Raw genomic sequence first — 55,993 nt, forward strand, 5'->3', positions numbered from 1 at the left:
CGGCAGCAGCGAGGCGAAGGCGCCGCCGACGTAGCGGTAGAGCGGCAGCCCGGCCTCGTCGGCCGAGGCCTTGGCCACCGCCAGCGACACGCCGAGGATGGCGTTGGCGCCCAGGCGGGCCTTGTTGGGGGTGCCGTCGAGCTCCATCATCGCCAGGTCCAGCGCGCGCTGGTTGGTCGACTCCAGCCCGGACAGGGCGTCGAAGATCTCGCCGTTGACGGCGTCGACCGCCTTGCGGACGCCCTTGCCGCCGAAGCGGCCGGTGTCGCCGTCGCGCAGTTCGACCGCCTCGTGCGCGCCCGTCGAAGCGCCGGAGGGAACGGCCGCCCGGCCGAGCGCGCCGGACTCCAGGGTGACGTCGACCTCGACCGTGGGGTTGCCGCGGCTGTCGAGGATCTCGCGGGCGTGGATGTCGGTGATGGCGCTCATGCTGGCTTTCCTCCGTGAACGGACGCGCGCGACTGATAGCCCCTGACGCAAGGCGTGGCAAGGCCGCGTGCATGAATTTCCCACGGCACACGCTGCCGCGCCGGCCCCGCGCCGCGCCCCCCCCGACTCGACCGCGGGGGCCCGCCGATGGCGTCGGACGGGTGCCGGTCGTCCGACCTCTGCGGCGCTCTAGGCGGCGATCCCGGTTTCGCCCACCACCCGCGGGAAGCGCAGGGTGAAGGCGGCGCCGAGCCCCGGCGCGCTGACCAGGGTGATGCGTCCCTTCAAGGTGCGGGTGACGATGTTGTAGACGATGTTCAACCCCAGCCCGCTGCCGCCGGCGCCCCGGCTGGTGGTGAAGAAGGGTTCGAACACCCGCCCGTGCAGGTGTTCGGGAATGCCGCGGCCATCGTCGGCGTAGGTCAGCTCCACCTCGTCGGGAGACGGGCAGACCACGCGGATGCGCAGGCGGCCGCTGGCACCCGGCGCGTAGCCGTGGGCGATGGAGTTCATCACGAAATTGGTGAGCACCTGGCTCAGCGCCCCGGGGTAGCTGTCGACGACCAGGTCCTCCGGACACTCCACGTCCACGCTGTGGGCGGCTCGTCGCAGGCGGACGCCGAGGCTGCGCAGCACCTCGTGGATGTAGTCGCGCAGGTCGAAGGCGCGTCGTTCCTCGCTGGCCTGGTCCACCGCCATCTGCTTGAAGCTCTGGATCAACTGGGCGGCCCGGTCGATGTTCAGCAGCATGAGCTGCGAGGCCTCGGTCGCGGTGTCGAGGTAGTCGGCGAAGTCGGCGCGGCGCAGCCGGGCGCCCTCGAAGCTCTGGCGGATGGACGCGGTCCGCTCGGCCAGCAGGGAGGCGCCGGTCAGCGCGATCCCCACCGGCGTGTTGATCTCGTGGGCGACGCCGGCGACCAGGGAGCCCAGCGCCGCCATCTTCTCGGACTGGATCAGGTGGGCCTGCGCGTCCTTGAGATCGCGCAGCGCCTGCTCGGCCTGCTCCTTCGCGCTGCGCACCGCCTCGTCGGCGTGGATCCGCTCGGTGATGTCGGTGTGGGAGCCGATCAGCCGCACCGCCCGCCCCGCCTCGTCCGTGACCTTGACCGCCCGGGTGTAGAGATAGACGGTGTGCCCGGCCTTGTGGCGGAACCGCTGGACGATCTGGCACTCCCCCGCCCGCCCGGCGGCGAAATCGGCGAAGGCCCGGAACGACGTCTCCCGGTCCTCCGCCACCATCAGCGCCGTCCACCGCTCCACGGTGTTGTCGGCCTCGTCCTCGCCGTAGCCAAGCAGCGCCCACCATTGGGGCGAGAACCAGATGGTCCCGGCGGACACGTCCCATTGGGAGATGCCCTCGCGCGCCGCCCGGATCGCCAGCTCGAACAGTTCGCGGCTGTCCGCCAGCTCGCGCTCCGTCTGCTTGCGCCCGGAGATGTCGCTGATGCAGGTGAGAATCGACTCCTCGCCGTGGAAGCGGAACAGGCGCACCGACAGGAGAACCCAGGCCTCCCGCCCGCCCGCCGCCCTCAGCCGCGTCTCGAAGGCATCCACGGTGCCGCCGCCGGCCGCCAGCCGCTCCAGCATGCGGGCCCGGTCGGCCGGGTCGACGTAGACCTCGGCCGCCCGCACGCTGCCGGTCGCCACCGCCAGGTCGACGCCGAAGAAATCGGCGGCGGGCTGGTTGCCCAGCACCAGCATGCCGTCCGACAGACGGGTCACCACCAGGGGAAAGGCGATCGCCTGGAGGATGGCGTGCTGGGCTTCCCGGGAGTGGGCGAACCCGGTGACGTCGGTGAAGCGGCGGAGGAAGCCGCCCCCCGGCAGCGGGCGATGGTGGCTCTCCACCACCCGGCCGTCGGCGCGGTGGAAGCTGGTGTCGAACCAGTCGGCCCGGCGCGCGCCGACCAGCCCGTGGGCCACCGCCGCCTCCTCGTCGAGGGTGCCGAAATCGCCGCGCCTGAGGATGAAGCGGAGCAGCGCCTCGACCGGCGTGCCCTGGCGCAGCAGGTCCGGCGGGATCGCGAAGAGGTCGGCGAAATGACGGTTCCAGACCAGCAGCCGCTCGTCACGGTCGAAGGCGCACACCGCGTCGGCCAGGGAATCGAACACCGCGCCCAGCAGCTCGGACGCCGGGGTCGGCGCCGGCGCATCGGGCGCGACCGGGGGGAGCGCAGCGGACGGCGGTGCCGCCGGCACCATCCGGGCCGCGCACAGCACGGTTCCCGCCGGGCCGTCGTCGAGCAGGGACAGGGCGACCCAGCCGTCGTCGCGCTCGCACAGGGGCACCGCGGCGCCCGCCGCCAACGCCGCGACCAGCTCCGCCCCCCCGCGCCCGGCGGGATCGACGAGCGCGCCGTCCGCCAACAGCGCGTCGAGCAGGGCCGCCGGCCCGCCCGCGCCCGCGGCAGGGCCTCCCGCGGTCCCGCCTGCGGCACCGAAGGGCGGCGTCGCCCGGACCAGGCGTCCCCCGGCGTCGAAGCGCGCCTGCCCCGCACCCGTCATCACCCGCCGCGTCCCTTGCGCATCGCGCCGCCCAACCCGTTGCAGGAACACCATACCCGCGCAACGCGCCGGGGCAAAGCGCGAGACGTCGCTAACCCTCGGTGCGGCTTCGCGACTAGCATCGTCCCTTCGCATGCATCGCAATGACCCGGACCCCCTATGAGCGACCGACCGGCCAATCTCATTCACGCGCTCGACGACCGTCCGCCGGCGCGCACCACCGCGGTGCTCTCGCTGCAGCACCTCGTGCTGGCGCTCCTGTTCATGATCTATCCGGTGATCCTGGCGACGGAGCTGGGCGTCGACCGCGACACCACGGCCAGCATGGTGGCGATGGTGACCCTGGTGGCCGGCGTAGGCACCATCCTTCAGGCCAGCCGGCTCGGGGCCGGGTTCCTCGGCGTCATCATCCCCAGCCCCATCGTGCTGCCCGCCCTGCTGGCCAGCGTGCGCGCCGCCGGCATCGGCGCCGCCTTCGGCACCCTGGTGGTGTGCGGCCTCCTGCAGATCGGGCTGGCCCGCCTGCTGCCGCGGTTGCGCAGCTACTTCCCGCCCGAGGTGTGCGGCGTGTCCGTGATGATGCTCGGCGTGTCGCTGATCGCCGGCGGCCTCGACCGCTTCACGGGCTTCGACCCGGCCGCGCGCAGCGTCGACGGTGCGGCGCTGGCCACCGGCCTGGCCACCCTGGTGGTGATCCTGGCCCTCACCGTGTGGGCCAAAGGACCGCTGCGCCTCTACGCCGTGCTGGTCGGCTGCGCGTCGGGCTGCCTGGCCGCGTGGGCGATGGGCCTGATCGACCCGGTGGCCCTGGCCGCGGTGTCCGACGCCCCGCCGCTGGCCCTGCCGCGGCCGGTGCTGCCCGACTTCTCCTTCAGCCTGGCGATCCTGCCGCCGCTGCTGATCGTCACCGTGATCAGCATGATGGACACCGTCGGCGCCATCATCACCCTGGACAAGATGAACACCGCGCACTGGGCGCGCACCGACATGCGCGTGTTGAGCCGCGGGCTGATGGCCGACGGCGCCATGAGCACGCTGGCCGCCGCCAGCGGAACCCTGACCGTCGGCTTCTCGTCCGCCAACATCGGCCTCGAGTTCGCCAGCGGCGTGACCGCGCGGATCGTCGGCGTGGCGACCGGGGCGCTGCTGGTGGTGGCCGCCTTCGTGCCCAAGCTGACGATGGCCCTGATCCTGATGCCGCCGCCGGTGATCGGCGCGGTGCTGCTGTTCACCGCCGCCTGCCTGATCACCGCGGGCATGGAGCTGATCATGTCGCGCCTGCTGAATGAGCGGCGGATGCTGATGATCGGCCTGTCGACGATCCTCGGCCTGTCGGTGGCGGCCCTGCCCGGCCTCTACCACGGCGTGCCGGCGTGGGCGGAGCCGCTGGTCGGCTCGGAACTGACGGTCGCCTCGATCGCCGCCCTGCTGCTCAACATCCTCTTCCGCATCGGCGTCGTGCAACGGGCGACCGTCACCCACCGCCCCGGGGAGACGCCGCTGCACGACGTCTACGAGTTCATGGACCGCCAGGGCGCCGCGTGGGGGGCCCGGCGCGACGTCGTGCAGCGGGCCACCCTGGGCCTGGTGGAGGCGCTGGAGACGCTCGGCCACGGCGGGCTGGCCCGCGGCCCGGTGGCGGTGACCGCCGCCTTCGACGAGCTGAACCTCGACCTGCGCCTGGCCTACGACGGTCCGCCCCTGCCGCTGGGAGCGGGCGCTGTCGACCTCCAGTCGCTGGTCGACTCCGACGACGACGGCGCCATCGACGCCGCCATGCGGTCGGTGTCGGTCGGGCTCATCACCCGCTCCGCCGACCGCGTCGCCTGTTCCGCCGGCGGCGGCCGGGCGACGATCCTCCTCCACTACGACCACTGATCCGATCCGCGAGTCCCCGGCCGGCGCGGGCGGCGGTCAGGCGGCGGTCAGGCGGCCTGCAGGCGGTCCTCGGCCATCCGGTCGGCGGCCACATGGGTGGCCACCCCGTCGTGCGCGGCGCGGGCGAACACCGCGCCCAGGGTGCGTTCGATCCGCTCCACATGGGCGTAGGCGCGCGCGCGGTCGTAGGCGCCCGCCCGTTCGTGGTGGACGTTGATGAGTCCCCCGGCGTTGACGATGTAGTCGGGGGCGTAGAGGATCCCGCGCGCGGCCAGCCGGGCGCCGTGGCGTGGCGCGGCCAGCTGGTTGTTGGCCGACCCCGCCACCACCGCCACCCGGAGCCGCTCCGCCGTGTCGTCGTCGACGACGGCGCCCAGCGCGCAGGGGGCGAAGACGTCGGCCTCCACGTCGTAGATCTCGTGCGCCACCACCGCGGTCGCGCCGAACTCCCGGACCGCCCGCGCGACGCTGCCCGGCCGGATGTCCGTGACGAACAGCCGCGCACCGTCCTCCCGCAGCCGCCGGCAGAGATGGTAGCCGACATGGCCCAGCCCCTGCACGGCGACGCTCAGCCCCTCCAGCGTGTTGCGGCGCAGCCGGTGGTTCACCGCCGCGTGGATGCCGCGCCACACGCCATGGGCGGTGGCCGGCGACGGATCCCCGCCGCCGCCGCTCAGCCCGGCGACGTGGGGCGTCTCGCGCCGCACCTCCTCCATGTCGTCGGGCGCGGTGCCGACGTCCTCGGCGACGACGTAGCGCCCGCCCAGGCGGTCGACGGCACGGCCCAGGGCGCGCATGAGCGCGGGTGACTTCGGGCGCGCCGGATCGGCGAGCACCACCGATTTGCCGCCGCCGTAGGGCAGATCCGCCATGGCGGCCTTGTAGGTCATGCCACGCGACAGCCGCAGGACGTCGGTCAGCGCCGCCCCCTCGTCGCCGTAGTGCCAGTAGCGGCAACCGCCCAGCGCCGGGCCGCGACGGGTGTCGTGGATCGCGATGATGGCCTTCAGGCCGGTGCCGGGGTCGCTGACGAAGACGACCTGTTCATGCCGGTCGAACCCCTCCGCCTCGAAAACGGGCATGCGCAACCTCCTTGTGCAGGCCGCCCGCGCCGTGCGCAGCGCTGCGGCGAATTGTCCCTGCACTAGGTATTTGGTGGGATTGACGGGATTCAATGAATCGGGCAGACAGTCGCCCAAAGAAGACCGGATGTGGCCAGAAAGATCAGGCGGCCGCACCAACCGTTCACCCTTGGCCCGCCAAAGCGCAACTTCGGTAGCCGGCCCCTCCGCGCGGGGCACTCCGGGGTGATGGCGCGGCGTCGCCCGGCCCGGCGGCACCCCCCGCGGGGTACCCCCGCCGGCCAGGGGTCCATGTTTTGCATGGACATGGCGGAATCGATCCCCATCTGGGGACACCGCATGTCGAGGAGGACCATCATGAGCGATGCTGTGCGGCACACACGCCATGCCGCGTGGCGGGACGCCATCGCCCTCCTGGGCGACCGGATGGAGAGCGCGCGCCAGGCGGTGGAGCGCCAGGACGCCTCCGGCCGGGCCGTTCTGGAACGCACGCTCGACACGCTGCGGGGCCAGCGGAACCGCGCCATGGCGCGGGTGGAGGCGGCCCGCCAGGCCAGCGAGGACGGCTGGCCGTTCGCCCGGGCCCACGCCGAGCAGGCGATCACCGATCTCGCCGCGGCGCTGGACGAGATCGAGGCCTCGGTGTCCCGCGCCGCCGCCTGACCATCCGGTTGCCGAGACGATTCGCGGTATTACCAATTCGCGAAAAGCTCTGTTCCATTTTTGAAATTGCTGTATACGGAAGGGGGAGCCGGCCAACATAACGTGGCCGGAAAACCAGTCTTCGCTAATGGAACGGGGTCCCCATGGCGGCATCGGCGGCGGATCATCGCCTGTTCGGCGTCGGTGTGCGCAGGCGTGTCCCCGACGGCCCGAGCGGCCGCCGTTCCAGGCGCCAGGCCCTGGTTCCCCCCAACAATCGATGATCACGGAGGAAAGTCATGCGGATCGTGCTCGCCGCCGTTGCGGCGCTCGGGTTGATGAGCGGCACCGCGCTGGCCCAGAAGCCCATCCTCATCAAGTTCAGCCACGTCGTGGCCGACAGCACGCCCAAGGGCCAGGGCGCGCTGATGTTCCAGAAGCTGGTGGATGAGCGCCTGGGCGGCAAGGTCAAGGTCGAGGTCTACCCGAACTCCCAGTTGTTCGGCGATTCCAAAGAGATGGAGGCGCTCGCGCTGGGCGACGTGCAGTTGATCGCGCCGTCGCTGTCGAAGTTCGACCGCTACACCAAGCAGCTCCAGGTCTTCGACCTGCCGTTCCTGTTCCAGGACATCCAGGCGGTCGACCGCTTCCAGGGCAGCGAGACCGGCAAGAAGCTGCTGAAGACGATGGAGAAGAAGGGGTTCATCGGCCTCGGCTACTGGCACAACGGCATGAAGCAGCTGTCCGCCAACACCAAGCTGCTGACGCCCGAGGACGCCTCCGGCCAGAAGTTCCGCGTGCAGAATTCCGACGTCCTGGTCGCCCAGTTCCAGGCGGTCGGCGGCGTGCCGCAGAAGATGGCGTTCGCCGAAGTCTACCAGGCACTGCAGACCGGCACCGTCGACGGCGCCGAGAATCCCTGGTCGAACATCTACTCGCAGAAGTTCTTCGAGGTTCAGAAGTACATCACGGAGTCGAACCACGGCGTGCTCGACTACATGGTGGTGACCAACACCGATTTCTGGACCGGCCTGCCGGACGACGTCCGCGGCCAGCTCGAGACGATCATGGCCGAGGTGACGACCGCCGTGAACAAGATGGCGGACGACATCAACATGCGCGACAAGCAGCGCATCGCCGAGAGCGGCAAGACCGAAATCCTCCAGCTCACCGCGGACCAGCGCCAGGCGTGGGTCAAGGCCATGCAGCCGGTGTGGAAGCAGTTCGAAGGTGACATCGGCGCCGAGGTCATCGAGGCGGCGCAGACCGCCAACGGCTCGTAACGCCGCCGCCGCTGCGACCAACAAACCGACGGGGAGCCTGGTGGGCACGATGTTCGGGCGACTGTTCGCTCGCCTGGAGGAGGCGATCATCGCCCTCCTCCTGGCCGGGATGACGCTGCTGACCTTCACCCAGGTCGTGCTGCGCTATGGCTTCAACTCCGGCGTGCTGTGGGCGCTGGAGGCGACGACGTACATGTTCGGTTGGCTGGTGCTGATCGGCATCTCCTACGGCGTCCGCGTCAGCGCCCACATCGGCATCGACATGGTCGTGAAGCTGGTGCCGCCCTACGCCCGGCGGATCGCCGGGCTGGCCGCGGTGGTCCTCAGCATGCTCTACGCCGTGCTGATGGCCTACGGCAGCTACGTCTACATCGAGAAGCTGCACACCATCGGCGTCGAGGCGCAGGACATCCCGGTCCAGCGCTGGCTGCTGGACATCATCCTGCCCATCGGCTTCGGCCTGCTGTTCATCCGTCTGGGGCAGGTCCTGGTCGGCATCCTCACCGGGCGGCGCGAGGGCTTCGAGCTGGCCGACGAGGCCGGCGACCTGCTGCGCGAGCAGGGGCTGGCCGCCAAGGACGTGGAGGCCGGGCGATGACCACCACGTTCCTGTTCGTGGCGCTGTTCGTCTTCCTCTTCATGGGAATGCCGATCGCCATCGCGCTCGGCCTCTCGTCGCTTCTGACCCTGGTGTTCTTCGCCCAGGATTCCCTGGCCTCGCTGGCCATCAAGTTCTGGCAGACGACCGAAGCCTACACCCTTCTGGCCATCCCCTTCTTCATCCTGGCCGGCTCGTTCATGACCACCGGTGGCGTGGCCCGCCGCATGATCAATTTCGCGGTGGCCTGCGTCGGCCATCTCCACGGCGGCCTCGCCATCGCGTCGGTGCTGGCCTGCATGCTGTTCGCCGCGGTGTCCGGCTCCTCGCCGGCGACGGTGGTGGCGGTCGGCTCCATCGTCATCGCCGGCATGGTGCGCACCGGCTACACCAAGGAATTCGCGGCCGGCGTGGTGTGCAACGCCGGCACGCTGGGCATCCTGATCCCGCCGTCCATCGTCATGGTGGTCTACGCCGCGGCGACCGAAAGCTCGATCGGCCGCCTGTTCATGGCCGGCATCATCCCCGGCGCCGTGCTCGGCCTGATGCTGATGGTGGCGATCTACATCGCCGCCCGGGTCAAGGGCCTGCCGCGCCAGCCGCGGGCCAGCCTGCGCGAGGTGGTGAGCAGCGGCGCCGACGCGGTCTGGGGGCTGCTGCTCATCGTCATCATCCTCGGCGGCATCTACGGCGGCATCTTCACCCCGACCGAGGCGGCCGCGGTGTCCGCGGTCTACGCCGGACTCGTGGCGCTGTTCATCTACCGCGACATGAAGTTCCGCGACCTGCCCAAGGTGCTGACCGACAGCGGCCGTGTCACCGTCATGCTGCTGTTCATCATCGCCAACGCCTTCCTCTTCGCCCATGTGCTGACGACCGAGCAGATCCCGCAGGCCATCGCGCGCGAGATCACCGACGCGGGGCTGAGCCAGTGGCAGTTCCTGCTGGCGGTCAACATCATCCTGCTGGTCGCCGGCAACTTCATGGAGCCCTCGGCCATCGTGCTGATCCTCGCGCCGATCCTCTTCCCCATCGCCATGGAGCTGGGCATCGACCCCATCCATTTCGGCGTCATGATGGTGGTGAACATGGAGATCGGCATGGTCACGCCGCCGGTCGGCCTCAACCTCTTCGTGACCGCCGGGGTGACCGGGATGAGCATATCCCACGTCGTCCGCGCGGCGTTTCCCTGGCTGATGATCCTGCTGGCCTTCCTGGTGCTGGTCACCTACGTTCCGTTCATCTCCACGTTCCTGCCGGACCTGATGTTCGGCAAGGACACCTTCGCCCACTGACGCCGTGCGGGCGGCGCCCCGACGGGCGCCCCCACCGGCGGCTTCCGGAACCGGCCATGGCCAGCATCGGCGAAGCCCTGACCGCGGCGCTCGACCATCATCTCGCCGGGCGCCTGGCCGAGGCGGAGATCCTCTACGGCCGCATCCGCGCCGCCGACCCCGCCCAGCCCGGCGCCCTCCACATGCTGGGGGTGCTGCACGCCCAGACCGGCCGGTTGGCCAGCGCCGACGCCCTGCTGTGCCGCGCCGTCGCCGTCGCCCCCGACCTCGCCGACCACCACGCCAACCTGGCGGCGGCGCAGCGCGCCCAAGGCCGCCTGCCGCTGCAGCCGCTGCGCCGCGCCGCCCGGCTCGCCGCCACCCCGGAACGCCTGTTCGAGCTGGCCAATGCGCTCGGCCCGGCGGGCCGCGGCGGCGAGGAGGCGGCGTGCCTGCGCGACGCCCTGGCGCTGGGTCCCGACCTCAGCGGCCCCTGGGTCAACCTGGGTGCCCAGGCCCTGGAGCGTGGCGCGCCGGCCGAGGCCGCGCCGTGCCTGGAGCACGCCGCCCGCCTGGCGCCCCCGTCACCCGCCCTGCACGCCAACCTCGGCCGGCTGCGCCACGCCCAGGACCGGCTGGAGGAGGCCGAGACGCATCTGCGCGCCAGCCTCGCCGCGGTGCCCGACCAGCCGCCGCTGCGGACCACGCTGTGGGCGGTGGAGAAGGCGCGCGGCCGGCGCCCCCACCACCACAGCCACGACGGGCAGGACGCCTTCGTGCACGAAGTGCTGCTGAACGGCCGCGCCTCCGGCGTGTTCGTCGACATCGGCGCCTTCGACGGGGCGACCTGGTCGAACACCCTGTTCTTCGAACGCCGCCTGGGGTGGACCGGGCTGTGCGTCGAGCCCTCGCCCACCTGGTTCCCCCTGCTGGCCGGCAACCGCGCCGTCCCCTGCCTGAACGTGGCCGTCGGCGACGCCGAGGGCGAGGCGGACTTCCTCGACGTCGTCGACGGCTTGGCGATGATGGGCGGCCTCGCCGCCGCCTTCACCCCGGAGCATCGCGCCTTCGTCGAGGCGGAATCGACGGTGCACCCGGTGCGCGTGCCGGTCCGCCGCCTGTCGACGATCCTGGCCGAGCAGGGGATCGCGCGCATCGACTACCTGTCGATCGACGCCGAGGGGGCCGAGGCGGCGATCCTCGATTCCCTCGACCCGCGCCGCGTCACCGTCGATGCCGTGACCCTGGAGAGCGCCCGCCCCGACCCCGCGCTGCGCGCCCGCATGGAGGCGCTGGGCTTCCGCTACGTCTGCCGCTTCGGCGGCGGGGACGAGGCCTATGTCCGGCGTTGACCACCCGGTCGCCCGATGACCGCCGCGTCGGTTCTCTTCGACCGCGCCATCGCCCTCCACCGCGACGGCCGGTGGGGCGAGGCGGCGACCCTGTACCGGCGGCTGGTGGCCGCGGCCCCCGCCCACCCGGGGTTGCTCGGCAACCTCGGCGCGGCCCTGGACTCCGGGGGCGATCCGGCGGCGGCGGTGCGCAGCCACGCCCGCGCCGCCCGGGCCGCCCCCGGCGAGCCCGCCCCATGGTTCAACCTGGGCAACGCCCGGCGCGCCGTGGGCGAGGACGCGGCGGCGCGCGCCGCCTTCCGCCGCGCCCTCGTCGCCCGCCCCGACCATCCCGGCGCCCTGCTCGCGCTGGGCGACCGCCTGCTCGCCGCCGACAGCCTGGCGGACGCCGCGGCGTGGCTGGGCCGCGCCGCCGCGTGCCAGCCGGGCAACGCCGCCACCCTGTACCGGCTGGGGCGCGCCCTCCAGCGGATGGGGCGGCCGGCCGCGGCGGCGGCGGCGCTGGGCGAGGCCCTGGCGGCCCGGCCCGACCTGCTGGCGGCGGCCGAGGCGTTGGCGGAGTGCCGCTTCCTGCTGGGCGACGTCGCGGCCGGCGCCGCCCAGTTCGCCCGCTACCAGGGTGCCGACTCCGCATGGCTGGCCAAGCTGAGGGTGCCCCGGGGAACGCCGGCGCTGCCGCCCGGGGGCGGGCTGCTGATGGTCGCCGATTCCGGCTTCGGCGACACCCTCCAGTTCGTGCGCTACGCCGCGTGGTTCGCGGCGCGCGGGCACCGCGTCACGGTCGAATGCCAGCCGGCGCTGACCCGGGTGGTGGGGCGCGCCGCCGGCGTCGCGGCGGTGGTGGCCATGGGCGGCGAGCGGCCGCCGTGTGATGCGGTGGTGCCGCTGCACAGCCTGATGCACCTGGCCGGCGCCACGCCCGCGGATCTCGCCCGCCACCTCCCCTGCCTGAGCGCCGAGCCGGCGCTGGCCGCGTCGTGGCGGCGGCGTCTCGACCGCGCCGCCGGCGGCGCCCTGGCGGTCGGGCTGGTGTGGGCCGGGGCCCCCGACGGCACCGCCAACCGCGGGCGCTCGCCCCGCCTGGCGCCGCTTCGTCCCCTGCTCGCCCTGCCCGGCGTGCGCGTCTTCGGGCTGCAGCTCGGCGACGGGCGGCGGGACCTCGACGGCATCGCACCGCCCACCGGGCTGGTCGATCTCGGCCCGGAGATCGGCGATTTCGCCGACACCGCGGCGATCCTCGATGGGCTCGACCTGCTGGTGACCTCGGACACCTCGGTCGCCCACCTCGCCGGCGGCATGAACCGGCCGATGTGGGTTGTGCTGCCGTTCGCGCCGGCCTGGCGGTGGGGCGCCGCGGGCGCCACCACGCCCTGGTATCCGGCCGCCCGGCTCTACCGCCAGCCGGCGCCGGGCGACTGGGGGTCCCCGGTCCGGCGGATCGCCGAGGACCTGGAACGCCTCGTTGCCGAGCGCGGCGGTGGGACTTAGACTGACGGGCCGCCCCGCCACCGGAGCCCCAAGCCGTGAGCGATTTCCTGCCCAGCGCCTGCCCCCACGACTGCCCCAGCACCTGCGCGCTGGAGGTGGAGCGCGTCGCTCCCGGCCGCATCGGCAAGGTGCGCGGCGCCGCCGCCAACACCTACACCGCCGGCGTGATCTGCGCCAAGGTGGCACGCTACGCCGAGCGGGTGCACAACCCCGACCGGGTGCTGACGCCGCGGCTGCGCACCGGGCCCAAGGGGTCGGGCCAGTGGGCGGAGATCGGCTGGGACGAGGCGCTGGACCGTGTCGCCGACGCCTTCCTGACGGCCGAGCGGCGGCACGGGGCGGAAGCGGTCTGGCCCTACTACTACGCCGGCACCATGGGCCTGGTGCAGCGCGGCTCGATCCAGCGGCTGCGCCACGCCAAGGGCTACTCGCGCCAGTACTCGACGGTCTGCGACACCCCGGCCAACATGGGCTGGCTGGCCGGCCATGGCGACATCCGCGGCGCCGACCCGCGGGAGATGGCCGAGAGCGACCTGATCGTGAACTGGGGCGGCAACCCGGTGGCCACCCAGGTCAACGTCATGACCCACGTCGCCCGCGCCCGCAAGGGCCGGGGCGCCAAGCTGGTCACCGTCGACCCCTACCGCACCGGCACGGCGGAGGTGTCGGACCTCCACCTGATGCCGCGGCCGGGCACCGACGGGGCGCTGGCCTGCGCGGTGATGCACGTGCTGTTCGCCGAGGGGCTGGCCGACCGCCCCTACCTGGAGCGCTACGCCGCGGGAACCGCGCGGCTGGAGACGCACCTGGCGTCCCGCACGCCGCAATGGGCCGCGGCCATCACCGGCGTGCCGGCCGCGGACATCGTCGCCTTCGCCCGGCTCTACGGCACCACCAAGCGCAGCTACCTGCGCATCGGTTACGGGCTGACCCGGGCCATCAACGGGGCGGCGCAGATGCACGCCGTGTCCTGCCTGCCGGTGGTCAGCGGGGCGTGGGCGCACCGCGGCGGCGGCGCGCTCTACTGTTCCAGCGGCATCTACCGCATCGACCGCACCCTGGCCGAGGGGCTCGACCGCCTCGACCCGACGGTGCGGGCGCTGGAGCAGACCCGCATCGGCGCCGTCCTGACGGGCGACCCGGACGCCCTGAAGGGCGGCCCGCCGGTGACCGCCATGCTGGTGCAGAACACCAACCCCGCGGCGATCTGTCCCGACCTCGGCCGGGTGGTCGAGGGGCTGAAGCGCGACGACCTGTTCGTCGCGGTGCACGAGCAGGTGATGACGGACACCGCGCGCCTCGCCGATCTGGTGCTGCCGGCCACCACCTTCCTGGAGCACGACGACCTCTACCGCGGCGGCGGCCAGATGCACATCCTGGTGGGGCGCAAGGTCATCGAGCCGCTGGGCGAGGCGCGGGAGAACCACTGGGTCAACGCCGAGATCGCGCGGCGCGTCGGCGCCGAGCATCCCGGCTTCGCGATGACCGCGTGGCAGGTGGTCGACGCCATGCTGACGGCCTCCGGCCTGCCCGACGCCGACACCCTGCACGCCGAGCGCTGGCTGGACGTCCAGCCCGATTTCGAGACGTCGCATTTCCTCAACGGGTTCGCCTTTCCCGACGGGCGCTTCCGCTTCGCCCCGGACTGGGCGTCCCTGGGCCCGCTGGCGGGCTGCCCGGACCTGCCCGACCACATGGAGCCGGGCAGCCCCGCCGACGCCGAGCACCCGTTCCGCCTGATCACCCCGCCGGCCCGCCAGTTCCTCAACACCAGCTTCAACGAGACCCCCACGGCGCGGGCGCGCGAGGGGCGGCCGACCGCCCTGCTCCACCCCGACGACTGCGCGGCGCTGGGCATCGGCACGGGCACGGCGGTGCGGCTGGGCAACGCGCTGGGCGCGCTGACGGTGCACGCCCGGCCCTTCGACGGGGTGCAGCGCGGCGTCGTGGTGGTCGAGGGGATCTGGGACAACGCCAGCTTCCCCGACGGCCTGGGCATCAACGCCCTGACCTCGCCAACGCCGGTGCCGCCGGCCGGCGGCGCAGCCTTCCACGACACCGCGGTGTGGGTGCGGGCGGCGTAGCCGCTACGCCGGGCTATCGCCGCAGACGCGGTTGCGGCCGGCGCCCTTGGCGGCGTAGAGCGCGGCGTCGGCACGGCGCACCAACTCCCCAAGGGCCTCGGCGGGGCGGTGCTGGGCGGCGCCGATCGACAGGGTCACCGTGCCGTAGGACACGTTGCGCGCCTTGTTGACGATCTGGCGCGAGCCGACGGTGGCGCGGATCTGCTCGGCCACCTTCAGGGCGTTCTCCAGCGCCGTGCGCGGCAGGATGATGGCGAACTCCTCGCCGCCGAAACGGGTGGCGGTGTCACGGCCCTTGATGCACTCCGTCAACAGCCGGGCGACCAGCCGCAGCACGTGGTCGCCGACCAGGTGCCCATGGGCGTCGTTGAAGGACTTGAAATGGTCGATGTCGACCATCAGCAACGACAGCGGCTGGCCGTCGGCCGCGGCTTCCTGGGCGGCGGTGGCCAGCGCCACGTCGAAGGCCTTGCGGTTGCCGATGCCGGTCAGCCCGTCGGTCATCGCCTCCCGCCGCGCCGTGTCGAGGCTGACCCGCATCTCCGCCAACTGCTGGCCGGAATCGAGGAGCTGCGACTGCAGGCGCGTCTGCCGGTCGACGATGGCGGAGGTCTCCGCGGCGATGGCCGCGACCATGGCGCGCAGGTCCTCCAGCGACATCGGCTGCTCCAGGTCGCCCCGAAAGCCCGCCAGGGCGGTGCCGTACCGCGTCGTCTCCGTGCCCACGGTGCCCAGCATCTCCAGGATCTTGCCCAGCGCGACGCGGGCGCGTTCGCTGGTTTCCCGGATCGCCTGGGCCTCGGCGTCGAGGGTGAAGAAGCGTTTGAACAGCTCGTCGCAATGGAGTTGGCTGAGCCCGCCCCCGTCCCTGCGCGCCAGGTCGATGGCCCGCGCCAGATCCGGGAACTGACCGCTGAAATAGGCGTACCACAGCGTGAAGTTCTCGGGGTTGGCCGGCAGGCCGTCGGCCTGCATGCGGTCCATGGCCTGCTGGGCCAGCGCGCCGGCCCGCTTCACATCCTCGCTGTAGGACATCTTGCCGCCCTCCCGCCGGGCGCCGGCCACGCGGCGCCGCCGTGACGCTACCCGGGCAACAGGAGGTTCTTCAAGCGCCCCGTCAGTAGCACTGGCCCACCGAGTCGTCGGCGCAGACCCGCTTGCCGTCGATCCAGGTCGCCCCCGACAGGTCGGCGCGGCGCAGGTCGGCGCCGCGCAGCTTGGCGCCGGTGAAGTCGGCGCCCTTCAACGTCGCGTCCACCAGCTTGGCGTTGCGCAGGTCGGCGGCGCGGAAGCTCGCGCCGGCCAGATTGGCGCGGGTGAAGTCGGCCTCGATCAGGCGGGCTCCGTCGAAGGTCACGCGGGGCAGGTCCGCGCTGACGAACTTGCCGCGGTACCCGTCGGCCCCGGTCAGGTCGGCCCCCTCCATGCGGGCACGCTGGAACGTCGCGTCGCGCAGCATGGCGGCGGTCAGGTCGACGCCGACGAGGTCGCGGCCGTCGAAGTAGCAGCGCCGCCAGTTCACTTCAGGTTGTGCCGGATCGGTGCATTCCGCCGCCGCCGGGACCGCCGCGAGCAGCGTCGCCGCCAGGACGGCGGCCATGACAGAAGTCCTTTTCATGGGACTAGACATAGGCGACGGCGCGGCGATTGCCAATCCGAAAAGGGTACTCATCCCAGCCGGGAGGCGGTCGGCCGCAGGGCGATGGCCCGGCCCGCCATCGCCGGCCGGGGGAGCCCGGCCTGGGCCGCCGCCACCGCGTCCAGGCGCCCGCGCACCGCCTCCGGCAGAGCGGCGGCGCGCCGGTCGGCAAGGTCCACGTGCAGCAGCATGAACTCCGCCGTGGCGGCGAGGAAGCCGTCGTCGGCATGGAGCATCTCGTGGAACAGGTGCACCCGCTTGCCGTCCACGCCGAGCAGGCGCGACGCGAACCGCAGGCGGTCGCCCTGGGTCACCTCGCGCAGGTATAAGAGGTGCGCCTCCACGACGAACATCGACCCCGCCCCGGATTCGGCGTAGGCGCGCCCGATCCCGAAATGGTCGAGCACCGCATCGGTGGCGTGGTCGAACGCCAGCAGGTAGTAGGCCACGTTCATGTGGCCGTTGTAGTCGATCCACTCGGGCAGGACGGTCGCCCGGTGGAGGTCGAGGGGGCTGGTGGCGGTCATGGCGGCACGATACGCGACCCCGCCCCGCCTGGGAACCGGTCTCCGCTCCGGCCCCGCGGCCGGCGTGCGGAATGGCGCGGGTGCGACACTTTGTTCACCCGTCGGGAATGGCGCGAACGGGCGTGGCCGTCCGGAACGGACGCACTATCTCTTTAGAGCGATTATAAACAGCGCCCTTTACCGCATGGCGCGGCGGAGGTACGCTCAATCGTAGGCCTGACGAACTGTCTCGGGAGGAACAAATGGATGGCATCACGGATGGCGGCGCCGGCAAGTGCCCATTCACCGGTGGCCGGAAAGCCCGGAAAAACACACAATGGTGGCCTGAACAGCTTGATATCTCCGTGCTCCATCGCAACGGTCCGAAGTCGGACCCGATGGGCAAGGACTTCGACTACACGAAGGAGTTCAAGAGCCTCGATCTGAACGCGGTGATCGAGGACCTCAACAGGGTGATGACCGATTCGAAGGATTGGTGGCCGGCCGATTTCGGCCACTACGGCGGCCTGATGATCCGCCTGGCCTGGCACAGCGCCGGCACCTACCGCATCACCGACGGGCGCGGTGGCGCCGGCGCCGGCCAGCAGCGCTTCGCGCCGCTGAACAGCTGGCCCGACAACGCCAACCTCGACAAGGCGCGCCGCCTCCTCTGGCCGATCAAGCAGAAGTACGGGCGCAAGATCTCCTGGGCCGACCTGATGGTGCTCGCCGGCAACGTCGCCCTGGAATCCATGGGCTTCAAGACCTTCGGCTTCGCCGGCGGCCGTGCCGACGTGTGGGAGCCCGAGGAGCTCTACTGGGGTCCCGAGGGCACCTGGCTCGGCGACGAGCGCTACAGCGGCGAGCGCCAGCTCGAGGAGCCGCTGGCGGCGGTGCAGATGGGCCTGATCTACGTGAACCCGGAAGGACCGAACGGCAACCCGGACCCCGTCGCGGCGGCCAAGGACATCCGCGAGACCTTCTACCGCATGGCGATGAACGACGAGGAGACGGTGGCGCTGATCGCCGGCGGCCACAGCTTCGGCAAGACCCACGGGGCCGGCGACCCGTCGCTGCTCGGTCCGGACCCCGAGGGCTCGGCCATCGAGGACCAGGGGCTGGGCTGGAAGAGCGGCCACGGCACCGGCTTTGGCGCCGACGCCATCACCGGCGGCCCGGAGGTCACCTGGACGCAGACTCCGACCCGGTGGAGCAACCTGTTCTTCAAGAACCTGTTCGAGAACGAGTGGGAGCTGACGAAGAGCCCGGCCGGCGCCTACCAGTGGCAGGCCAAGAACGCCGAGGCGACGATTCCCGACGCGCACGACCCGTCGAAGAAGCGTCTGCCGACGATGCTGACCACAGACCTGTCGCTGCGGCTCGATCCCGAATACGAGAAGATCTCGCGGCGCTTCTACGAGAACCCGGAGCAGTTCGCCGACGCGTTCGCCCGGGCCTGGTTCAAGCTCACCCACCGCGACATGGGGCCCATCCAGCGTTACCTCGGGCCGCAGGTCCCGCAGGAGACCCTGCTCTGGCAGGACCCGATCCCGGCGCTCGACCATGAGGTGGTCGGCGACCAGGACGTCGCCGCGCTGAAGGCGAAGATCCTGGGCTCCGGCCTGTCGGTGTCCGACCTGGTCTCCACCGCGTGGGCGTCGGCCTCGACCTTCCGCGGCTCCGACAAGCGCGGCGGCGCCAACGGGGCGCGGGTCCGGCTCGCCCCCCAGAAGGACTGGGAGGTCAACGATCCGCCCCGGCTCGCCAGGGTGCTGGCGACCCTGGAGGGCATCCAGGCCGCGTTCAACGGTGCCCAGAGCGGCGACACGAAGGTCTCGATCGCCGACCTGATCGTGCTCGGCGGCTGCGCGGCGGTCGAGAAGGCGGCGGCGGATGCCGGCGTCGCCGTGACCGTTCCCTTCACCCCCGGCCGGATGGACGCCACCCAGGACCAGACTGACGTGGACTCCTTCCAGGCCTTGAAGCCGCGGGCCGACGGTTTCCGCAACCACCTCAGCGGGCAGCAGTTCATGATGCCCGAGGAGGCCCTGGTGGACCGGGCGGAGCTGCTCAATCTGACCGCCCCGGAGATGACGGTGCTGGTCGGGGGCCTGCGCGTCCTCGGCGCGAACGCCGGCGGCGCGCCCCATGGCGTGCTGACCGACCGGCCGGGCGTCCTGACGAACGACTTCTTCGCCAACCTGCTCACCATGGAGACGGAGTGGCAACCCGCCTCCGATGGCACCTACGAGGGCCGGGACCGCACGACGAGGGAGCTGAAGTGGCGGGCGACTCGGGTCGACCTGATCTTCGGCTCGCATTCGCTGCTCCGCGCCCTGGCGGAAGTCTACGCCTGCTCCGATTCGCTGGAGAAGTTCGTCGGTGACTTCGTGGCGGCCTGGACCAAGGTGATGAACGCCGACCGCTTCGACCTGGAACGGCGGCTGCACTAGGCCCGGCCACGTCGGGCGCCGGACGCACGGCGGTGGAAACGGGGGGTGTGGCCGATGACGGTCACACCCCCTTTTCGCTCCGCCCCCCGCCGGCGGGCCGGCGTCACACGCTGAAGTACTTGGCCCTGGGGTGCAGGATGACGATGGCGGACGTGCTCTGCTCCGGGTGGAGCTGGGATTCGTCCGACAGCTCCACGCCGATGCGCCCGGCGTCGAGCAGCGCCAGCAGCTGGTCCTGATCCTCGACCCGCGGGCAGGCGGGGTAGCCGAAGGAATAGCGCGAGCCGCGGTAGGCCTGCTGCAACAGCTTCTCCTTGTCGCGCGAATCCTCCGCCGCGAAGCCCAGCTCGGCGCGGGCGCGGGCGTGGACGTACTCGGCCATCGCCTCGGTCATCTCGACCGACAGGCCGTGGAGGTAGAGGTAGTCCTGGTAGCGGTTCTCGGCGAACCAGTCGCGCGCGACCTCCGACACGTGCTGGCCCATGGTCACCACCTGCAGGCCGATGACGTCGCGCTCCCCGGAGTCGACGTCGCGCACGAAGTCGGCGATGCACTCGCCGTCCTCCCTGGCCTGGCGCGGCAGGGAGAACCGGGCCACCTCGCGCTCACCGTCCTCGGCGAAGAGGATGAGGTCGTTGCCCTCGCCGGCCGCCTTCCAGTAGCCGTAGACGGCCTGCGGGCGCAGGATCTGCTCCTGGGCGCACTGGCGCAGCAGGCGGTCGAGGATCGGCCGCAGCTCCTTGCGCGACCACTCCATGAACTGCTCCAGGGTGCGGCCGTCCTTCCGGAAGCCCCACTGGAGCTGGTAGAGCATGCGTTCGTTCAGGTAGGTCACCAGGGTCTTGAGCGGCACCTGCTCCAGCACCCGCGGCCCCCAGAACGGCGGCGCCGGCACCGCCACGCCCTCGCCCAGGCGGGCGCGCCGCGCCCGCGCCTGGCCGAGGTCGGGCGGCGCGGTGGCCGCCTCGGCGGCCTGCCCCAGCTTGCGCCGCTGGTTGGTCGGCTTGCCCTTGCGCTTGACCTGCTGGATGGCGAGGTGGTTGTCGAAGGCGCCGCTCACCACCCGGTCCATCAGCGAGAGCCCGTCGAAGGCGTCGCCGGCGTAGGCCACCCGGCCGCTGCCGTAGGCCGCGACGCAGTCGTCCTCGACGTAGCCCCGGGTCAGCGCGGCACCGCCCAGGAACACCGGCACGTCCAGCCCTTCGCGGGTCATCTCGGCCAGGTTCTCGCGCATCACCACGGTCGACTTCACCAGCAGGCCCGACATGCCGATGGCGTCCGCCTTGTGCTCCTTGGCGGCCTGGATGATGGCGGTCACCGGCTGCTTGATGCCGAGATTGACCACCTTGTAGCCGTTGTTGGTGAGGATGATGTCGACCAGGTTCTTGCCGATGTCGTGGACGTCGCCCTTCACCGTGGCCAGCACCATGATGCCCTTCTCCTGGCCCTCCACCTTCTCCATGTGGGGTTCCAGATAGGCCACCGCCGCCTTCATGGTCTCGGCCGACTGCAGTACGAAGGGAAGCTGCATCTTGCCCGCGCCGAACAGCTCGCCCACCACCTTCATGCCGTCGAGCAGCAGCGTGTTGATGATCTCCAGCGGCGCGTGGGTCTCCATCGCCTTCTTGAGGTCGTCGTCGAGGCCGGTGCGGTCGCCGTCGATGATGCGCTGCTTCAGGCACTCCTCGATGGTCTCGGGCCGCACCTTCTTCTTGGCGTCGGCGGCCTTGCGGCCCTCGAACAGGGCGATGAAGGCCTGAAGCGGGTCATAGCCCTCGGCCCGGCGGTCGAAGATCAGGTCCTCGGCCACTTTGACCTCGGCCTCGGGGATCTGGTGCAGCGGCCGGATCTTGGTGACGTGGACGATGGCGCCGGTCATGCCGCGCCGCACCGCGTGGTCGAGGAACACCGAGTTCAGGACGTGGCGCGCCGCCGCGTTGAGGCCGAAGGAGACGTTGGAGAGGCCGAGGATGATCTGGCAGTCCGGCATCGCCTGCGACAGCGCCTCGATGCCGTCCAGAGTCCAGACCGCCAGCTTGCGGTCGTCCTCGTTGCCGGTGGCGATGGTGAAGGTCAGCGGGTCGAACAGAAGGTCGGCGGGGTCCAGGCCGTACTCGTCCACCGCCATGGCGTAGAGCCGCCTGGCGATCGCCAGCTTGCGCTCCGGCGTCTTCGCCATGCCCTCCTCGTCGATGGTCAGGGCGATCACCGCGGCGCCGAACTTCTTGGCCAGCGCCAGGCGCTGGCGGGCCGGCTCCTCGCCGTCCTCGAAATTGATCGAGTTCAAGATCGCCTTGCCGCCGTAGAGCTGGAGCGCCTGCTCCAGCACCGGCAGCTCGGTCGAATCGACGACCAGCGGGGCGGTGACGGAGCCGCGGAAGCGCGCCATCACCTCGGTCATCTCCGCGACCTCGTCGCGCCCGACGAAGGCGGTGCAGACGTCCAGCGCGTGGCTGCCCTCCTTCACCTGCTCGCGCGCCATGTCGACGCAGCCGTCCCAGGCGTGCCGCTCCTGCAGCTCGCGCCACTTCTTCGAGCCGTTGGCGTTGCAGCGCTCGCCGATGGCGAAGAAGGCGTTCTCCTGGCGCAGCGTCACCTGGCTGTAGAGCGACGACACCGCCGGCACCCAGTGGACGGTGCGGCCCCGCGGCGCGGGGCGGTGCGCGCCGGCCGGCGCCAGCCGGCGCAGCGCCGCGTCGGCGGCGGCGATGTGCGGCACGTTGGTGCCGCAGCAGCCGCCCACCATGTTGACGCCGTCCTCGGCGACGAAGCGCTCCAGCCACACCGCGAAGTCCTCGGCGCGCAGCGGGTAATGGGTCTTGCCGTCCACCAGCTCGGGCAGGCCGGCGTTGGGCTGCACCGAGATCAGCCCGGGCCAGTTCTGGGCCAGCCAGCGCACGTGCTCGCCCATCTCCAGCGGCCCGGTGGCGCAGTTGAGGCCGAGCAGCGGCACGTCCAGCGCCCGGATGGCGGTGGCCGCGGCGGCGATGTCGGTGCCCACCAGCAGCGTCCCGGTGGTCTCCACCGTCACCTGCACGAAGACCGGCGTGTCCGTGCCGGCCTCGCTGCGCGCCCGCTTGACGCCGTTGACCGCGGCCTTGATCTGCAGCGGGTCCTGGCAGGTCTCGATCAGGATGGCGTCGCAGCCCCCGGCGATCTGCCCGGTGGCCTGGACGTAGAAGGACTCCTCGAGCGGCGGGTAGGCGATGTGGCCCAGGCTGGGCAGCTTGGTGCCCGGGCCGATGGAGCCCAGGACGAAGCGGTCGCGCCCGTCGCCGAAGCTCTCCGCCGCCTCGCGGGCCAGCTCCACGGCGCGCTTGTTGATCTCGAACGCCTTGTCCTGCAACCCGAACTCGCCCAGCGTGACCGGCGACGCCCCGAAGGTGTCGGTCTCGACCATGTCGGCGCCGGCCTCGAAATAGCCGCGGTGGATGTCGCGGACGATGTCGGGGCGCGACAGGGGCAGGATGTCGGTGCAGTTCTCGTGCCCCCAGAAATCCGCCTCGACGTCGAGGTCAATGGCCTGGATGCGGCTGCCGAAGCCACCGTCGCACAGGAGGACGCGGTCACGGAGGGAATCGAGGATGTGCGGCATGGGACTGTCGTTCGCTTTCCGTTTCGAGGCGGGTCGTTGGTGGCGTCTCAGCCGGGTCCGGCGCGGCGGTGCGGCGTCGCTCAGCCCGCCGCAGCGGCGCCCTGCCTGGCCTTGACGCCGAGCATGCGGCAGATGGCGATGGTCAGATCGGCGCGGTTCAGGGTGTAGAAGTGGAAGGCGTCGACGCCGTTCGCCTGCAACGCCTGGCACTGCTCGGCGGCGACGGTGGCGGCGACGAGCTGGCGGGTCTCCGGCTCGGCGTCCAGCCCCTCGAAGGTCGACGCCAGGCGCGCCGGCACCGCCGCCCCGCACAGCGCCGCGAACTCGCACGCCCGCGCGAAGTTGGTGATGGGCAGGATGCCCGGGACGATGGGCACCGCGATCCCCGCCGCCGCCGCGCTGTCGCGGAAGCGCAGGTAGGCGTCGTTGTCGAAGAAGAACTGGGTGATGGCGCGGGTCGCCCCGGCGTCCACCTTGCGCTTGAGATTGTCCAGGTCGAACGCCGGCGACGGGGCGGCGGGATGGGTCTCGGGGTAGGCGGCCACCGACACCTCGAAATCCCCGACGCGCCGCAGACCGGCGACCAAGTCGACGGCGTAGTCGTAGCCGCCGGGGTGCGGCGTGTAGGACGCCGCGGCCCCGCCCTCGCCTTCCGGGGGGTCGCCGCGCAGCGCCACGATGTGGCGGATGCCGGCGTCCCGGTAGGTGCGGGCGATGGCATCGATCTCGGCCCGGGTGGCACCGACGCAGGTGAGGTGGGCGGCGGCGGGAATGCCGGTCTCGCGCTGGATCCGGCACACGGTGTTGTGGGTGCGCTCGCGGGTCGAGCCGCCCGCCCCGTAGGTGACGGAGACGAAGGCGGGGGCCAGGGGGGCCAGGCGCTCGATGGCCAGCCACAGGCTCTGCTCCATCTTCTCCGTCTTGGGCGGGAAGAATTCGAAGCTGACGGACGGGGCGGCGGGCGTCATTCTGAGGCTCCGATGGTGGCGAGGACGGTCGGCGAGCGGCCGGCGGGGCGCGCCGCGGTGCGCACGGCCGGCCAGATCGAGACGGTGAGCGGGTCGCCGGCGAGATGGACCACCGCCGCGCTGTCGAGGCCGGCGCGCCGGCACCACTCCGCCACCTCCGCATCGGCGAAGCCGAGGCGGCGGTGGGCGTGGTCGGCGCGCAGAGCCTCCAGGGCGTGGGGCGCGAAGTCCACCACCAGAAGACGTCCGGCGGGGCGCAGCACCCGCGCCGCCTCCGCCACCACGTCGGCGGGGGATTCGGCGTAGTGCAGCACCTGGTGGATCACCGCCACGTCGTAGGACCCGGACGGAAAGGGCAACTGGTACATGTCGGCCTGGCGGACGTGGCAGTGGCGCAGCCCCGCCGCCTCGAGGTTGATGCGGGCGATCGACAGCATCTCCCGCGACTGGTCGACACCGACGGCGCGCTCGCAGCGCGGCCCCAGCAACTCCAGGATTCGGCCCGTGCCGGTGCCGATGTCGAGCAGCTCGCCGATCGGCCCGGCGGGCAGCAGCCCCTCGAGCGCCGCCTCCACCTCCTGCTCGGGCACGTGGAGGGCGCGAATCTCGTGCCAGCGCCCGGCGTTCTCGCGGAAATAGGCGGCGGCCGATTCCGTGCGCCCGCGCTTGATGGCGTCGAGGCGCTCCAGGTCGAGGGCCAGGGTCTCGTCGTCGGCGGGGATGGCGTCCACCAGCACCCGAGCCAGCTCCGCCGACCCGCCCCGTTCGGCGAGGCGGTAGAAGGCGAAGGTTCCCTCGCGGAAGCGGTCGAGCAGCCCGGCGTCGCACAGCAGCTTCAGATGGCGCGAGACGCGCGGCTGGCTTTGCCCCAGGATCTGGGTCAGCTCGCTGACCGTCAGCTCGCCGTGGCCGCACAGCGCCAGCAGGCGCAACCGCGTCGGTTCCGCCGCCGCCTTCAGGGTCTGAAGCAGGTCCTCCATGGCCCGCGGTCCGCCTCTCTCGTTTCGATTCTGGATAGAGATATAAAGATATCTTTATGCGAGGTAAACAGCTTTTCGGCCCGGCCCTATCACACCTGTGCAACACCCCGGCGTCCTCCGCACCGGCGGCGTCCGGGCGCGCTGGCCAAACCGTCGAGCCTGTGATACGCAGCAAAACGGCTGGTTCGGAGCCGGTCCCTCGCGGACCGTTTGCGGCCAGCGCCCGATCACCGACGACCCGATCGTCCGCAACGCCCACCGGGTGCCCGCAGGGGTCGACCGGAGACACGCGCCGATCCGATCTAGAGACGAGAGCCGAAGACCCCCAATGACGCTCCCCAGCCTTCGTACCCTCCTCCAGGCCGCCACGGCGGTGACCCTCTCGCTTGCCGCCGTCGGCTGCGCGTCGACGCAGCCCACCGCCACGGGCGAGGTCAACTACGAGGCCAATGATCCGCTGGAACCCGTCAACCGGGTGGTGTTCGGCGTCAACGAGGCCGCCGACATCCTGGTGGTCCGGCCGGCCGCCGAGATCTACCGCACCCTGACGCCGGATCCGCTGCAGAACGCCGTGCAGTCCTTCATCCTGAACCTGCTGAGCCCGCTGATCATCGCCAACGAGCTGCTCCAGGGCGACTTCGAGGGCGCGCAGGTGGCCACCGGCCGGTTCCTCACCAACACCATCCTGGGCGCCGGCGGCATCGCCGACGTGGCAACCACCGCGGGCATGCCGTTCCAGGCCGAGGATTTCGGCCAGACCCTGGCGGTGTGGGGGGTCGGCGACGGCCCCTACATCGTGCTGCCGCTGGTCGGCGCCTCCAACCTGCGCGACACCGCCGGCTACGCCGTGGACACGGTGGCCGACCCGGTCCGCATCTGGGCCTACGGCACCGACCAGAAGGGCTTGCTCTACGGCCGCGCCGGGGCCAGCGCGGTGGACCAGCGCTCCCGGGTGATCAGCGAGGTCGACGACCTGCGCCGCAACTCGCTCGACTACTATGCGACGGTGCGCAGCCTCTACGCGCAGCAGCGGGCGGCGCAGATCCGCGATTCGGCCGAGCCGGCGGCGAAGCCGGACTTCCCCGACTTCCCCCAGGCGCAGTGACGCGCCCCCTTTCCCGTCGGTGCGGGCCGGTGCGGACGGTGTAGGACCGTTGACATGCGCCGCCCGCCCGCCAACTTGATGTCGCCATGCTGACACGCCGCACCTTTGTCGCCACCCTCGCCCTGCTCGCGCTCTGCGGCCGGACGGCGGGCACCGCCTTCGCCCAATCGGCCGAATCGACGCCGGCCACCTTCATCGAGCGGCTGGGCAAGGAGGCGATCGCCACCTTCTCCCGGCCGGACCTGTCGCGCCAGCAGGCGCTGGACAGCTTCACGCGGCTGCTCAACGACGGGTTCGACGTGCCCTACATCGGCCGCTGGGTCCTCGGCCGATTCTGGAACGCCGCCACGCCGGAGCAGCAGCAGGAGTACCAGCGGCTGTTCGAGCGGCTGATCGTCGACACCTACGCCAACCGCTTCATCGAGTATTCCGGCGAGACCTTCGCCATCAGCGGCAGCCGGGCCGAGGGCAACGCCGACACCATGGTGGAGACGGAGATCGTCCGTCCGTCCGGGCCGCCGGTGCGGGTGTCGTGGCGCGTGCGCAAGCAGCCCGGCGGCGCGTTCAAGATCATCGACGTGGTGGTCGAGGGGGTCAGCATGGGCGTGACCCAGCGCTCCGAATTCGCCTCGGTCATCCAGGCGCGGGGCGGCATTCCCGGCCTCATCGACGCGCTGCGCAACCGGGTGTCGCGCAGCTGACGCGACGCACCGTCGCGACCGGCCCGACGGGCCGCGGCCAGCCATGGCCGCGGCCCTTTTTTTTCGCCTCCGCCGTTCAGTCCGCGGCGAAGAGCGGCTACACTCCGGCGCGTCAGCCGCCCATGGCCGGGCGGACCACAAACCGGGAAGAGACACCAATGGCAGAGGCAGACGCCGGCGCCGCGCCCTGGACCGCTCAGACGCTGATGGACGCCCTCGCGGCGACCGACCTCGTCGACGACGACGAGATGGCGATCGACTTGCTGGAGGAGGGCGCGCCGATCGTGCGCGTCGTCATGGTCGAGCACGGCCATCTGCCGATCTACGTCAGCGTCGAAGGCGAGCAGATCCTCGCCTCGACCCTGCTGTGGCCGGTGGCGGAGCAGCCCGACCCCGCCGCCTTCAACGCCTTCGTGCTGCGCACCCACAAGCTGCTGCCGCTCTCCACCTTCGGCATCGTCACGGTGGGCGGCACCGACTACTACGAGCTGTTCGGGTCCCTGAGCGCACGCTGCGCGCTGGGCGACGTGGTCACCGAACTGCGGATGCTGGCGACCAACGCCATCGACGCCGCCGAACTGCGCGCGGCCTGAACGACGCACCGGAGGCAAGGACATGAGCATTCTCAACAAGCTGTGGACCGCGGTGCGGGGTGGCGCCACGGAGACCGGCCAGGCGCTGGTGGACACCCAGGCCCTGCGCATCCTCGACCAGGAGATCCGCGACGCCGAATCGGCGCTCGGCACGGCACGCGACGAGCTGGCCAAGATCGTGGCGCGGCGCACCCTGACCGACAGCAGGGCCCGCGAGCTCGACGCCAAGATCGCGGAGTACGAGTCCCATGCCATCCGCGCCCTGGAGAAGGGCGACGAGGCGCTGGCCGGCGAGGTCGCCCAGCGCATCTCCCAATGGGAGACGGAGCGCACCGGGCTGGGCCGGCTGGTGGACGACGGCCGGGCGGCGGAGCAGCGCATGCGCGCCACCATCACCGCCACGGAAAGCCGCATCCAGGCCCTGAAGAGCGAGGTCGACAGCGTCAAGGCGACCGAGGCGGTGCAGCGCGCCCAGGCCGCGGTGGCGTCGCGCCATGCCGGGGTCAACACCGCCCTCGGCAACGCCAGCGCGTCGCTGGAGCGGATCAAGCAGCGCCAGGCGGAGAGCGCCGCGCGCATGGTCGCCGCCGAGGAGATGGACAAGCTGCAGAGCGGTGCCGACCTGGACGAGCGACTCGCCCGCCTCGGCACCGGCGCAGGCACGGCGTCCGGCGGCGACGTGCTGGCCCGTCTGCGCGCCCGCTCCCAGGCCCAACTCCCGGCTCCCGACACCACCCGCGGCGAGGGGTAGGCGCGGCAGGGGACGGACCGTGGAACGCATCGCCATGCCGGAGCGCCCGGGATGGAAGCGGCTGGCCGAGGACCTCGGTTTCCGCTTCCACACCATGTACGGGGCACCGTACTGGGACGAGACGGCGGCCTACCGCTTCACGCTGCGCCAGGTCGAGGACGACCTGGAGGACCCGACGGCCGAGCTGCACGCCATGTGCCTGGCGGTCGTGGAGCGCGCCGTGGCGGACGAGGCCACGCTGCGCGACCTCGCCATCCCCGAGGCCTGCTGGGACCTGGTCCGCCATTCCTGGCGGCGGGGCGACCCGTCGCTGTACGGCCGGTTCGATCTCGCCTATGACGGGCACGGTCCGGCGAAGCTCCTGGAATACAACGCCGACACCCCGACCGGGCTGTACGAGAGCGCGTTCTTCCAGTGGGTGTGGCTGGAGCAGAACCTGTGGCTGCGCCAGGTCCCGGCCGACAGCGACCAGTTCAACTCCATCCAGGAGCGCCTGATCGACCGGCTGGCCGCCCTGTTCGAGCCGGGCGACCACGTGCATTTCGCCTCGGCCGGGGACTCCCTGGAAGACCGCGGCACGGTCCAGTATCTGGAGGATTGCGCCGCCCAGGCCGGGGTGGTGCCGCACCACGTGGCGGTGGAGCGGATCGGCGTCGACGCCCAGGGGCGGTTCGCCGACGACGAGGCGCACGTGATCACCGCGCTTTTCAAGCTCTACCCCTGGGAGGACATGTTCCGGGAGCCCTACGCCCGCCACCTCGGCACCTCCGGCACCCGCTTCCTGGAACCGCCGTGGAAGGCGATCCTGTCCAACAAGGGGCTTCTGGCCCTGCTGTGGCGCCAGTTCCCCGGCCACCCCAACCTGCTTCCCGCCTATTTCGCCGGCACCGCCGGCGCCGGCGCGGTGGGCGCCGACCACGTGCGCAAGCCGCTGTTCTCGCGCGAGGGCGCCAACATCGACCTGGTGCGGGACGGCCGGGTCGTGCTCAGCACCGGCGGGGCGTACGGCGCCGAAGGGCATGTGGTGCAGGCCTACCATCCGCTTCCGGTGTTCGCCGGAAACCACACGGTGATCGGCTCCTGGGTGGTCGGCGACGCCCCGGCCGGCATCGGCATCCGCGAGGACCGCGGGCCGATCACCCGCGACCTCAGCCGCTTCCTGCCACACCTGATCCGATGAGCGGTCACCGCCCGCCCCCTCCCGGCCGGGACACCGGCCCCGCGTGAACGGAACGCCCATGGTCCTTTCCAGCACTTTGCGGGTCTTCCTGCGCCGGCTGTACCGCGACGTCGCGGAACTGGCGTGGAGCGCGCTCGCAGCCCTGCTCCTGGTCCATCTCGGCACCAGCTGGCTGGGCTTCGCCCTGGCCGGCGAGACCGGCATGACGGACACCGTCACCTTCCTCTACTTCTACGCGACCACGGCGACCACCGTCGGCTACGGCGACATCTCCCCGCAGACCGACGGCGGGCGCCTGCTGGCGATCGTCTGGCTCTTTCCGGGCGGGATCGCCCTGTTCACGACGGCGATCGCCAAGAGCATCTCTTCCATTTCCGAAGCCTGGAGACGGCGGATGAACGGATTGGGCGACTTCTCGACCCTGGTCGGCGCCTCGGTGCTGATCGGCTACCATCCCCTGCGCACCGCGCACATGATCGACGAGATCATCTCGGGCGACCTGCCCAGCGACATCGTCCTGGTCTCCCGGAAGATCGACACCGCCCCCGACGACCGCGCCCGGTTCGTGCGCGCGGAAAGCCTGACCGACGAGGCGGCGCTGATCCGCGCCGGCGTCGTCCATGCCGCCCATGTGGTGGTCTACGCCGACGACGACGAGCAGACCCTGGCGGCGGCGCTGGCGGTGAGCGCGCTGACGCCGACCGCGCACCTCGTCGCCTTCTTCGAGAACGTCCGGATGGCCCGGCTCCTGAAGAGCCATTGCGCGCGTGCGGAATGCGTCATCTCGACCTCGGTGGAGCAGGTGGTGCGGGCGATGCAGGACCCCGGGTCCAGCATCGTCATCGACACCCTGGTGTCCTCCACCGACGCGGCGACCATCTACAGCCTGGTGCTGCCCCAGGGCATGGCGCCGGTGCCGGTGGCCCGTCTGGCCGAACGCCTGCGCACCGCCCATCAGGCCAACCTCGTCGCCTTCGTTCCCGGCGCCGGCAGCGCCCCCGCCTTCCACTACGACGATGCGACCTGCATACTGCCCGGCAACCGCTTCTTCTTCGTGCGCGACCGCCGCCTCAGCGCGGCCGAGGTCGACTGGGCCCAACTCGCCGCCTGAGGACCCGCCATGTTCAGCCGCCTGTCCAAGCTGTTCTCCGGCCAACCGGATGCGCCGGCGGTGCCGGAGATCCTCCACCTCACCATCGGCCGCGTCGCCGAGCTGGACCCGCTTCTGCTGCGGATCGTCGGAGACGAGAGCAAGCTGCGCATCCCCTCGCCGACCCTGGAGATCGCCGCCCAGGGGCTGGTCGCCCTGGAGGACGGGTCGTTCGTCCACCGCTTCTACACCGAGCGGCACGTCATGATCCAGGTCGTCTCGGCCGCACGCGACGGCGCCGGCGAGGTTACCGACGTCACGCTGTTCGCTCCCCTGGAAAGCCATTATCCGTCGCGCGAGGAGGGGTTCCGCGAGTGGCACCGGCGCATCTCCGAACCGCGGTTCCTCCTGGAGGACGGCACCGCCTACGAGCGGTTCTGGTTCGACTCCTCCAGCCGCGCCGAGGACCCGGTCCAGCTGCTGGAGACCATCCACGACGACCGCACCGGCACCGCGACCCGGCAGATCCACCAGACCTCCATGCTCTACCACCGCCCGCTTGCCGCCGGCATGAACGAGATGCTGCTGTGCTCCATCGAGCGCACCGGGCATGACCGAACCGTGGAGCTGATGGTCGGCGTGCCCCTCAGCCCTGCGCAGATCACCGTCTAGGGTGCGCCGCCCCAATTCCCGTCTTCGCGGAGAGCCGTCATGGACTACGTGTTTCCCCTGCAAGGGTTGATCAATTTTCTCGTCTATTTCGTCGTCACCATTCTCCTCGCCTTCGCCTTCCAATGGATCTACGTGAAGATCACCCCCTACGACGAGGTGGGCCTGATCAAGTCGAACAACCTGGCCGCCGCCACCACCTACACCGGCGCCTTCATCGGCTTCATTCTGCCGGTGGCCAGCGTGGTGGCGCATTCGGTGAACCTGATCGACTGCGTGGTGTGGTCGGTGATCGCCGGTGCGGTGCAGCTGGCCACGTTCTTCATCTTCCGCCTGTTCTATCCCCGGCTCGCCGAGAGCGTGAGCGCCGGTGAGCTTGCCCCGGCGCTGAAGCTGGCCGGCGTGTCGGTGGGCATCGGCATGCTCAACGCCGCCAGCCTGACCTATTGATCCGACCGCCGCGGAGGAATCCACGATGAAGCGATCCCGCAGCGTCCAGCTCGCCCTGATGGCCTCCGGTGCCGTGGCCTTGTCGGCGTGCGACGACACCCCGGCCCAACCCCAGGTCCCGGTCAGCCTCTACCACTCCGTCCAGCAATGCGTCGCCGGCGGCACGCTGTCCCAGGAGGAGTGCCAGCAGGCTTTCGACGAGGCCCTCGAGGAGCACCAGGTGTCGGCCCCCCGGTTCGCCACCCAGCGCCTGTGCGAGGGCGAGTTCGACCAGACCGGCTGCCAGTACCGGTCCGGCCCCGACGGCGGGTTCTGGATGCCGTTCTTCATGGGCTACGTCGTGTCGGGTGTGATCAACGACATCGGCGACGCCGTGTCGCGCCGGCGCCGCTACGCGTCCCCGGCCTACTACACCTCCGACCGGACCTACCGGACGCCGGGTGGCGCCACCGTCAGCAGCACCGGCAGCGGGCTCGCCGTGTCCCGGCAGGCCCTGTCGGCCCCGCCGGCCCCGGCCAAGGTGCAGACCCGCACCACGGTGATCTCGCGCAGCGGATTCGGCGGGTCGCGCTCGACCTTCGGCGGGTAGGCGCCCCTCAGGCGGCGGCCCCCGGCACGGTCGCCGCCCCGGCCGCCGCCCCGGCCGCCGCCCCGGCCGGCATGGGCAGCTCGATCCGGAAGACGGTGCCCGGCCGACCGGGCCGCGACGCGACGGTGGCGCCGATCTGCCGGGTCAGGGTCGCGATGATGCGCATGCCGAGGTTGCCGGTGCGCGCGAGATCGAATCCCTCGGGAAGGCCCGGCCCGTCGTCGGCGACCTCGAACACCAGAACCCCGGAGTCGCGGCGCAGGCTGACGCGCACCGCCACCCGTCCGCCGGCGCCGTGCTTCACGGCGTTGGTGATCAGTTCGTTGGCGACCAGGCTGAGGGGGATGGCGGTGTCGAGCGGCAGTTCCACCGGCTCCGCCGCGACCCGGATGTCGCACGCCGCCACCCCCCCCGACGCGTGGACCAGGTCGCCGACCAACGCCTCCAGGTAGGTGGCCATCTCGACGCTCTCGAAGCGCTCCGTCTGGTAGAGTCGGGCGTGCACCTGGGCGATGGCGTGGATGCGGGTGATGGCGTCCCGGAAATGGTGGCGCAGCCCGTCGTCGCCGAGACCCCGCAGCTGGAGGGAGAGGAGGCTGGAGACCAGGTGCAGGCTGTTCTTGACCCGGTGGTTCACCTCGCGCAGCAGCAGGCTCTTCTGCTCCAGGGCGCGGTGGAGGGCGGCCTGGACGCGCTTGCGCTCGCTCACGTCGCGCAGGATGCCGGTGAGGAATCCCGTCCCCTCCGCCGACCAGCGGGCCACCGACAGCTCCAGATCGACCGGAGAGCCGTCCCGGCGGCGCCCCGTCACCTCGAACGGCGTCGCCCGGTCGCTGTCGGCCGCCGCCAGCCAGGCTTCCGCCCCCTCGCCCAGCAGCAGCGCCACGCCCTGCCCGGCCGCCTCGTCCATGCCGCGGCCGAACTGGCGCTCGGCGGCGCCGTTGATCCACTGGATCGTCCCGGACACGTCGGTGGTGACGATGGCGTCGGCGGCGGTGTCGACCACCGCACGGTAGCGCGCCTCCCGCCGCTCGCGCAGGAAGCGGTCGCGCTCGGCCTGCAGGGTGACGTCGACGATCTGCACCAGGCAGTGGCCGCCATCGCGGACCTCAAGCCGGCGGACGACGATGTTGTGCACCATCGGGGCCCCGTCGCCCCGGCGAAGGTCGAAGAGGAGCCGGTTGAGCGTGTGGGACAGCACCGCCGGCGCGCCGGTCGCCACGGCGTCGTCGATGGCCGCCTGGACGCGCGATCCCGGCAGACCGGGAACCAGCTCGGCAAGCGGCCGCCCCACCGCGGCGGCGGCCGGCACGGCGGCGGCGCGCTCCATCCAGGCGTTCCACACCCGGACGCGGCCGGCGCAGTCGAGCACGACCACCCCGGTGTCCAGGCCGTCCAGGACGCCGCCCAGCAGGACCGCCCGATCAGGTCCGTCCGTCACGCCCGGCCCCGGCGGCGATGTCGGCGATGTAGTCGTGAATCAGCGCCTGCAACGCGGCCAGCGACGGCAGATCCATGAACAGTGCGATGTAGCCACGGATGTTGCGGCTCTTCACGGAGAAGTCGATGTAGAGCAGGAGCACGGGCTCTTCGTCGGCGCCGGCCGACGCCTCGGCACCCTGCAACACGGCGCGGCCGTCGCCGCGAAGCAGGCTGGGCAGGGAGATCTCCAGATTCTCCCGCAGCACGTTGGCGATCACCGACAGGCAGCCGTTGAGGATGACGTTGCCCATCTCGGTCAAGGCCTCCTGCTCCAGATCGACGATCTCCTCCAGGCTGTGCTGCTCGCCCAGCGCCGCGCGGACCAGTTCCAGGCTGTTGACCTCGGGGAAGATGAGGAGGGCGCGGCCGCTGAACCGGCCGCGGAAATTCTGGCCGACGGCGACGAACGGCGCCGGCCCGCTGCGCGTGAGCGCGCCCACCGCGGTGTCGCGGGTGACGACGCTCACGGTCGGCACGGAAAGCGACACCTGCTCCGCCACCAGCCGGCTCAGGTGGGCCGCCGCACGCCCCACACCCATGTTGACCAGTTCGGTCAGGGCGTCGCTCTCCAGCTCGTCCAGTTCGATCATGCCCGCGCCTTTCACGTCGCCGGTCGGGTCGGCCCATCGGTCGGCGCGGCGATCGGCGCGGCGATCGGCGGGCATCCACCGGAATGGCGTCTCCCGAACATGGCGATCGGCGCGCGGCGCGGTCAAGTCCACCTTTCGGGTGCCCGCCGCTCCGGCCGACGGCGGGGTCCTTCAAGCCGTCCGTGACGGACGCCACCGCAGCCGGCATACTGCGCCCGGCCCTCCATCCCCCAGGTCCAGGAGAAAACGCGGCCATGACCAGCCGGAGCGCCGCCGACATGGACGAGATCAAGGCGATCCTGCGCGCGCACCAGAACTGGCTGCACCGGCGCGGCGGCCGGCGCGCCGATCTCGGGTTCCGCGACCTGTCGCAGCTCAACCTGGCCCGCATCGCGCTGACCGGCGCCAAGCTGACCGGAGCCAACCTGTCGGGTGCCAAACTGATGGCCGCGGACCTCAGCCAGGCCGACCTGTTCGGCGCGGACCTGGAGGGCGCCGACCTCACCGGCGCCACCCTGGCCAGTGCCGACCTGCGCGGCGCCAACCTGCACCGCGCCCTGCTGACCGACGCCGTGCTGCGCGGCGCCGATCTGCGCGCGGGGGAGTTGATGGCCGCGAACGGGACGCCGGGCGCCGCCGGTCCCGCGCGGCTCACCGAAGCGAAGATGGAACGCTCCATCCTGTCCGGTGCCAATCTCACGGGCTGCGACCTGTCCGGGGCCGACCTCAACGACGCCGACCTCAGCGGGGTCGAGTTGAGCAGCGCGGTGCTGCTGGGCACCGACCTCACAGGGGCGACGCTGGACGGCACCGTGTTCGGGCAGACGGTGATCGACCACGCCACCCTGCGCCGCACCTACATTCCCTTCGTCCTGCCGGCCGAGGCCCTCGTCGCGCCGCCCTACACCACCATGGCCGCGGCGGATTTCACGGCCGCCGTGGCGGCCCACGAAGCGTGGGTAGGCAGCGGCGGTGCCGGCGGCCGGCGCCTCGACCTCGACCTGGTGACGGTGACGGCGTCCGATGCCCTGGTCCTCGCCGAACGGTCCCTCGCCGGTGCCCGGCTGCGCCGGTGCCGCCTGCCCGGCGTGTCCTTCGGCGCGGCCGACCTGCAGATGGCCGACCTCTCCTACACCGACCTGAGCGGCGCCAACCTGTCCCGCGCCAACCTGCGCGGCGCCACGCTGCGCCGCGCCACCCTGGCCGGGGCATCGCTGGCCGGGGCGGATGCGACGACGCTGACGCTGGCCGGGGGACGGGACTGGCCGACCAACCTGGAAGGGGCCGACTGCAGCGGCGCCGACATCAGCCACGCCCGTCTGTCGGGCGCCATCCTGCGCGGTGCGGTGCTGGACGGCGCGCGCCTCGACGGGTCCGGCTTGAGCGCCGCGGAGGGCGTCCCGCCGCCGCCCGCGACGCCCCAGGAACGGCGGCGCCACAAGCGCTACGCCCGCCCGTCCCTCACCGTGCGCTGGGCCGGCGGCGACGTCACAACCCGCAATTGGTCCGTCGGCGGGCTGTGCCTGCGCGCCCGGCCGGACGCGTTCGCGTCCGGCGCCGTCATCGACGCGGTGATCGCGCTCGGCGACACGACCGCGCCCGCCCGGTTCGTCGTGCTGCACCAGAACGGCGGGCGCGGCCACGTCTCGGTGCGATTCGATCAGTATACCGACGACCTCAAGGCGTTGCTCAAGGCGGCGTTCCTCGAGCACCAGAAGGCGGCCGGCTGATCGCCCGCCCCGTCATCCCCGCGCCAACTCGTTGGGGGCGCCGGAGACCCGCCACACCTTGGACGCCGTCGGTCCGGTGTCCCCCATGGATTCCACGTACTTGACCGGTTCGCCGGCCTTGAGGTCGGCGAAGGCCACGTCGATGCAGCTGTTGCGGTGGAAGTACAGCTGGGCGCCGGCGGGGGTGACGATGAACCCGTGGTCGTCGGCGGGGTCGAGCTGCGCGATCCGCCCCGGCACCTCGGCGTCGTGCGCCTTCACGTCGCCGCGCTGCTTCTGCTTGTGGGTGGCGAGCTGCCGCTCGGCCGCCTCGAAGGCGTCGCGCACCGAGGTGCGCAGGTCGGGCTGGGCGTACTTCTCCTTCGCCTTCTTCGGCTGGCGGCTGACGACGATGTCCTGTCCGGGCACCATGAGTTCCAGATGGACGTCGTAGACATTGCCGGTCTTGTGCTGCCGGTGCTGCGCCTCCACGGCGATGCGCACGCCGACCAGCCGGTCGTACTGGCGGCCGAGCTTGTCGCAGCGCTCGCGGATGTAGGCGTCCACGTCCGGCGTGGGCTCGACGCCGCGGTAGGCGATCTCGAGATGGGTGTCCATTGCTGCACCTGTTGTTTCGGGCAGGAACCGGGGCGTGGCGTCAGCGGGAGCGCGCCTTGCGCCGCGGCATGGCCGCCGGCGGATCCTCGGTGCCGGGGAACCGGGTGTCGGAGTCGCCCTGGTCCGTGTGGCCGGGCGTCTCGCCCTGGTTGACGGCGCTCAGCACCGGCTCGACCGGCTCGGTCCGCCGGACGGTGTCGCGCGGCCCGCCGCTCGGATTGGGTTCCAACGTCTGATCGGTGTTGTCCTCGATGGCGATTTCCTCACGCGCAAGTGTCCAGTGATCCTCGGCGCGTCCGTCCGGGCGCCCTTCGCGATCCCAGATCGCGAAGGCGCGCTGCCGGATGCGCCGGTCCAGATCGTCAGACATCCGGGGTCCTCCTTCGTGCTGCCTCGGGTGGCGACCGGTCGGCGGTGCGGCGCCGCCCCGGGCCATCGGCGGGTCGGTCACACCGTCGCCCGTCCCACCCCATCCAACCGGCGACTCCTCCCCGGCGTTCCACCCCGCGCCGCACATCCGGCGGCGCGGCCACATCCTGCGCACCGGCGGCGCCGGCCGACCGTATCGTGTGGGCAACGCCGTGCGGAAAAGACGGCTTATGTCGAAAATGAAGGCCTTTTGCTGTTGGAAGTACCCAATGTGGGGTGGTACGCACAGGGACTGTCGACCCCTGCCGCGGGCACGTTTCGGGATCGCGGACGAAACCCATCGAGACCACCCATTGCCTGACGCGCCGCTCCCCACCCCGTTCCGCCTGCCCCTCCGATCGACGGCCTCCCCGACGGCGGGCATCCGCCGCCGGAGCGGGTTGGGCGCCGTCGCGGCGGCCTGGCTGGCGATCGCCGCCGCCGCCGCCGGGGCGCTGCCGGCGGTCGCCGCACAGCCGCCCGCCGCCGGCGCGACGGTGCTGCAACTCGGGCTGTTCGCCGACGAGGGCAGCGCCTGGTGGGCCTGGAAGAAGCTCAATCGCAACCGTCCCGCGCTGGCCGAGGGGCTCGACGCCCAGGTGGTGCCGCTTGCCCCCGATCCCTCGTCCGGATTCGCCCTCCGGGCGGCGCTGGCCGCGGGCGTCGACGCGACCGCCCTGTGCCGGCGCATGGTGGGAGCCGGTTTCGGCTGTCTGGTGCTGCGCGACGCGCCGTTCCCCGACGCCGGCGAGGCCACCCCGCCCACCACCGATGCCGTGCCGGACGCGCCGACGCCGGCCAGCAAGCCGGACCGCGGCAGGCCGGACGCCGGACAGGACATCGCCTTCGCGCCGCTGCCGATGGTGAAGCCGGACCCGCCGGCCCGAGACCCGTCCGGGGGAACCGCGGCCCGCGAAACCGCCGCGGCCGAACCGGCGGAGCCGGAGACGGCGTCGCCGGCCGAGCCGGCGATCGCCGTGCCGCCGCTCCTTCCGGCGGTGGCGCACGCCGGGCCGGATTCGTCAGCCGTCCCGGGCGACGGCACCTACTACTACACCCCCGACGAGGCGGGCGAACTGGTGGAGATCGCCAAGCGGTCGCGGCGCCTGGGCGGCCGCCTCGGCGCCGTGCTGCCCGACACCAAGTTCGAGGTGGCTCCGGCGGTGCTGCGGCGGTCGGAGTGGAATCTCTGCGCCCTGACCTTTGACGACGGCCCGCACCGGATCCACACCCCGAAGATCCTCGAGATCCTGGACCGCGAAAAGGTCCGCGCCACCTATTTCCCGATCGCCCGCGTCGCCGCCAAGCAGCCGGACATCGTCAAGGCGTTCCTTGCGTCCGGCCACGAGATCGGCAGCCACAGCCTCACCCACGCCAACCTGCGGCCGATGCCGGCCGCCGCGCAGCGGTTCGAGATCGTCGAGGCCAACCGCATCCTGCGCGGCATGGGCGCCAACCCGGTGCTGTTCCGCCCGCCCTACGGGCGCTACACGACGGAACTGCTTTCGACCATCCGCAACGAGGGCATGGTGCCGGTCTTGTGGAACGTCGACACGCGCGACTGGCAGGTGCGGGACCCGGACAAGATCGTGGAGCATGTGATGACCGCCGACGGCACCGCCAGCGTCCTGCTCATGCACTCGACCTACGCCAGTTCGGTCTCGGCCCTTCCCGGAGTCATCGCCGGCCTGCGCGCCAAGGGGTGCGAGTTCGTCACCCTGTCCGAATGGATCGAGCGGATGCGGATGGTGGCCACGCCGATGTCGGTCAACGAGCCGGTGGTCAGCGCCAACGTGCCGATCGGAAACACCGCCCGCCCGTAAGCGGATGAACCGTGAGCGGATCAGCCGTCAGCGCGCGGCCGTCTTCTGCTTGCGCAGCTGGCTGAACTTGCGCAGGGTCTGCTCCTGCTCGGGGGTCAGCAACTGGAACTCGCCGATCAGCTTGTCGTCCTGGACACCGACCACCGACACGGTGGTGGGAAAGCTGAAGCGTCCCATCGGACTCTCCACCTTGACCACCACCCGCGCGTTCTGCCCGGTGATCAGCGATCCGTCGAAGCGGTTCGCGACGAAGCCGTTGGCGGTCAACGCCACCAACGGAAACGACTTGCTGTCCACCTCGATGGCGCCAAGCGGCGACGGCTTCGCCGCTGCGCCCGCCGCGGCCTTCTTCGGGGCGCGAACCGTGACCTTCAGGAAGTCAAAGAATCCCATGCCCCACCCCTTCCCCGCCGCATGCCTCGTGACGGGATTGTACCGCCACCGCCCCACGCGGCGTCAGTGCTTTGTGGGCCATCGTTCAGGAAAGTGAGCGACCCGTGGCGGGGCCGCCCCGTCAGCCGCGGCGCGCCACGGCCCCCGGGGCCGGTGCCCCCGACCAGTCGCGATGGGCGCGCTCGGCGAACACCACGGCGAAGGGCAGCGTGGTGACCAGCACGGCGACCATGCCGCCAGCCACGGTCAGCAGTCCCAGGGGGTCGGCGGGGTCGACGAGCACCGCGAGTTCGAGCAGCAGGTGGCACGCCAGAGCCACCATGAAGATGGCCGCCAGACTGTGCGCCACATAGGCGGGCGGGCGCCCCCAGGCGCGGTCGCCGCCGCTGCGCCCGTTGCCGGACGGCGGCCGACAAGACGTCCTCAGGACATCCTGCATGGGCACCTCCTTCGTCGCGCCGCCGCCGGCCCCCGACGGGGCCGGCTTGGACAGGCTTTCGAATATAGCGACGCACGGGGAGATTTCACCGGGGCCGAACAACCTATTCCAAACGCCGGAACCGACCCGCCGAACCACGCCCTTCGGCAGGGCGTGGTCCAAGGGCACGCCGCCCTGCGCGTGTGGATAAGTCTGTTGACAAAGGAGCGGCACCACCGATGCGCGCGCCGCCGCCCCCCATCGCGGAGCCGCCGAAGCCTGGAGAGTCTCTCCCAACACGTTGTTTTCGTTGCTCTTGCCACGCCGCTTCCGGGTGGCTTCCGTGTCAATTCGTTGCAATTCGGGGTGGTATGGCAGCAAGTGGCGCCACCGCCCCGCCGCCCCGCCGCCTGTTGACAACCGGCGCCGGGCCGGTTGGGCAGGCGGGGAACGGGGGGCGGCGGCACGGCGTTCCCGACCGACCGCTCCCGACATGGTGTGCCTCGTGCCCAAAGGGCTTCCCCACCCGCCGATCCGCCCCTTCGCCCGCCTCGTCGGGCCGTTGGACCGTCGGCGCACCCTGGGCCGCTTCGTCGGCTTCCTCCTGCTGATGGCGGCGCTGCACACCGCCGCCATGGTGTCGCTGGAGGGCATGGACCCGGGCGACGCCGTCTGGCTGACCCTCACCACCATGACGACGGTCGGCTATGGCGACTACGCCGCGGCGACCCCGTGGGGGCGGGCAGCGACGGTGGTCCTCCTGTACGTCGGGGGCATCTTCGTGCTGTTCGAAGCGGCGGCGACCTATTTCGAGTACCGCGCCGAACGGCGGTTCCTCATGCGCAAGGGGCGGTGGAGGTGGAAGATGAAGGATCACATTCTGGTGCTGAACGCGCCCGCCGAGAATCCCGAGCCGTACCTGTGCCGCCTGCTGTCCGAGTTTCGGCGAAGCCGGCGGTTGCGGACGCTGCCCGTGCTGATCGTGACCAAGGCGTTCGCCGACGGCCTCCCGCAGGCGCTGCTGGACCTCGGCGCCGTGCACGTCGACGGGTCGGCCAGCGAGCCCGGGGTGCTGCGCGCGGCCGGGGCGGCCGATGCGCGGTTCGTCGTGGTCCTGGCCCGCGACGAGATGGACCGGTCCTCGGATGTCCATGCCTTCGACGTGCTGCACCGCCTGGGCGAGATCGGGGCCAGAGGCCTGCGGCTGGCGGAATGCGTCAACGACACCGACCGCCCGCGCCTGCGCGCGGCGGGCGCCGACATCCTTGTCCGCCCCATGCGCGGTTATCCCGAAATGATCGTGCGCGCCCTGGTCGCGCCCGGCACCGAGGACATCCTGGAGGATCTCTTCACCAGCCGGGGCGACGAATGCTGGCGCTACGACGTGCGCGTCCAGGGGGTGCGCTGGGCCGAGGTGGTGAGCCAACTGGTGCGCCACGACATCGGCGTGGCGATCGCCTACCGCGCCCGCGCCGACGGGACCACCCGCTGCAACCCACCGCCCGACACCGCCGTCGACGCCGACAAGCTCTTCGTCCTGGTGCGCGAGGGCAACAGCCGCCCCGATGCCGAGGTCGCCCGACTGATCGCCCGCCTGATCGCCCGGCTGCCGCGCGCGTGAGCCCGGCCCCCCCGGTCACGGCGTCAGCAGATGCTCGTACCGCTTGTCGGTCAGGGTCTTCAGGAAGGCGACCAGCGCCGCGACCCGCTTGTCGTCGAGCGCGGGGCCGGTCTCCAGTTCCTCCGTCGACACGGTCCCCGGCACCTCGGGGTCGCCCCAGGGCTGCCCGGTCTCCGGGTTGAGCCGGCTGGAGTCGGCGATGCTGTTGTACTTGTTGTAGAACCGCACCACCGTCTCGAGGTCCTTGAAGAGGCCGTTGTGCATGTAGGGGCCGGTGACCGCGACGTTGCGCAGGGTCGGCGTCTTGATCTTGCCGGCCTGGGCCGGATCGTTCACCGCCGGGTTCTCCAGAAGCCCGCGGTCGACATGCCCGGCGCCCTTGCCGTTCTGCGCCCGCAGGGCCGTGTTCGCCGGCACGCCGATGTTGTGGTATTCGTAATTGGTGAAGGTCTCCCGCGCCGCCGCGGGCATCTTGGCGAGCTGGTGGCAGGTGTTGCAGTTGGTGAACTGCTGGGAGAAGAACAGGGTCATGCCCAGCTCCTCCTGCGGGGTCATCGTGTACGTGCCGGCGAGGTGGCGGTCGTACTTGGAGTCGAAGGGGGCGAACAGGTCGGTCTGCTCGAACCGGGCGATGGCATCGGTCATGGCGTCGTAGGCGGCGTCCGCGTCGTCCAGCACCTCCGGCCCGTACAGCTTGGCGAAGGCCTGGACATAGGCGCGGTTCTCCGTCAGCCGCTCCAGGACCTGGGTCTTGGAGGTCATGCCCATCTCGTCCGGGTTGAGCGGCGGGCCGGCCGCCTGGTCCTTCAAGGTGGCGGCGCGGCCGTCATGGAACTGCCCGCCCACCGCCGTGCCGTCCGGCGCGATGGCGAAGGCGGGGCTGAACCGGGCGTAGGCGGCGGACGGCGCGTTGCGGTCGCCCAGCGACGTGCCGTTGTCGCCCGGCGACGCCGCGCCGCGCGGGTCGGCGAAGCCGAACTGCGGGTCATGGCAGGTGGCGCAGGACTGGGTCCGGTTGGCCGACAGGTTGGTGTCGAAGTAGAGCGCCTCGCCCAGCCCCTCGCGCGTGGTCGGCACCGCCGCCGAAGCCGCCTTCGGCGCCGCCGCCGGGGCGGCCGTCGCCCCGTCGTAGACCATGCCGCCCAGCGCGGCCAGCAGGAGCCCCACCGCCGCCACCCGCGACCCGCAATCCCGTATCGTCACCTGTCGCACCGTACCCTCTCCCCTGCGCGCCGCCGAGCGGCGTTGCCGCCCTCAATATAGCGAATTAGTCGCATTTGCGCAGGGGGTCGCATTGAGGTGAATCAAACCGCGGCCGTCACCTTCCCGCTCAGGCGCCGCAGGTCCCGGGCGGCGCGGTCGGCGACCCGCTGCGCCTCCACCAGCACCGCGGCCAGGTCGCCGACATCGGGGGCCACCTCGCCGGCGGCGTCGGACAGGTCGTCCAGGGCCTTGGCGGCGGTTTCGATCAGGGTGGTGACGACCCCTTCCGGGCCCTGCGGGTTGTCGAAGCCTGCCATGGGGATCTCCTTAATAAAGGTGCGGCTATTCGCCCCATCCTCGCCGGGAATGCGGCGGCGCGCAACGCCGATGTCGCGTCGTCGGCACGGCGCGACCGGCCGAACCGTCGGGGTCGCCGGTCCGCGCTCATCCGCCGACCGGCGGCACCCGGGGGAAGCGGATGGTGAAGCGGGTGCCCCGCCCGGGCGCGCTGTCCAGGTCGATGCGGCCGTGCAGGGTGGCGGTCACCAGGTTGTGGACGATGTGCAGGCCCAGCCCGGTGCTGCCGGTGCTGCGCCGGGTCGTGTAGAAGGGATCGAACACCCGCCCCCGGCTCTCCTCGCCGATGCCCCGGCCGTCGTCGGCGTAGACGATCTCCACGGTGTCCGGATCGGGTTCGGTCACGACCACCGACAGGCGCCCGCCCGCGCCGGCGTCGTAGGCGTGGGTGATCGAGTTCACGATGAGGTTGGTCAGGATCTGCGCCAGAACGCCGGGATAGCCGTCGAGCTCCAGCGCCCCCGGGCAGGCCAGGTCCACCCGGTGCCCGGCCTTCTTCCACAAGGGTCCGAGGCTGTTCAGAAGGTCGTCCAGGTACGGCTGCACGTGGAAGCGGCGCCGCTCGTCCGTGCTCTGGTCGGCGGCCACCAGCTTGAAGCTCTGCACCAGGTCGGCGGTGCGCCCGAGGTTGGACACCAGCAGGCCGGTCGTCTCCTCCGCCGTTTCCATGTAGGCGTCGAAATCATGGCGGCGCAGGCGCCCCGCCATGGCCGTGGCCTTGAGGCGGCCCGTCTCGTCGGCCAGGAAGGTGGCGCTGGTGATGGCGATGCCCAGGGGCGTGTTGATCTCGTGGGCGACGCCGGCCATCATCTGGCCGAGCGCGATCAGCTTCTCCGCCTGGACGAGCTGCTTCTGCGCGGCGCGGAGTTGCTCGTGCGCCATGCGCTCGCCGTCCAGGGCGATCTGCAGGGCGTGCGTGCGCTCCGCAACCTGGGCCTCCAGGGACCGGTTGAAGCGGTTGAGCTCCCCGTACAGACGCGCGTTCTCCAGGCTGATGGCGATCTGCGCGGCGAGCAGGCGGGGTGCCTCCAGGCGCTGGTTGACGAAGGCGTCGGTGGCCAGGTTGTTCTCCAGGTGCAGCACGCCCACCAGCGTGCCCTGGTGCATCAGCGGGATGCACAGGACCGAGCGGGGCCGCCGGACCTGCACGTCCGGGTCGTCGGCGAACCGGACGTCGGCGGCGGCGTCGGACAGCACCACGTTGTCCCCGGTGCGCGCGGCGTAGCTGACGATGGCGACGGGCACCCCCGGCCCGGCCCCGTCGCCCAGCGCCACCGGGTCCGCCAGCACCCGGAAGCGGCCATGCGCGGCGTCGGCCTCCGCCACCACGGCAAGCCGGCCGCCCGTCTGGAGCAGCAGCACCCCCCGCCCGGCACCGGCGAGGTGAAGCACCGTGCGCAGCAGCGTCTCCAGCAAGGCCTCGCGGTGGATCTCTCCGGTGATGGCCCGGGCGGCCGTCATCACCGCCTCGAAGTCGAGGCCGCCGGCCAGCCCCTCGCCGCTGGTCGACACCGACGTGCTGGCCGTCACCGTCGCCGGGTCGCCACCGCGCAGCGGGCCGGACGGGCCCGCCGCCGCCGCCGCGGGCGCGCCGTGATCGGCGACGAGGTCGGGGAACACGCGGTCGAGGTCGCGCACCTTGGCCAGCGCTCCCCAGCGGCGGTAGGCGTTGCGCGCGCGCAGGCGGCAGCCGCGCGCGGCCGGCGCGGCGCCGCGCGCCGCGTGGAACGCCGCCGCCCGTTCGGCGGCCAGCCCCTCCTCATGCACGGCCCCGGCGGCGGCGGCGGCGGCGATCGCCTGCTCGTACAGCGCCGCGGCGGCCGCCGGGCGGCGCCCCACCCGCGCCGCCTCGGCCCGCAGCAGCAGACTGCGATGCCCGTGCAAGGCCGGCGACAGGCCGTTCCACGCCTGGAAGGCGCGGATCGCCCGCGCCAGGGCGCGGCGGGCCGCCATGCGCTCGCGCAGCGATCCCTGCGGCCCGCCCGCCAGTGCCAGCGCCCGGTAGAACTCGAAACTGGGACGCAGCATCCCGTCCTTGACGGCGCTGTCGACGTCCAGCGTCGATTCGATCTCCGCCAGGGCCGCGCGGGCGTCGCCGCCGCGGTCGAAGAACAGCGCGAGCTGGAGCTTGGCGCCGCAGGCCAGGGCCAGCGGCACGTACAGGCCGCCCTGGCGCATCGCACGGAACGCCTCCTCCTGGTTCAACAGCGGGCCGTCCAGGCGCTCCGGCCGCTCCGCGCCGGTCCGCAGGATGGCCACGGCCTGCCACAGGGCGCGCAGGTGCAGCTCGTTGTAGCGGTTGCCGATGCGCTCCAGCAGGTGCAGCGTGTCGCCCAGCTCCGCCTCCAGGGCCGCGAGGTCGTGGCCGGCGTGCCAGGCGCACCAGGGCGCGTTGGCGGCGGCGTAACCGCCGAACTCCAGGTCGCCGCGCTCCAGGCATTGGCGGCTCAGCCGGCGCGCCTGCTCGTGCTGCGCCGTCCACGGCAGCGACCATTGGCCGCTGAAGAACAGCTTCAGGTACACCCCTTGCGGGGTGCGCGCGAACAGCGCCGCGCCGGAGTGGTCCTCCGGCTCGTCGGCGGTGTCGGCGAAGGCGCGGATCGCCCCTGCGAGATCGCCCGCCGCGGCGCAGGTCATGCCCCAGAAGGCCCGGGCGATGCTCTGAACGCCGGGGTCGCCGGTCCGCCCGCTCCAGGCGAGCAGCCGGACCGCCAGCGGCAGCATGAGGTCGGGGCGGGCCGTGTGGATCGGGCTGATGTGCGACGTCAGCAGGTCGCACAGGCCGGCGTAACGCCCGGGCTCGGCGGCGGCGGACGCCGGACGCTCCTGACGACCGCGGACCAGACGGGCGCCGCGCAGCCGTTCCACGGCGGCCCGCAGCCGCCCGACGGAGGCCGGGATGCGGATGCCGACCGCCCCCAGCGCCGCCAGCCCGATGGCCAGCGCCGCCTCCGCCTCGCCGCGGGTCAGCCGCGCGCTCATCCGGACCGCCTGAACGGTGGCCTGCCGCAGGCCGTCGGAGGTGCGGGCGAGGAGCGCCGCGGCGTACGCCTCCATCGCCGCGTGGTCGCCCGTCATGAAGGCGGCGGTGGTCGCCTCGTCCAGCAGGGCCAAGGCGGTTTCGTCGGTGGCGCCGCCACCGGCCGTGGCGGTCCCGGCCCCCTCCTCCGTCGCCGCGTCGAGGATGGCGAGGCCGGCGCGGGCGTAGCCGAGCGCCGATTCGAACGCCGCCCGCCCCCTGGCACGCCGGGCCGCATCGAGGTTGAGCCCGACCACCGCGTGCCGCTCTTCGGGGTCGGCGATGCCGTCCAGGCCCAGGTTCAGCTGGTCGACGATCTCGAACAGCCGGTCGCCGGTCTGCCCGGCCGGGGCCGCCGCGCGCAGACGGCGCCCGAGCCGCAGATGGACGGCCGCGCGCTCGTCCGCGTCGACCAGGGAGTACGCCGCCTGCTGTACGCGGTCGTGGAGGAAGCGGAAGCGGACGCTGGGCGACGCGCCGTCGGCGCCGCCGTCACCGTCGCCAGCCGTCCCCGTTCCCACGCCCGCGCCGGGCGCGGAGAGCGTGCGGTAGTCGCGGTCGAGCGGCAGCACCACGCCTTCGCGCAGCGCCGGCCACAGCGCCGCGCCGACCCGCGCCGGCGGGGCGTCGGCGGCGACGCTGAGCAGGGCGAGGTCGAAGACGTTGCCGATGCAGGCGGCGCGGCTGACGATGTCGACCGTCCCCGGGGCGAGGCGGAGAAGCCGGGCGACCATCAGGTCGATGACGTTCTCGGTGCTGTCGCGGGCGCCGATGCGGCCCGCGTCCCACGTCCAGCGCCCGCTGCCGGGGTCCTGGTGGATCAGCCCGGCATGGAAGAGCGCGCGCAGGAACTGCGACAGGAAAAAGGGATTGCCCTCGGTCTTGCGGTGGCACAACGCGGCCAGGGAGGCGGTCTCCGGGTCGTCGCGGTGCACCGTGTCGGCGATCAGGGCCTCCACGTCGCGCAGCCCCAACGCTCCGACGGCGACGGTGGTGACGGTCCCGCCCGCACGGTTGATCTCGCCGACCAGGGCGGCCAGGGGATGACCCGGCGTCAGGCCCTCGGGGCGGCTGGCGCCGATCACCAGCAGGTGGCCCATGTCCGGATCGGTGGCCAGCTTGCCCAGCACCGCCAACGACGCCCGGTCGGCCCATTGCAGGTCGTCGAGGAAGAGGACCAGAGGCCGCTCGGCGGTGGCCAGGGCGATGAACAGGTTCTGGAGGGTGAGCTGGAAGCGTTGCTCGCTCTCGGCCGGCGTCACCGCCGGCAGGGACGGCGTGTCGCCCAGCACGGTGGCGAAGGCCGGCACCAGATCGGTCACCACCCGTCCGTTGACGCCGACCGCCGCCGCCAGGGTCGCCCGGCGCCGCTCCAGCACCGCCTCCGGTTCGGCCAGCAGCAGGCCGGCGATGCCGGTCAAGGCCTGGACGAGGGCCGAATAGGGGGTCGTGCGCTTGAGCTGGTCGAACTTTCCGGCGGCGTACCAGCCGCGCACCTCGGTGAGCGGCTTCTGCACCTCCTGCACCAGCACCGACTTGCCGATGCCGGCGGGGCCGATCACCAGCAGCAGCTCGGCCCGGCCGGCGGCGGCACGGCGGAAACTGGCGGTCAGGCCGGCCACCTCGGAGCCGCGGCCGTACAGCCGCTCCGGCACCTGGAAGCGCGGCGACCGGTCGCCGCCGCCCAGCGTCAGGCCGTCCAGCCGCTCCGGCACCCCGGCGACGAGGGCGGCCCGGCACAGCTCCAGATCGTGCTGGACGCCGCGCGCGCTCTGGTAGCGCTGCTCCGGCTCCTTGGCCAGCAGCTTCAGGACCAGGGCGGACACCGTCGGCGGAATCGCCGGGTCGATGCGGTGCGGCGGCTCCGGCGGGCGGGCGATGTGGCCGTGGATCACCTCCAGCCGGTCGCGGCCGCCGAACGGCGGGCGTCCGGTCAGCAGGTCGTAGAGCGTCGCGCCCAGGGCGTAGAGGTCGCTGCGCCAGTCGAGGCTGCGGTTCATGCGCCCCGTCTGCTCGGGCGCGATGTAGGACAGCGTCCCCTCCAGGCGGGCGTCGTCGGCCGGGGCGCTCTCGCTGGCGAGTTCGGCGGCGATGCCGAAATCGATCACCTCCACCGCGTCGCTGTCGGGGTTCCACACGATGTTGGCGGGGTTGATGTCCTTGTGGACGACGTTGCCCGCGTGGATGCCGACCAGCGCCTCGGCCACGCGCGCGCCGATCCGCAGCACCTCCGGCACCGTCAGCGCCCGCTCGCGGCGGTGGTGGGCCAGGCTGCGCCCCCCGCTGTCGGCCATCACGATGTCGCACCCGTCGGCGCCGCAATCGAACGCCAGCATGCGCACCACGCCCGGACCGGCCAGGCGCCGGGCGATGGCGAACTCGCGGCGGAGCTGCGCCACGGTGGACGGATCCAGAACGTCGGGGCCGAGCCGCTTCACCACCACCGGCAGCCCGTCGGTGCGCCGCAACGCCCGGAACACCACCGTCTGGTCACTGCGATGAAGGATGTCCTGCAGATGGTAGACAGACATCTCCATAGGTTCACCGCCCGCAGGCCGGGACGCGCCCGCGCCGTTGCCGCCACCTCATGGGACTTCTGATTAGGTGTTCAGCCCGGCGCTGTCCACTCATTTTGATTTGTATTCGCAGTGTTTTCCGGCGCGCCGACATTGTGCGCCGCCGCAAAAGCCGAGTCGCCGATCCGCTCCGGTCACTAATGCCGCCATCGTGACGGACGCATACCCAAGTATGCGCCCCACCCTTGTTGGCTGGCGCCACCCGGTGACTGGGGTGCGCCGGGACACCGAACCTGGCGCTGCTGGCACCAGCGGGATTTTGACTGATTTTCCGCCAACAAGGTCAAGGCGAAAGCAATTGACCCTCATTGTTATCTGCACGCTAATGAATTTGATCGACCAAGGACGGGAACGGTGATGATGGGTCCTTCATCCAAGACGCTCGGCGCCACGCCGCACCTGGTCCGGCCCAGCCGACGCGGCATTCTGAAGGGGGCCGGCGCCCTGGGCCTGGCCGCCGCCGCGGCGCCCTTTCTGGCCGTGCCGTCACGGGCCGCGCCGGCGGCGCCGGGACTGGTGCTGCCGATGACCGCGGGGCCGTACCAGAACAACGGCGCGTCGCAGTGGAGCACCGAGCTGGCCATCGGCAACGCCACCCAGACGATGAAGCTGGCGCTGGATTCCGGCAGCAACTTCATCTGGATGACGTCCTCGCTGTGCGCCCGCAACGGCAATTTGTGCCAGCACTACGGCGGCACCCAGTACCAGTACCAGGCGTCCAGCAGCTTCCAGTGGATCTCGACCACGCCCAAGAGCGTCGACTTCGGCCCCTGGGGCACGATGACCGTCGCGACCGGCCGCGACACCATCACCGTGGCGCCGGGCCAGGCCGTGCCCACGACCTTCTACACCGCCCAGGACTACGACGGGTCCCAGTTCGCCCAGCTCGACTGGGACGGCGGCATCGGCCTGCCCTCGGGCAGCGAGTACGTGGACCCCAACGTCTCGTTCTTCGTCGCCGACCTGATGGACGCCGGCATCGTCGACCCGGCCTTTCCCTACATCGCCTTCGACACCGACCCGCTGACCGGCGTCGGAAGCTGCCGCATCGGCGGCATCGACCCCGGTGCGTTCGACCCCGCCAGCGGCATCCGCATGCCGTGGCTGCCCTACTCCGCGTACGCCGGGCTGGAATACCTGTGGTCCTGCCGCCTCGACCGCTACACGGTGGGTGGCCAGACCCTGGCGACGAACAAGGTGTTCTGCCTGGACAGCGGGTCCTCCCAGTTCAAGGGGGACGACGCCATCATGAACGGCACGCTGGCCCTGATCGGCAGCCTGCCGTCGAAGCCCACCATCGGCCTGACCATGGGGGTCACCACCGCCGGGACCCCGGGACACCTGGAGGTGCCGCCGTCGGTCTACGAGGTGCTGGTCCAGGCCGGGCCGCAGATGGGCGAGACGGTGCCGCAGTTCGCGCCCCTGGGCACCAAGGACCTGGTGCTGGTGGGCTCGCTCATCATGGACCTGTTCTACACCATCTTCGAATACGACGTGACGGTGCAGGGCGGGCGCCACGTGCTGGCGCCGGTGGCCATGTACCTGTTCGACAAGCCGGGCCGGTCGCTGGTCGCCGGGCGTGGCGACGGATGGAGCGTCGGGCGGGCCAAGCCGTACAGGAAGGAGCAGTCATGAGCACCGTCACCCATTGGAAGAACGCCTACGGCTCGACCATGGACCTGTGGCAGGGCGACGACGGCGGGATCATCGGCCAGTACAAGTCCGACACCGGCTCCACCGGGGTGTACCTGGTGGTCGGCTGGGTGGCGGGCCCGGCGCCGTCGGCCCAGGCCGGCCAGCCCATGGCGCTGGCGCTGTCCTGGCGCTCCGTCACCGGCGGCACCGGCGACCCCAGTTGGCACTGGGTGTCCGGCCTGGGCGGCCAGCACCTTCCGCCGTCCGGCAGCGACCCGGAGTCCCTGGTGCTCAACCACGCCCTGGTGGCCACCACGGCCTTCCCCGGACTCGCCGGGCCCGGCACCTACATCGACAAGCTGGTGTACCTGCCGACGACGGCGGACTCCGCCGCCGCCAAGGCCCCGAGTGTCGGCGCCGCCTGCGCCGGCACCGACCCGGTCGACGGCACCTGGCGGTGCCGCGAACAGCCGGAGCTGACCATGACCCTGTCGGTGGTCGACGCCGACCTCGGCATGGTCCAGGGCAGCCTCGTCCAGGGGGGCGCCAGCCAGCCGGTGCGCGGCGTCACCGACGCCCGCGCCTCCACCGACGCCCTGGCCCTGCAGGCGCTGTCGGTGACGGCGCCGCTGCCCGGCTCCACCCAGACCCTGGCGCTGGCCGGCAGTCTCGACCTGCAGAGCGGCGTCATCACCCTGACCAACTTCACCAGCCAGGGCACCACCGCCGGCAACGCCTACCTGCAGACCACGGTGTCGTCGCTGACCTTCGTGCGCGCGTGATCGCAAGGTCGCGCGGCCCGTCCGCCCGCGCCAGCCGCCGCGTGGCGGGCGGGCCGACGTTCATTTTCTTTCGCAGTGCGGCATTGAATATTTCAGCATCAAGGGATTCCCTCCTTGCGACAACTTGGCCACCATTTGCGTGCGGGCGATTGTTTTAGGACCTGATTAATCATCGTGTGACATCGTGAGGAAAAGGCGGACCCCTCCGACCTCGCGATGCGGTCCTCCCTGGCTTCAACAGGATGAGACCGTGTGATGACCTTGCCTTCACCCTCAACCGGGCGGCGCGCCATGGGCGCCGGCACCTCCCTTACGATCGTGATCGGCGCATTGTGCCTGCTGCTGGCGGGTGTGCTCGGCTCGACCCTCGTGACCGCCTTCGGCCGCTGGCAGACGGCCAACGCCATCGCGGAGCAGGCGCGGGCCGGACGCGACGTGTTCACGGCGTTGCAGAACACCCGGATCGAGCGGGGGGCCACCCGGCTGATGCTGGAGGGCAAGGACCCCGCCACGGCGACCCACATCGCCGCCCTCAAGTCCGCCCGGGACACCGCCGGCCCGGCCCTGGACGCCGTGATCGGCATCTGCGCGCGGATCGCCTGCGCCGACGGCGACGTGTCCGGCGAACTGTCCCGCCGCCTCCAGGCGGTCCAGGCGATGCGCGCCAAGGCCGACCCGGCCGGGACGCGCCCGCTGGAACAACGCCCGGAGGGGCTGGCCAAGGAGGCCAATGCGGCGATCACCCAGCTGGTCAACCAGCTCGAGGCGACCTCGACCGCGCTGACCTCCCAGGCACGCCTCGCCGATCCCCTCATGGCGGAACAGGCGTCCATCAAGGACGCCGCCTACCTGACCCGTGACGCCGCGGGGCTGGAGAAATACCCGGTCGCCGCGATGATCAAAGAGAAGGCGATCACCCCGGACAACCGCGCGAAGATGGCGGAGCTGCGCGGCAAGGTGGCCGCGGGTTGGTCGCTGGTGACCAGCCTGCTCGCGCGCCCCGGCATCCCGGCCGACATCACGGCCGCGGCCAAGAGCGCGGAGCAGGCCTATTTCGAGACCACCGTCGGGCAGCGCGACGCCATCGAGAAGGCCATCGCGGCGGGGCAGGATTCTCCCCTCACCGCCGCTCAGTTCAGCGCGTCGCTCGACGCCGGCACCACCCGTCTGGTGGGGGTGGCCGAGGCGGCGCTGGACGCCATTGTCACCCGGGCCGACACCCTGGCGGGCAACGCCCGGCAGACCGTCATGATCCAGGGCATCCTGCTTCTGGTGAGCCTCGCCGTCGGCGCCGTCGCCATCCTGGTGATCCGCAAGCGCGTCGCCACGCCACTGGAGGAGATCACCGGGGCCATGCACCGGGTCGCCGACGGCGACCTCTCGATCGCCGTGCCCCACGGCGCCCGCGGCGACGAGATCGGCCGCCTCGCCCAGGCGCTCGCCATCTTCAAGAGCAACGCCGAAGCGAAGCTGCGGATCGAGCAGGAGCAACGGGACGAGCACGAGCGCGCGCAGCGGCGCCAGCGCGAGGTCGAGGCCGCCATCGCCGCCTTCGGCTCCACCGTGTCCGGGGCCCTGCACGGCTTCGCCGGCTCCGCGGACGCCATGCAGGAGGCGGCGGACTCCCTGAGCAGCGTGGCCGATTCGTCCAAGGCGCGGGCCACCACCGTCGCCGGAGCGTCGGAGCAGACGTCCGCGAACGTCCAGACCGTCGCCGCCGCCACCGAGGAGCTGGCGTCGTCGATCGACGAGATCGGCCGCCAGGTCGGCCATGCCGCCGGTCGCGCCCGGTCGGCGGTCGACGAGGCGAACCAGACCAGCGACGCCGTGCGCACCCTCAGCGACGCCGCCCAGAAGATCGGCGACGTGGTCGGCCTGATCCAGCAGATCGCCACCCAGACCAACCTGCTGGCGCTCAACGCGACCATCGAGGCGGCCCGCGCCGGCGAGGCCGGAAAGGGGTTCACCATCGTCGCCCACGAGGTGAAGAACCTCGCCGGCCAGACGGCCAAGGCCACCGAGGACATCGCCGCCCAGGTCGCCGCCATCCAGGCGTCCACGCGCCTCACCGCCGACGCCATCCAGGGCATCGCCGACACCGTCGGTGACATCGACCGGACCTCCGCGGCGATCGCGGCGGCCGTCGAGGAGCAGGCGGCGGCGACCCGCGAGATCACCCGCAACACCCATGAGGCGGCGCGCGGCACCCAGGAGGTGTCGTCGAACGTGATCGGGGTGACCGAGGACGCCAACCGCACCCACGCCTCCGCCGGCGACGTCCAGGTGGCGGCGGGCGACCTGCGTCGGCAGGCGGGTGTCCTCAAATCCGAAATCGACCGTTTCCTCGGCCGCATCCGTGCGGCCTGACGGGCCGCGGGCGATGGCACGGGGGGGTCGCGAAGACGGTCGTCGGCGACCGGACTGGTGCTGCGGCGTGCCATCGCCAAAGCGCCGGAACGGGGTGCCGGCCGCATCCCCCGCACCGTCGACGGTCGATCTGTTCGTCGCCAACCGCCGCCACCTGGTGTCCGGGCTTGGCCCGCTGGCCGTGACGGTTTTCGGCAATACGTCCTGTGGCTGGATCAACTCGACATCCGCCCGCTGGAATCGGCGCGGCGCAAGCGGCTGACCGAAGACGTGCTGAACACCTACGGTGTCACCCACACCAAGGGCGCGTTGTCCTACGCGGTGAGCATTGACGAGCTGCTTCCCGGCACCATCCGCCTGGGGCAGGCGCGCATCCGCGCCGCCGATCTGACCTTCACCCAGCGCATCGGCACATAGGGCAGCGTCGCCGAAGAGGTGGAAAGCCTGATCGACGACACCGGCCTGCTGCGCGAGCAACGCGAAGACCCGTGCGGATGAGGTGTTCGCCCGCTGCTACGATCTGCGCGACTGGCAAGGGCACCGCGGCGCGGCGCTGGATGACCGGCGCGCGCTGTACCGCGAAGACGACATCGGGCGCATCCGCGACTTGGTGACGGCCATTCCGATCTCCGAAGTCGCATGACCGCCTGAGTGCAGCACCCGCGGCCCTTCGCCGTTGCCTCGCTTGAGTCCACGATGGTGTGGGTGCTCGGATGGCTGCGCACTCTGGCGACGCACGATGCGTTGCGTCACGGTGCTTGCCCGCTTCGGCCAGAGCCGTGCGCGACCAGCGCACCATCACTCGCAACTCGTTGATCTGACTGAGAGAAAATGGTGCCCGGGGACGGAGTCGAACCGCCGACACGGGGATTTTCAGTCCCACTATGATGGCGACATCTGACTTCCGCAAAATGCTAATTCATTGTGATTACGCGATTTATGGTTTCCCTGAATTCCTAGACGTTTCCGGTGTGCGCAAAGGCGTCGCGCGGTTGCTGGAAGAAGCGCGGGAACGCCTTCATGCGGGCAGCCTCCCCTCTTCCACCCTTGGGGCCGATGCTCCCAACGGCATCATGCCCAACACGGCGATGACGCCCAACGAACCGGCGGCAATTTACAGCGGAACTGTCCGTGAACTCACCGATGGCCGTGGTTGGCGGTTGCCGAACGCTGATCGGAGCATCATTGATTTCCACATCGCCCGCACCGTTGCCGCCGCGCGCCACCGTTAGGCCAAACCGAACATCCGCCTTCCCGTCCTTTGGCGAAGGGGATAACGTCGTGCATCCATTGGAGCGGAGACAGCAAACACACAATGGACCGCAACGAGTTCGAGCGTCTGCGCGATCTGCCCGGCAAGCGCATCGTCGGCGACATTCGCCTGACCCAGCGCAGCGACATTTCCGCCGCGTGGGAGGCGAAGGACATCGCCATCGTCAACGCCGAAGGGGTGGACGCGCGCTTGACGGTGCAGATTGTTTCGGAAACCGGCGCGAAGACGCTGAACGTCAAGATCACGGGTGTCGGCCCGATCTGTCGGCTTGAGGTGGACAGCCGTCCGCACAGACCCGCCGGGCGCAGTCACAAGCACGCGCTGCACACCCCCGAGTGCCCGCGCGAGAACCTGAAGCGCGGCGTCATCGACCGTGGCGACCTGAACGGGCAGTCGAAGAACGCGGTGTTTGACGCCTTCTGTCGGATGGCCCACATAATTCATGACGGTGCGTTGATCGTGCCTCCCGAAGCGGACGGGGCATGAAGACCATGATGGGGATGAACGAAGCGGCGGCGATCCTGAACCACACGCCCCTGATCGAAACGGTCGATACCGTTCCGAAGGGGCATCTGCGCATCGCCACGGCCTTCCGCTACCCGGATGGATCGACGGTCGATCTGTTCATCGCCAACCGCCGCGACCTGCTGTCCGAGTTTGGCCCGCTGACCTTGACCGATTTCGGCAACACCTTCCTGTGGCTGGATCAACTCGACATCCGCCCGCTGAAGTCGGCGCGGCGCAAGCGGTTGACCGAAGACGTGCTGAACACCTACGGCGTCACCCACGCCAAGGGCGCGTTGTCCTGCATGGTGAGTGCCGACGATCTGCTTCACGGCATCATCCGCCTGGGGCAGGCGTGCATTCGCGTCGCCGATCTGACCTTCACCCAGCGCATCGCCGCACAGGGCAGCTTCGCCGAAGAGGTGGAAAGCCTGATCGACGACACCGGCCTGGATTACGAACCGAACGCCAAGCTGCTGGGGCGCGGCGACGTGATCGTTCCCGTCGATTTCCTGATCCGCGCGCCGCGCGTCGAAACCGCCGTCTTCACCTTGCCGGCCGAAAGCAGCTACGCGAGCAACGCGAAGACCCGCGCCAACGAGGTGTTCGCCCGCTGCTACGACCTGCGCGATTGGCAGGGGCAGCGCGTTGCGGCGTTGGATGACCGGCGCGCGCTGTACCGTGAAGACGACATCGGGCGCATTCGCGACGTGGCGACCGTTATTCCGATTTCCGAAGCGGGAGCGTTGCGGGAGTTGCTGTTGGCGGCATGACAGTCTTTCACGAGAAAGAAACTATTAATTTTCCCACAGCATACATTTCTATCGCCAAGAAAAATATGAATACACCGTTTCTAATAAATTGATATGCAGCTTGATTTCTCAAGCCCCTCTCCGTATTAATAGCTATTTGATGAGCAATGGCTGTTAAAGTATCAAATTTTTTATACTTTGCCGCTTTGATATCAGAAAGAAAACTCAAGCCTACGCCATAGAGAGGGCGGGTTCTTGCGTTAGCTAGAACATTTTCCGGTCGGCCGGAATCGAAGGGGGATTCCCGCCGAGGCTGAAATCTGATTCAAGATGTGGGCTGGTGAAGGAGGCCAGCCCGCATGACAGCACCTCTTTCCCTGGATTTGCGTGAGCGGTTAATCGCGGCGGTGGACGGCGGGCAATCCTGCCGCTCGGCGGCGAAACGGTTCGGCGTGGCGCCCTCGACGGTGAACCGCCCCGGGTTTCCCGGAGGCCCCATTTCCTGAGAAGATGGGGTCATCATGACGAAGCAGACATCACCCAAGTTCGCCCCTGAAGTCCGCGAGCGCGCGGTTCGGA

The 55,993-nt window shown here is 71.3% G+C and carries 46 protein-coding genes and 2 pseudogenes; 30 read left to right on the plus strand and 18 right to left on the minus strand.

Annotated elements, in window-relative coordinates:
* A pseudogene (gene eno, locus AC6H2I_RS26100) lies at positions 1-429 on the minus strand (phosphopyruvate hydratase); the annotation flags it as partial.
* 189 nt (positions 430-618) lie between these two features.
* Positions 619-2,934 carry a PAS-domain containing protein gene (locus AC6H2I_RS26105; protein WP_497503697.1) on the minus strand — a complete coding sequence of 772 codons (2,316 nt, stop codon included), beginning with the start codon at positions 2,932-2,934 and terminating at the stop codon, positions 619-621.
* Between the two features lie 159 nt (positions 2,935-3,093).
* Between AC6H2I_RS26105 and AC6H2I_RS26110 the strand changes: the two genes are divergently transcribed.
* Complete coding sequence (locus AC6H2I_RS26110) at positions 3,094-4,812, plus strand: uracil-xanthine permease family protein (RefSeq protein WP_497503698.1); 1,719 nt, start codon at positions 3,094-3,096, stop codon at positions 4,810-4,812.
* A 47-nt stretch (positions 4,813-4,859) separates the two neighbouring features.
* Here the strand turns inward: AC6H2I_RS26110 and AC6H2I_RS26115 are convergent, their stop codons facing one another.
* Positions 4,860-5,894 carry a Leu/Phe/Val dehydrogenase gene (locus AC6H2I_RS26115; RefSeq protein WP_497503699.1) on the minus strand — a complete coding sequence of 345 codons (1,035 nt, stop codon included), beginning with the start codon at positions 5,892-5,894 and terminating at the stop codon, positions 4,860-4,862.
* Between the two features lie 357 nt (positions 5,895-6,251).
* Between AC6H2I_RS26115 and AC6H2I_RS26120 the strand changes: the two genes are divergently transcribed.
* From AC6H2I_RS26120 to AC6H2I_RS26150, 7 genes are all read left to right on the plus strand, one after another.
* Positions 6,252-6,557, plus strand: a complete 306-nt coding sequence (locus tag AC6H2I_RS26120) for a hypothetical protein (protein WP_497503700.1) — start codon at positions 6,252-6,254, stop codon at positions 6,555-6,557.
* A gap of 278 nt (positions 6,558-6,835) precedes the next feature.
* A complete protein-coding gene (locus AC6H2I_RS26125; protein WP_497503701.1) occupies positions 6,836-7,819 on the plus strand; it encodes a TRAP transporter substrate-binding protein in 984 nt (327 codons plus the stop codon).
* 49 nt (positions 7,820-7,868) lie between these two features.
* On the plus strand, positions 7,869-8,417 hold the full coding sequence (locus AC6H2I_RS26130) for a TRAP transporter small permease (RefSeq protein WP_497503742.1): 549 nt from the start codon (positions 7,869-7,871) through the stop codon (positions 8,415-8,417).
* Positions 8,414-9,712 (plus strand): TRAP transporter large permease, encoded by a 1,299-nt coding sequence (locus AC6H2I_RS26135; RefSeq protein ID WP_497503702.1) that lies wholly within the window; start codon positions 8,414-8,416, stop codon positions 9,710-9,712. Before AC6H2I_RS26130 ends, AC6H2I_RS26135 begins: the two co-directional genes overlap by 4 nt.
* Before the next feature lie 56 nt (positions 9,713-9,768).
* Complete coding sequence (locus AC6H2I_RS26140; protein ID WP_497503703.1) at positions 9,769-11,043, plus strand: FkbM family methyltransferase; 1,275 nt, start codon at positions 9,769-9,771, stop codon at positions 11,041-11,043.
* A 15-nt stretch (positions 11,044-11,058) separates the two neighbouring features.
* Positions 11,059-12,531, plus strand: coding sequence for a tetratricopeptide repeat protein (locus AC6H2I_RS26145; protein WP_497503704.1), 1,473 nt, complete (start codon positions 11,059-11,061; stop codon positions 12,529-12,531).
* A gap of 35 nt (positions 12,532-12,566) precedes the next feature.
* Positions 12,567-14,615: a molybdopterin oxidoreductase family protein gene (locus AC6H2I_RS26150; protein ID WP_497503705.1), complete on the plus strand. Its 2,049-nt coding sequence runs from the start codon at positions 12,567-12,569 to the stop codon at positions 14,613-14,615.
* Positions 14,616-14,618: 3 nt separating this feature from the next.
* Here AC6H2I_RS26150 and AC6H2I_RS26155 read toward each other — a convergent pair whose 3' ends face one another.
* The 3 genes from AC6H2I_RS26155 to AC6H2I_RS26165 form a co-directional block, all read right to left on the minus strand.
* Positions 14,619-15,650: a GGDEF domain-containing protein gene (locus tag AC6H2I_RS26155; RefSeq protein ID WP_497503706.1), complete on the minus strand. Its 1,032-nt coding sequence runs from the start codon at positions 15,648-15,650 to the stop codon at positions 14,619-14,621.
* A gap of 82 nt (positions 15,651-15,732) precedes the next feature.
* Positions 15,733-16,215, minus strand: a complete 483-nt coding sequence (locus tag AC6H2I_RS26160; protein WP_497503707.1) for a pentapeptide repeat-containing protein — start codon at positions 16,213-16,215, stop codon at positions 15,733-15,735.
* Positions 16,216-16,283: 68 nt separating this feature from the next.
* On the minus strand, positions 16,284-16,781 hold the full coding sequence (locus tag AC6H2I_RS26165) for a thioesterase family protein (protein ID WP_497503708.1): 498 nt from the start codon (positions 16,779-16,781) through the stop codon (positions 16,284-16,286).
* Positions 16,782-17,023: 242 nt separating this feature from the next.
* Here AC6H2I_RS26165 and katG point away from each other — a divergent pair, with 242 nt between their 5' ends.
* Positions 17,024-19,213 carry a catalase/peroxidase HPI gene (katG, locus tag AC6H2I_RS26170; RefSeq protein WP_497503709.1) on the plus strand — a complete coding sequence of 730 codons (2,190 nt, stop codon included), beginning with the start codon at positions 17,024-17,026 and terminating at the stop codon, positions 19,211-19,213.
* A gap of 103 nt (positions 19,214-19,316) precedes the next feature.
* Here the strand turns inward: katG and metH are convergent, their stop codons facing one another.
* From metH to AC6H2I_RS26185, 3 genes are all read right to left on the minus strand, one after another.
* Positions 19,317-22,808 carry a methionine synthase gene (gene metH / locus AC6H2I_RS26175; RefSeq protein WP_497503710.1) on the minus strand — a complete coding sequence of 1,164 codons (3,492 nt, stop codon included), beginning with the start codon at positions 22,806-22,808 and terminating at the stop codon, positions 19,317-19,319.
* A gap of 80 nt (positions 22,809-22,888) precedes the next feature.
* Positions 22,889-23,776, minus strand: a complete 888-nt coding sequence (metF, locus tag AC6H2I_RS26180; protein WP_497503711.1) for a methylenetetrahydrofolate reductase [NAD(P)H] — start codon at positions 23,774-23,776, stop codon at positions 22,889-22,891.
* Entirely contained in the window at positions 23,773-24,756 is a 984-nt protein-coding gene (locus AC6H2I_RS26185) for an ArsR/SmtB family transcription factor (RefSeq protein ID WP_497503712.1), read from the minus strand. Before AC6H2I_RS26185 ends, metF begins: the two co-directional genes overlap by 4 nt.
* Positions 24,757-25,084: 328 nt before the next feature.
* On the opposite strand from AC6H2I_RS26185, the gene AC6H2I_RS26190 reads away from it, so the two are divergent.
* The 9 genes from AC6H2I_RS26190 to AC6H2I_RS26230 all read left to right on the plus strand — a co-directional run bounded on the left by AC6H2I_RS26190 (position 25,085) and on the right by AC6H2I_RS26230 (position 31,884).
* On the plus strand, positions 25,085-25,861 hold the full coding sequence (locus tag AC6H2I_RS26190; RefSeq protein WP_497503713.1) for an MlaA family lipoprotein: 777 nt from the start codon (positions 25,085-25,087) through the stop codon (positions 25,859-25,861).
* 86 nt (positions 25,862-25,947) lie between these two features.
* Positions 25,948-26,562 carry an MlaC/ttg2D family ABC transporter substrate-binding protein gene (locus AC6H2I_RS26195; protein WP_497503714.1) on the plus strand — a complete coding sequence of 205 codons (615 nt, stop codon included), beginning with the start codon at positions 25,948-25,950 and terminating at the stop codon, positions 26,560-26,562.
* A gap of 158 nt (positions 26,563-26,720) precedes the next feature.
* Positions 26,721-27,155 carry a YjfI family protein gene (locus AC6H2I_RS26200; protein WP_497503715.1) on the plus strand — a complete coding sequence of 145 codons (435 nt, stop codon included), beginning with the start codon at positions 26,721-26,723 and terminating at the stop codon, positions 27,153-27,155.
* A 22-nt stretch (positions 27,156-27,177) separates the two neighbouring features.
* Complete coding sequence (locus AC6H2I_RS26205; protein WP_497503716.1) at positions 27,178-27,906, plus strand: PspA/IM30 family protein; 729 nt, start codon at positions 27,178-27,180, stop codon at positions 27,904-27,906.
* A 19-nt stretch (positions 27,907-27,925) separates the two neighbouring features.
* The gene (locus AC6H2I_RS26210) at positions 27,926-29,086 is read left to right on the plus strand and encodes a glutathionylspermidine synthase family protein (protein WP_497503717.1); all 1,161 of its coding nucleotides are present in this window, start codon (positions 27,926-27,928) and stop codon (positions 29,084-29,086) included.
* A gap of 58 nt (positions 29,087-29,144) precedes the next feature.
* Positions 29,145-30,197 (plus strand): potassium channel family protein, encoded by a 1,053-nt coding sequence (locus tag AC6H2I_RS26215; RefSeq protein ID WP_497503718.1) that lies wholly within the window; start codon positions 29,145-29,147, stop codon positions 30,195-30,197.
* A gap of 9 nt (positions 30,198-30,206) precedes the next feature.
* Entirely contained in the window at positions 30,207-30,848 is a 642-nt protein-coding gene (locus AC6H2I_RS26220; RefSeq protein WP_497503719.1) for a DUF2491 family protein, read from the plus strand.
* Positions 30,849-30,887: 39 nt separating this feature from the next.
* Entirely contained in the window at positions 30,888-31,295 is a 408-nt protein-coding gene (locus AC6H2I_RS26225; RefSeq protein ID WP_497503720.1) for a DUF350 domain-containing protein, read from the plus strand.
* A 25-nt stretch (positions 31,296-31,320) separates the two neighbouring features.
* A complete protein-coding gene (locus AC6H2I_RS26230) occupies positions 31,321-31,884 on the plus strand; it encodes a DUF1190 domain-containing protein (protein WP_497503721.1) in 564 nt (187 codons plus the stop codon).
* A gap of 7 nt (positions 31,885-31,891) precedes the next feature.
* Here the strand turns inward: AC6H2I_RS26230 and AC6H2I_RS26235 are convergent, their stop codons facing one another.
* Together AC6H2I_RS26235 and AC6H2I_RS26240 are read right to left on the minus strand one after the other, a co-directional pair.
* On the minus strand, positions 31,892-33,325 hold the full coding sequence (locus AC6H2I_RS26235) for a sensor histidine kinase (protein ID WP_497503722.1): 1,434 nt from the start codon (positions 33,323-33,325) through the stop codon (positions 31,892-31,894).
* The gene (locus AC6H2I_RS26240) at positions 33,309-33,956 is read right to left on the minus strand and encodes a chemotaxis protein CheX (protein WP_497503723.1); all 648 of its coding nucleotides are present in this window, start codon (positions 33,954-33,956) and stop codon (positions 33,309-33,311) included. Before AC6H2I_RS26240 ends, AC6H2I_RS26235 begins: the two co-directional genes overlap by 17 nt.
* Positions 33,957-34,210: 254 nt before the next feature.
* On the opposite strand from AC6H2I_RS26240, the gene AC6H2I_RS26245 reads away from it, so the two are divergent.
* Positions 34,211-35,686 carry a pentapeptide repeat-containing protein gene (locus tag AC6H2I_RS26245; protein ID WP_497503724.1) on the plus strand — a complete coding sequence of 492 codons (1,476 nt, stop codon included), beginning with the start codon at positions 34,211-34,213 and terminating at the stop codon, positions 35,684-35,686.
* 12 nt (positions 35,687-35,698) lie between these two features.
* Here the strand turns inward: AC6H2I_RS26245 and AC6H2I_RS26250 are convergent, their stop codons facing one another.
* Together AC6H2I_RS26250 and AC6H2I_RS26255 are read right to left on the minus strand one after the other, a co-directional pair.
* Entirely contained in the window at positions 35,699-36,283 is a 585-nt protein-coding gene (locus tag AC6H2I_RS26250; protein ID WP_497503725.1) for an HPF/RaiA family ribosome-associated protein, read from the minus strand.
* A gap of 40 nt (positions 36,284-36,323) precedes the next feature.
* A complete protein-coding gene (locus tag AC6H2I_RS26255) occupies positions 36,324-36,653 on the minus strand; it encodes a DUF2934 domain-containing protein (RefSeq protein ID WP_497503726.1) in 330 nt (109 codons plus the stop codon).
* Positions 36,654-37,092: 439 nt separating this feature from the next.
* On the opposite strand from AC6H2I_RS26255, the gene AC6H2I_RS26260 reads away from it, so the two are divergent.
* The gene (locus AC6H2I_RS26260) at positions 37,093-38,514 is read left to right on the plus strand and encodes a polysaccharide deacetylase family protein (protein WP_497503727.1); all 1,422 of its coding nucleotides are present in this window, start codon (positions 37,093-37,095) and stop codon (positions 38,512-38,514) included.
* 27 nt (positions 38,515-38,541) lie between these two features.
* Here the strand turns inward: AC6H2I_RS26260 and AC6H2I_RS26265 are convergent, their stop codons facing one another.
* Entirely contained in the window at positions 38,542-38,907 is a 366-nt protein-coding gene (locus AC6H2I_RS26265) for a hypothetical protein (protein ID WP_497503728.1), read from the minus strand.
* A gap of 121 nt (positions 38,908-39,028) precedes the next feature.
* Entirely contained in the window at positions 39,029-39,346 is a 318-nt protein-coding gene (locus tag AC6H2I_RS26270; RefSeq protein ID WP_497503729.1) for a hypothetical protein, read from the minus strand.
* A gap of 484 nt (positions 39,347-39,830) precedes the next feature.
* Between AC6H2I_RS26270 and AC6H2I_RS26275 the strand changes: the two genes are divergently transcribed.
* Positions 39,831-40,946 (plus strand): potassium channel family protein, encoded by a 1,116-nt coding sequence (locus tag AC6H2I_RS26275; protein WP_497503730.1) that lies wholly within the window; start codon positions 39,831-39,833, stop codon positions 40,944-40,946.
* Between the two features lie 15 nt (positions 40,947-40,961).
* Here the strand turns inward: AC6H2I_RS26275 and AC6H2I_RS26280 are convergent, their stop codons facing one another.
* The 3 genes from AC6H2I_RS26280 to AC6H2I_RS26290 form a co-directional block, all read right to left on the minus strand.
* On the minus strand, positions 40,962-42,149 hold the full coding sequence (locus tag AC6H2I_RS26280; protein ID WP_497503731.1) for a cytochrome-c peroxidase: 1,188 nt from the start codon (positions 42,147-42,149) through the stop codon (positions 40,962-40,964).
* A 101-nt stretch (positions 42,150-42,250) separates the two neighbouring features.
* Positions 42,251-42,466, minus strand: a complete 216-nt coding sequence (locus AC6H2I_RS26285) for a hypothetical protein (RefSeq protein WP_497503732.1) — start codon at positions 42,464-42,466, stop codon at positions 42,251-42,253.
* A 127-nt stretch (positions 42,467-42,593) separates the two neighbouring features.
* Positions 42,594-48,056 (minus strand): trifunctional serine/threonine-protein kinase/ATP-binding protein/sensor histidine kinase, encoded by a 5,463-nt coding sequence (locus tag AC6H2I_RS26290; RefSeq protein WP_497503733.1) that lies wholly within the window; start codon positions 48,054-48,056, stop codon positions 42,594-42,596.
* A gap of 402 nt (positions 48,057-48,458) precedes the next feature.
* Between AC6H2I_RS26290 and AC6H2I_RS26295 the strand changes: the two genes are divergently transcribed.
* The 9 genes and pseudogenes from AC6H2I_RS26295 to AC6H2I_RS26335 all read left to right on the plus strand — a co-directional run.
* Positions 48,459-49,736 (plus strand): pepsin-like aspartic protease, encoded by a 1,278-nt coding sequence (locus tag AC6H2I_RS26295; protein WP_497503734.1) that lies wholly within the window; start codon positions 48,459-48,461, stop codon positions 49,734-49,736.
* Positions 49,733-50,518: a hypothetical protein gene (locus tag AC6H2I_RS26300; protein WP_497503735.1), complete on the plus strand. Its 786-nt coding sequence runs from the start codon at positions 49,733-49,735 to the stop codon at positions 50,516-50,518. The genes AC6H2I_RS26295 and AC6H2I_RS26300 overlap by 4 nt, the downstream gene beginning before the upstream one ends.
* A gap of 255 nt (positions 50,519-50,773) precedes the next feature.
* Entirely contained in the window at positions 50,774-52,885 is a 2,112-nt protein-coding gene (locus AC6H2I_RS26305; RefSeq protein ID WP_497503736.1) for a methyl-accepting chemotaxis protein, read from the plus strand.
* A gap of 57 nt (positions 52,886-52,942) precedes the next feature.
* Positions 52,943-53,302, plus strand: a complete 360-nt coding sequence (locus AC6H2I_RS26310) for a DUF1828 domain-containing protein (RefSeq protein WP_497503737.1) — start codon at positions 52,943-52,945, stop codon at positions 53,300-53,302.
* A gap of 82 nt (positions 53,303-53,384) precedes the next feature.
* Positions 53,385-53,528: a hypothetical protein gene (locus tag AC6H2I_RS26315; protein WP_497503738.1), complete on the plus strand. Its 144-nt coding sequence runs from the start codon at positions 53,385-53,387 to the stop codon at positions 53,526-53,528.
* Between the two features lie 241 nt (positions 53,529-53,769).
* Entirely contained in the window at positions 53,770-54,117 is a 348-nt protein-coding gene (locus tag AC6H2I_RS26320; protein WP_497503739.1) for a hypothetical protein, read from the plus strand.
* Positions 54,118-54,200: 83 nt separating this feature from the next.
* The gene (locus AC6H2I_RS26325; protein ID WP_497503740.1) at positions 54,201-54,644 is read left to right on the plus strand and encodes a hypothetical protein; all 444 of its coding nucleotides are present in this window, start codon (positions 54,201-54,203) and stop codon (positions 54,642-54,644) included.
* On the plus strand, positions 54,641-55,435 hold the full coding sequence (locus tag AC6H2I_RS26330) for a DUF1828 domain-containing protein (protein ID WP_497503741.1): 795 nt from the start codon (positions 54,641-54,643) through the stop codon (positions 55,433-55,435). Before AC6H2I_RS26325 ends, AC6H2I_RS26330 begins: the two co-directional genes overlap by 4 nt.
* A 338-nt stretch (positions 55,436-55,773) precedes the next feature.
* Positions 55,774-55,890 (plus strand): annotated as a pseudogene (locus AC6H2I_RS26335) (IS630 family transposase); the annotation flags it as partial.
* Positions 55,891-55,993: the final 103 nt, after the last annotated feature.

The sequence above is a fragment of the Azospirillum sp. NS33 genome, from assembly GCF_059703765.1.

Excerpts from the sequence above, each read along its gene's own strand:
- katG (WP_497503709.1), top strand. The coding sequence starts at position 17,024 with ATGGATGGCATCACGGATGGCGGCGCCGGCAAGTGCCCATTCACCGGT.
- AC6H2I_RS26185 (WP_497503712.1), bottom strand. The coding sequence starts at position 24,756 with ATGGAGGACCTGCTTCAGACCCTGAAGGCGGCGGCGGAACCGACGCGG.
- AC6H2I_RS26205 (WP_497503716.1), top strand. The coding sequence starts at position 27,178 with ATGAGCATTCTCAACAAGCTGTGGACCGCGGTGCGGGGTGGCGCCACG.
- AC6H2I_RS26120 (WP_497503700.1), top strand. The coding sequence starts at position 6,252 with ATGAGCGATGCTGTGCGGCACACACGCCATGCCGCGTGGCGGGACGCC.
- AC6H2I_RS26110 (WP_497503698.1), top strand. The coding sequence starts at position 3,094 with ATGAGCGACCGACCGGCCAATCTCATTCACGCGCTCGACGACCGTCCG.
- AC6H2I_RS26155 (WP_497503706.1), bottom strand. The coding sequence starts at position 15,650 with ATGTCCTACAGCGAGGATGTGAAGCGGGCCGGCGCGCTGGCCCAGCAG.
- AC6H2I_RS26245 (WP_497503724.1), top strand. The coding sequence starts at position 34,211 with ATGACCAGCCGGAGCGCCGCCGACATGGACGAGATCAAGGCGATCCTG.
- AC6H2I_RS26130 (WP_497503742.1), top strand. The coding sequence starts at position 7,869 with ATGTTCGGGCGACTGTTCGCTCGCCTGGAGGAGGCGATCATCGCCCTC.
- AC6H2I_RS26320 (WP_497503739.1), top strand. The coding sequence starts at position 53,770 with ATGATGGCGACATCTGACTTCCGCAAAATGCTAATTCATTGTGATTAC.
- AC6H2I_RS26165 (WP_497503708.1), bottom strand. The coding sequence starts at position 16,781 with ATGACCGCCACCAGCCCCCTCGACCTCCACCGGGCGACCGTCCTGCCC.
- AC6H2I_RS26115 (WP_497503699.1), bottom strand. The coding sequence starts at position 5,894 with ATGCCCGTTTTCGAGGCGGAGGGGTTCGACCGGCATGAACAGGTCGTC.
- AC6H2I_RS26240 (WP_497503723.1), bottom strand. The coding sequence starts at position 33,956 with ATGATCGAACTGGACGAGCTGGAGAGCGACGCCCTGACCGAACTGGTC.
- AC6H2I_RS26290 (WP_497503733.1), bottom strand. The coding sequence starts at position 48,056 with ATGTCTGTCTACCATCTGCAGGACATCCTTCATCGCAGTGACCAGACG.
- metH (WP_497503710.1), bottom strand. The coding sequence starts at position 22,808 with ATGCCGCACATCCTCGATTCCCTCCGTGACCGCGTCCTCCTGTGCGAC.
- AC6H2I_RS26195 (WP_497503714.1), top strand. The coding sequence starts at position 25,948 with ATGCTGACACGCCGCACCTTTGTCGCCACCCTCGCCCTGCTCGCGCTC.
- AC6H2I_RS26200 (WP_497503715.1), top strand. The coding sequence starts at position 26,721 with ATGGCAGAGGCAGACGCCGGCGCCGCGCCCTGGACCGCTCAGACGCTG.
- AC6H2I_RS26330 (WP_497503741.1), top strand. The coding sequence starts at position 54,641 with ATGAAGACCATGATGGGGATGAACGAAGCGGCGGCGATCCTGAACCAC.
- AC6H2I_RS26270 (WP_497503729.1), bottom strand. The coding sequence starts at position 39,346 with ATGCAGGATGTCCTGAGGACGTCTTGTCGGCCGCCGTCCGGCAACGGG.
- AC6H2I_RS26145 (WP_497503704.1), top strand. The coding sequence starts at position 11,059 with ATGACCGCCGCGTCGGTTCTCTTCGACCGCGCCATCGCCCTCCACCGC.
- metF (WP_497503711.1), bottom strand. The coding sequence starts at position 23,776 with ATGACGCCCGCCGCCCCGTCCGTCAGCTTCGAATTCTTCCCGCCCAAG.
- AC6H2I_RS26250 (WP_497503725.1), bottom strand. The coding sequence starts at position 36,283 with ATGGACACCCATCTCGAGATCGCCTACCGCGGCGTCGAGCCCACGCCG.
- AC6H2I_RS26190 (WP_497503713.1), top strand. The coding sequence starts at position 25,085 with ATGACGCTCCCCAGCCTTCGTACCCTCCTCCAGGCCGCCACGGCGGTG.
- AC6H2I_RS26255 (WP_497503726.1), bottom strand. The coding sequence starts at position 36,653 with ATGTCTGACGATCTGGACCGGCGCATCCGGCAGCGCGCCTTCGCGATC.
- AC6H2I_RS26230 (WP_497503721.1), top strand. The coding sequence starts at position 31,321 with ATGAAGCGATCCCGCAGCGTCCAGCTCGCCCTGATGGCCTCCGGTGCC.
- AC6H2I_RS26285 (WP_497503732.1), bottom strand. The coding sequence starts at position 42,466 with ATGGCAGGCTTCGACAACCCGCAGGGCCCGGAAGGGGTCGTCACCACC.
- AC6H2I_RS26300 (WP_497503735.1), top strand. The coding sequence starts at position 49,733 with ATGAGCACCGTCACCCATTGGAAGAACGCCTACGGCTCGACCATGGAC.
- AC6H2I_RS26125 (WP_497503701.1), top strand. The coding sequence starts at position 6,836 with ATGCGGATCGTGCTCGCCGCCGTTGCGGCGCTCGGGTTGATGAGCGGC.
- AC6H2I_RS26160 (WP_497503707.1), bottom strand. The coding sequence starts at position 16,215 with ATGGCCGCCGTCCTGGCGGCGACGCTGCTCGCGGCGGTCCCGGCGGCG.
- AC6H2I_RS26105 (WP_497503697.1), bottom strand. The coding sequence starts at position 2,934 with ATGACGGGTGCGGGGCAGGCGCGCTTCGACGCCGGGGGACGCCTGGTC.
- AC6H2I_RS26325 (WP_497503740.1), top strand. The coding sequence starts at position 54,201 with ATGGACCGCAACGAGTTCGAGCGTCTGCGCGATCTGCCCGGCAAGCGC.
- AC6H2I_RS26140 (WP_497503703.1), top strand. The coding sequence starts at position 9,769 with ATGGCCAGCATCGGCGAAGCCCTGACCGCGGCGCTCGACCATCATCTC.
- AC6H2I_RS26225 (WP_497503720.1), top strand. The coding sequence starts at position 30,888 with ATGGACTACGTGTTTCCCCTGCAAGGGTTGATCAATTTTCTCGTCTAT.
- AC6H2I_RS26265 (WP_497503728.1), bottom strand. The coding sequence starts at position 38,907 with ATGGGATTCTTTGACTTCCTGAAGGTCACGGTTCGCGCCCCGAAGAAG.
- AC6H2I_RS26295 (WP_497503734.1), top strand. The coding sequence starts at position 48,459 with ATGATGGGTCCTTCATCCAAGACGCTCGGCGCCACGCCGCACCTGGTC.
- AC6H2I_RS26215 (WP_497503718.1), top strand. The coding sequence starts at position 29,145 with ATGGTCCTTTCCAGCACTTTGCGGGTCTTCCTGCGCCGGCTGTACCGC.
- AC6H2I_RS26305 (WP_497503736.1), top strand. The coding sequence starts at position 50,774 with ATGACCTTGCCTTCACCCTCAACCGGGCGGCGCGCCATGGGCGCCGGC.
- AC6H2I_RS26220 (WP_497503719.1), top strand. The coding sequence starts at position 30,207 with ATGTTCAGCCGCCTGTCCAAGCTGTTCTCCGGCCAACCGGATGCGCCG.
- AC6H2I_RS26135 (WP_497503702.1), top strand. The coding sequence starts at position 8,414 with ATGACCACCACGTTCCTGTTCGTGGCGCTGTTCGTCTTCCTCTTCATG.